We start from the raw sequence: 57,671 nt of genomic DNA on the forward strand, positions 1-57,671 counted from the left end.
ATTTGTATTATTTTTGTGCAAAAGATGTATCTGATAAAAATGCATTAGCGAACAATGAACCCTTGCGTATAACGCTGTATCAGACTGTTTCAGCATTAATTAGAGCCTATGGGAACGTAGCGAATGAAATGATTGACGCAGGGTATTCTGAAGCAGAATGTATTGCAATTAAAAATGACGTTGTTCATTTTGAAAAAGTGCGTGATGAAGTAAAGCTGGCAAGTGGTGATTTATTGGATATGAAGCGGTATGAGCCAGCAATGCGTCATTTGCTCGATATGTATATTCGCGCTGAAGAAAGTACCCCGCTGATTGATTTTGACGAAATGGGCTTGATTGAATTAATTGTTGAAAAAGGCGATGCGGCACTTGATGCATTACCTGATAGCATTAAGAAAAATCCTGAGTCGATGGCAGAAACCATTGAAAACAATATGCGTAAAACCATTATTGATGAGAACCCAGTTAACCCAAAATATTATGAAAGAATGTCTGAGTTACTGGATGCTTTGATTTTAGAACGTCGCAAACAGGCTATTACTTATAAGGAGTATCTGGAGAAAATTAAGGCGCTTGCAAAGCAAGTTATTAAACCAGAAAGTGTGTGTCCTACTGCATACCCTCAAGTTATTGATTCGTCGGCAAAGCGAGCGTTGTACGATAACCTGGATAAAAACGAAGTGCTTGCTGTAAAAATTGATACCGCTATCCGTTATACCAAAAAAGAAGATTGGGTTGGTGACCGCATTAAAGAGCTTGAGGTGGCTAATGCTATTCGCAATGAATCCGCAGGATATGATGTTGATATAGCCTCGGTAATGGAGTTAGCAAAGAATCAACGAGAGTATAAATAGCTTGGCAATTATTACAAAAAATACTGGCCAAGAAAAAGCGCAGATAGTTGTGCTTGGCATGACTGTTGACGTGGTTCGCAAAGATATTAAAAACCTTCACCTGGGGGTTTATCCACCCGAAGGGCATGTGCGCGTTGCTGTGCCTTGGCATGTAACTGATGAAAGGGTGAGATTGGCGGTTATTTCCAAGTTAGCCTGGATTAGAAAGCAGCAAGCTGATTTTAAACAACAGCCCCGCCAATCTGAGCGTGAAATGGTAACGGGTGAAAGTCACTATTTCATGGGTAAGCGATATTTGTTAGAAGTGATTGAGCGCACTGGAAAACACCTGCTTGAGCTGAATGGTAATCATAAATTCTTGCTTTATGTAAAACCTAATACGAGTATTGAAAATCGGCAGTTAGTTTTGAATGAGTGGTATCGAGAGCAGCTAAAAGAGCGTATTCCTGATTTATTAAGTCACTGGCAAGAAAAAATTGGGGTTGTCAGTCACGATTGGGGGGTTAAACAAATGAAAACTAAATGGGGCAGTTGTAACATTGCCGCCAAACGCATTTGGTTGAATCTGGAATTAGCTAAAAAGCCGCCCGAATGCCTGGAATATATTTTGGTTCACGAATTGGTTCATTTGTTAGAGCGACACCATAATGATCGCTTTAGGGCGCATATGGATCATTTTATGCCAAACTGGAGGCTCTATCGTGATATGTTGAACTCTTCTCCTTTGGGGCATGAGGCCTGGAAATATTAAGGAATCAGAATTCAATAATACCCGAGAGCACTGCCAGTCCTTGAGAACTCTCAGTGCTTTGGCTTCCAGAGATTTCGTATTGTATTAAATCCGCACTTTTACGTTTAGGTTTTATCAGATATGTTTAGGCCGCGCGCAATCAATAACCTACCTCATATTGCGCAGGATTTTTGTTTGTCTTCAAGGCGTAGAAATAGGCACATAGCTGGCTACGTAACTATTTCTACAACGCAGAAGACGGACAAAAAGACTAACAAGATGGGTGGGGTATTTGTTGCGAGTTGCCTTAGTTGTTGTTTTGATTATTGCTAATACTACGGCACTTTAAATCATGTGCTTTGGTTTTATACGCTGATGGATTGTCCATCAGTATATTCTTATGATCAGTATTTTGGACATTACTGGACAGCTCCCTCGTATATTAAAAATCAGGCAAATAACATATTACGCATTCGCTGAAAAACAGTAGGTTTTAACAGCTTTTTTATATGCAGCGTATCACCCGCATCAGGCGCAATTCCCTGTAACTTATCAAATAACTCTTCAGCCTGTTCCATTTGCTGTTTTTGAATATAATATTCGCAAATAACAGACGTCAAGCCGGTGTATTCGGTAATATGAAATTGATTTCTTTTCGGGTAAAGTGTTTTTAATTCGAAATGACTGGCAAAAATTTTGGGGATTTCATCGGGATTATTTTCAGCTAAACATAAGCGTGCATAATTACACCGTGCAAATATATTTTTTGGGTTTTTCTGATAATTCTCGGCGATAATCTGTTTTTGTTTGTTTGGATCTACGCGCCCGTAAGCGATGGCCAGGCAGCTATAAATTAAGGGCAGAGGGTAGTTTTTTTTTAACTCCAACAGTCTCGGAATCGCTTCAGCGCCATTAATAGCCGCTATTTCTGAGAGGCTGTTAAATTCATCTTGAATTTCTTGTGGGAGATTACGAAAGCGTTGATCTAAAATAGGCGCAGCGGTTAGTTCATATGACTCTTCATTGACTTTATTGTGGCTAGCGATGTTTGCTGCTGCTCTGCTGGCAGTTCTGGTTCTTTTTGACATACGGATTGTTTTTTAAGGTGTATAGCTCTATAAATAATTGTAGAGTGATTTTACTCGAACAGGTCGATATCAGGTTTTAAATTAGGCCATTTGCTGAAAGCAAAGAACCATATCATAACAATATTCAAGATGGGGATTAACAGGCATAAAACAAAATATTTCGGATAGCCTGCTTTTTCCAGAATTTTACTGCCTAGCCATAAAGTAAACAGCATAAACAAGAAAATTAACAAATATTCCATTACTCTTGCTCCTCAATTTTTAAGTTAGGCCAGGGAAGTAAAGCGAGCTGCAAAAATATTAAAAGTAGCCCAAGGCCTGGCAAAAAAACTAACAGGCCCCAGGCAGGATGGTAGCCTGCTTTTTTATAGATTAAGCACACCGGAACAAGTATCATTAGGCCAACTATTACCAGACGTCCGAATTCGGGAAAGATAAACATTGATTACTCCGCTAAATAATTTCAGTATAAGGCTAGCAATAGCAAGGCTAATGATGCCAGGTATCAACTGCTTGCATTGCTTACTGTTTACTGTACTCGATTTGAATTCGTTCCATCAAGTAACACAGACAATCCTGACGAATAACACGCTCATCCAGTGTGAGCATCGACGGCATGGTGTTACGCTTTATTTGTAATTGTTTATTGACTATTTTGAAAAATTGCTTAGTGACATCGACACCGTGTTCATCAGTAGCAAATATAGGCATCGTGTTGTCGGTTTGCACTGATCCAAGGCATGACCCCGCTGAAATCTCAGTAAAATTCATGCGATCTATTCCTGCGTCAAATAATAATTCTGCATGACAATCACTAAAACTAAACGAACTATCCTGTTTGATTTTAACCTGCGCAGTGGTGTGGAATAAATCTATATCTTGCATATGGACTGGATGCGTTGCTAATTCAGTTAGGTGGAGACAGTCTTTTAGATAGGTATAAGCATGATCAACCCCATATTGTTGCGCAGGGCGACCGCATTCCAACGTAACCGCAGGACAGAGTTCGGCAAAAGCTGCCGATTGTACGCCGAGAGGCCTTAAAAAATAAACCACTAAACGACCAAATAGATTAGCCAGTTGTAAATAGCGATTATCCAGCTTGTTAATACAAGCATAATGCGGGTTTAAGCCAGTATTATTATGAATATCAATACTGGCAAAAACATTTTTTGCACGCATAATCTCGACTATCTGACTTGCCATCTGAGTTTCTGGACAATTAGCTATATCGGTTCCAGGCCAGATACGATTGAAATCAGGCTGCGAATCTAGTCTTCGTAATCCCAGTGCTGCAGCACGTGTGTTACCAAAAAAAATGGATAAAGAACGGGGCAGGCGCTGTTGAGCATATTGATTTAATAGGCGCTGTACTGTCCGAAATCCAGTTGTTTCATTACCATGTAACAAGGCAGAGATAAATAAAGGGTGAGGGTTTTTTCCTGGTAAATGCAGCAGGGTAGGCTCTGGAAAAAGTGCATGTAAATCTTTTGCCTCACAGCTAAGAAGCGCCTCGGGATAGGTGTCTATTTGTTGGAGTTGCATGGTGTTAAGATATTTCCCACTGACTAACAGGTATTTCCGAATACTGATGTTCTAAATAAGCTTGGGTCATATTCTGTAAACTCGCGTTAGGCAGTTGCATAAACTGGCGCTGCCACTGACTGCCGGTTTGTTTATTGGCAATACGTTGTTCAATAATACCTAAATAAAAATCAATATCTTTTGCATCAGTCTTTAATGATTGTAGACCTTTTCTTGCCCTGGGCAATAATTCAGCCTGAATTAATTTTTGTAAATTTTGCTTGCTGTCATCAAACCACACGATATTACTATCCAGGCCAAAACGTGCCGCTTGATAAAAATTGTCTTTTGCCTGAGTAAAGGGTAGGGGAATGTCGGTAGCCATAATTTCAGTACTTAAATTCATCGTCAACCCATAATAAAAAGCGGCATTGGCGATGGAGTCAATAATAGTGGGTCCTGCCGAAGGCGTACGGTGTTCAATTCTGATATGCGGAGTATTATCGGCATCAAAACCAATTAAAGGTCTGTTCCAGCGCCAGATAGTGCCATTATGCAATCGTAAATGTTCAAATTTTTCAATTGGGTCATCAAAGAGTTCAGGGAGCAATATGGGGAAATGCTCAAGGTTTTCCTGGAAACATTCCATTATAGAAGCACGGGCATAATCAGAACCAAAACTGACACGTTTTAACGGGCCGTGTATAGCTCCACCGTATCCCCCCGTTTCTATAGCCTGTTCAAAGAGTGGAATGCGTGACTCATGCCAAAGGTTTTTACCGAATAAATAAGGAGCGTTGGCACAACTGGCCACAATAGCTGCAGAAGCAATGATGGAAGCATTATAAAAATGATGTGCTTGATTCAGTGGGACCTGAGTATGTAATTGTAAGGATGTGGTAGCTGCTTCCAGCATGACATCATAATGGTCAAATTTTAAATGCTCCAGACCAACGATATCCAGATTAATCGGTTTACCGCGTGCTTTGAGAATTTGTTCATTTAACACCCGATAGCGATTCATATCTGACATATTAGATAAAGTCATGGCAGAGGGTTTTAGCGTCGGTAATGTGCCTATGATAAGAATGTGATTACCCAGTTCTTTTGCATGGTGACAGGACTTGTCCCAGGTTGCTAATAAATCTTTGTGCAAAGAACTGAATACATCAGCCGTTAAACTTTTAGGGATACCATTAAGTTCAATATTGAATTTCGCTAATTCAGGAAAGGCCAGTGGGTCATTCAGATTTTGCAGAAAGGAGACATTATTAGGCGCAGCCTGCATATTATCGTCAATCAGCCATGCTTCTATTTCAAAACCAGCTATAGGGGGTAATTCTGAACACTGTTTGTGCTCGATTAATTCTTTTAAAAGCTGAGTTTCCTCGATTAATTTTTGATGAAAAAGATCGAAGTGATCATCATTAAAAAGAGTTAAGTTGATTTCCTGCCCCATAAATTGACCCTGCGTCCTGACGGTTTTATACATTAAAAGAGTTTTGCTGCTTTACATTATGCGGCGTAGAACTGGTATTAAACCGCTAACCTCGATGTTATTTGCACTTGATTTTGATTGAAGTCTGTTCAGAAACGGGTATAAATCGCTTTTTAGTGAAGTTCAGTTAAAAGATAACTCAATATTCCCAAGACCGCAATAGCTACCAATGAAACGAATAGTGATTGAAATATATGGTTCGGCTAGGTAAGTGCCATTCGGCCCAGGTTCATTTTAATTATGATTTAATTAAAGTTAACCTGTCACCAATTCTTTCTACATGTGCTCAATCAATCTGCATGCCATAAGGCGCATGGTATGGCTTTTAATGATATTTCCCGATTTCAGGAAATTAAAGCGGAGTTCTCGTATAGCCGGGTTTTTTTCTGAAGGTGGATTAACATAGCTCAATGCCAGACGAGCATAAGCCAGAACTTCACCGTGTTCGAATATGCGATCAATAGTTAAATCAGCCGCATTAAGGTCTCGCTGCTTTTTGTCTTGAACGCTAAACCAACCAGTCACCGGCGACGGATTAAATGCATACACATGTGATAAGCGGGGAATGAATTTTCCTTGCTCATCCATTGCAGGAAAAGAGTAAGCAAGGTGCTGGGCGAGGCCACCCCCCAGAGAATGACCACAGGCAAACAGTTTGATTTCCCTGTCATGTAATTGGCGCTTTACTAAAGCCGTAGCCAATTCTTTTCCAACTTCTTCGGCAACCAGTGTGTACTGATCCCGATGCCAGGGAACGAAAAGTAAAAACCATCTCAGGTTAGTTATCCAGTCACGTAAGCTTTTGAATTCGGTACCGCGAAAGACGACTGAAATAATTTTCGGATCGGTGTTTTTTTCCCAGACTTCAACATATAAACCTTTATCGCGTGCCTTAATGATTAGTTCCTGCGAGGGAAAATCATCCCACATTGTCCACGTTGAAGGGAGTGGCAGTAGTACTCTTTCTTTAGCGTTACAAGCTGTTTGGAAAGCTTCAGGCGATGCTTGTGGAATGCGTAAAACTCTGTCTTCATCCAAAGGTTCATTGTCACTCTCTGCTTTCCAGTCCCTTATATAGACATTTTCACATTGCACAGCATATTCCCAAAGTGTTCCGGCCAGCCTAGATACTTTTATAGCAGGACTAAATTTACGCTTTCCCGGTTCGCGAACCAGGACTTCATCATGCGCCTGGTCAAAAAAGTTATTGAAAAAAGCAGTTGTCTCTTTAGTCATAATCTTAATCCTCGAGTGTTAAGCTGGTGCAGCCTGACTTAATAATAGTTTCGATTTGGTTTTTTAGCCAGTAACTTAAGATGGGATATTTCTGCGCTTGTAGGCTGGACTTCAGCTTGCTAAAGCCCGCTCTAAAAAGGCGAATTAAACCTGCCAGACATAAATCGGGATAGTGTATGTTTTGATATTATGTACGCGCCGAAGCATTGCCTGTCATTTCTGGTGGAAAATATTACGCGATTAAATGAGGTGGGGTTAGCAATCGAGAGTGGGTGTTCAAGATAATTTATCTAACCACTCATTTAGTTGCTCTGCATCATCAAATTGATAACGTTCCATAATGCGTCTGGGAAGTGGCCAGAATTCAATAATTTCGTCAGTAAATTCATGCACAGTGGTCTTATATTTTACTAAAATATCTACAGCTTCAAGGGCATCATGTTTATTTGCCATGTCATGGCCATGTAATTGTGCATTGGCTAAAGAGCTGTTTTTCCGTTTAGTTGAGAATAATTGAGAACTGAATTGTTGTAATGATAAAGTCATGGCATGTTACCTCATTGTTATTATTTTAGCGGGCTGCATTATGATGCAATAGCGATAATTAAACTGTGGTAAATAACATAGTTTCACTAGCTGCTTGGCATTCTAGTTTTAAAGGTACCAGAGAGTCAATGAAAAATAGTGTATTGCATAGTTTAATTAAATCATGCCGTATATCTTTCGCAACACTAAGCTGTATTTGGGCTACAATTGTATGCGATATTGCTGATTAGGAGGTGGGTATGATTGAGAGAATTGGCCATAAAGCAGTTCTGATCTATCCAGAATTTGATACTCAGGATACCTTCTGGAGTTATGCAAAAAGCCTGAAAATGTATGCTCCTCCTGGTGAATTTGGACTGCCAAAGCGATTATTACCTCCACTGGGATTAATGGGTTTATTCAATCATCTTAAACCTTATTATGATGAGTTATGCCTGATTGATAAAAATATTGATCCCAGATCGATCAGTGAATTCATAGATGACGCTGATCATGTTTATATAGGTGGGATGATGGCCCAGGAGCAAAGCTTGATAAAGCTTGCTCTGGAAGTAAAAAAAGTCAAAAAAGTTTTAATTGTCGGTGGAACTGCGATTAGTCCGCAGTCGCCGCTGATGCAAATTGCCGATCATTTGCTGGAAAACGAAGCTGAAGGAGTCATCGATGAGTTATTGGAAGGGCTAGGCAAGGGTAACGCGAAAAAATATTACAAAGGTGGATTTAATTCGCCAGAAAATTTTTTTCAACCGGATTACGCGGCAATTAATATGCAAAATTATGTGCATATGGCCGTGCAAATCAGTCGCGGTTGTCCCGAACGTTGTGAGTTTTGTGATATTCCTTCCCGCTTTGGTAAAGCATTTCGAGTCACTCCCTGGCAAAAAACCGAACAATCCTTTCAGCAGATGAAAGATCTAGGCTGGACCGGACAGGTTTTTATAGTTGATGATAATTTTATTGGTCATCCACGAAAAGCACTGGAAGTACTTAAAAGCCTGTATAAAATCGGCGAGAAAATCGGCTACCATCATCCCAAATACACTGAACTCACTTTGCGACTTGCCGATGAATCGCCGGTGATGGCCGAATTACGGCACTGGTTTCATAAAGCAAATTTTATCAATGGATTTTATGGCGTAGAAACCCCCAATGAAGCCTCCTTACTAGAAACGGATAAACGCCAGAATCTTCGCGGTGAGCGTAGCCTGGTGGAAAAATTAAGATTTATATCCGAACAAACTGGTGCCGGTGTGATGATGGGTATGATTTATGGCTTTGATCATGATAGTGATGAGTCCGTGCAGGAGTTTATTGATTTTGTAAATGCCAGCCATGCGCCTATTGTGATGGCTGGATTGTTAAATGCATTGCCTTGTACGCCCTTAATCACTCGAATGCAGAGAGAAGGGCGCATGATTAAGGCCAGCAGTGGTAATAATTCCGATGGTATTATTAACTTTATTCCATACAATTTTTCAGTGCAGCAGGCAGAACAAAATTATCTGCGTATTCTGCAAGGCATTTATCACCCGCAGGCATATTTTAAACGGGTAATGAGGCATCTGGAATTGATTGACCCCGATTTACAAAGTAATTACCGGGCTGGCAATGAGTCTTTGGCTTATTTATATAAAATCCTTTCAAAGAAGCATGCGCTCACTTATTGGCGGTATTTACCAGCTGCGTTGACAATCGCAAACAGACGCTGTGGTTTTAATACCCCTGGATATATAGCGATAGTAGCGGAATTCTTTTCTCTTTGCGGGCAATATACGCATTTCAGTAGCCAAATAAACGCGCAACGGAAAAATATTGCACAGCGTAATTATTCAGACTCGCAGAGCATTTCATGGCGCGAGCTGCAGGTAAAGGAAATGGAAGCCTGAATTCATTAAAGTTAGTTCAGGACAATTTCTTCAGCATTGCTTTTACAATCACAATAGCGTCATCATAAGCATATTGTTCGATCAGTTTTTCCAGAGGTTTAAGTTGTCTGGCTTCGCTACTTGTACCCATACGGTCTACTATGTCTTCCAGAACATCTACAGCATCGGCATCGTCTTCCAGCAGTAATTTTAGTAGTTTCTCGAATAAGGAGATTTGCTCTGCTGCTGTGATTTCTTGGGTGTTTATTGAATCCGGCTCCTGTACTTGCTGGATTTGCTTCAGGCTTTCCAGTACCGGTGTTAATACGGCTATCACTTCATCAAGCAAGACTTCAAGCTCGGCATTATCTGCTTTTGATTGGCAAGCCAGTTCGAGAGCCTGGGCCGCTTTTTGTATTTCATGGGCACCAATATTTCCGGCGACACCTTTTAAGGTATGCGCCACTCGTGTTGCTGCGGCAACATCATCGCTCAATAGTGCCTGATGGAATTTTTCTGTAAAGTTTTGTTCGCTGTCCAGGAATTTAAGCAGTAAACGACGGTAAAGCTTTTTGTTTCCCTGGGTAATGGCTAGTCCTGCTTTGCAGTCGATACCGTTTAACTCCGGGAGCTCTGGCTCAGGTTCTTTTTGTGTTTGTATCGCGCTCGCCCTGGGTAGATATGTTTGATTTACAGCAGGTGTCGGGCTGATCCATTTGGCCATGGTAACAAACATTTCCGCAACATTAATGGGTTTGCTGATGTGATCATTCATGCCTGCCTGCCTGGCATGCTCGATATCACTGGACATGGCATTGGCGGTCATGGCGATAATGGGCAGTTGTTTGCCAATTTCTAGTTCACGGATGATTTTTGTCGCGCAATAACCATCCATGACAGGCATCTGAATATCCATTAACACGCCATCAAAGCTTTGCTGCTGGATTATATCTACGGCTTCCTGTCCGTTTTCAGCGAGTGTGACATTAATACCGCTATTTGATAATAGCTCCAGAGCCAGTTCCTGATTTATTTCATTATCTTCAACCAATAGAATATTGGCACCACGTAAATGTCTGAGTGCTTCTGTATAACCTTCTTGACGCACATTACGTCGGGAATTTGAGGGTATATTGCGCCCAAAGGCTCGCATAATGGTATCGAATAGAAAAGAGGCATTGGTTGGTTTGGTCAATACGTTTAAGTGCTCTATATCTTTGGCCTTTTCCGTCAGTTCCTCCTTGTCATAGGCAGTCACCATGATGATAGCCGGTATCTTGCTTACCTTGGGATCATTCTGAAGCTTGCGTATAGCTTCCACCCCATCCATCCCTGGCATTTTCCAGTCCATAATAACCAGGTCATAGGCATGTCCTTGCTGCTCCGCCTGTTCAACTTTTTCTATGGCTTCCAGACCGGAAGTCACACTTGTCGTTGTATAGTCAAATGATTCCAGAATACCAGAAATAATTTCTCTGGCGCTTTTGTTATCATCAACAACCAGTACACTCAGGTGTTCTGGTATGTTAATTTTTCCGCTTTGTATAATGTTTTCAGCGATACCAAAAACTGCGCTGAATGAAAATGTAGTACCTTGCCCAAGTTCGCTTTCTACCCAGATTTCGCCATCCATCATCTCGGTCAGTTTTTTACAAATCACCAGACCCAGACCGGTACCGCCAAATTTTCGTGTGGTAGAACCGTCAGCCTGAACAAATGACTGGAATAATTTTTTCTGCTGTTCTTTGGTCATGCCTATGCCAGTGTCACGAATCGAGAACTGAATTTTAATGTGCTTTGCATCCGATTCCAGAACCCGGGTAGATAGCACTACTTCGCCATGTTCGGTGAATTTGACGGCATTGTTACCCAGATTGATTAATATCTGCCCCAGGCGTAAAGGATCACCCTTTAAAGCCATAGGCATCTTTGGGTCTATATCAAAAAGTAATTCCAGGCCGCTTTCTTCTGTTTTTAAGCTCAATAAATTAGCCATGTTTTCCAAAACATCTTCAAAGCGGAAGTCGATGTTTTCCATATCCATTTTGCCAGCTTCGATCTTGGAAAAATCCAGAATATCATTGATAATTCCCAGTAATGCTTCTGCTGAACGATTAACTTTTTCTATATAATTACGCTGTTTGCGATCTAAATCAGTTTTTAATGCCAGGTATGACATACCGATAATAGCATTCATTGGGGTACGTATTTCATGGCTCATATTAGCCAAAAAGTCTGACTTACTCTGGTTCGCTTCTTCTGCTGCATATTGTGCAATTTCGGCTGTTTCCTGGGCCAGTTTGAGCTCGGTAATATCAGTGAGTGAACCTGCAGCACGATACGATTTACCTGTGTTATCACGTAGCGACATGCCTCGCATATGAAACCAGCGATATTCACCGCTCCTGGTTAGTAAGCGATATTCCACATCGTAAGCTACATTTTTTTGCAGGTGCGCCGAAAAAGCGGCAAGTGTTTTTTCACGATCATCAGGATGCAAGTTATTGATCCAGGATTTCAGGACATTAGGGAAATCCTTAGTACTCATATACCCGAGCATTTCTCTGAAGCGTTCAGAATACCAAATTTCTCCGCTGGGAATATCATAATCCCATAAACCTACGCCACTGCCGGCAACTGTTAAGTCAAAGCGTTGTTCACTTTGTAGTAAAGCCAATTCAGCCTGCTTACGCTCGGTGATGTCGATCAGAATGCCTATTATTCCAGCAGATTTTCCATCACCTAAAGTAAAGATTGTGCGCCAGTATATAATGTCAGCAGTCCGTCCGGTTTGAGTGGTGATTGCAATTTCTTCATGCGTGGAGCCATTTTTGTTTTTCATAGCCAGATTGGCCTGATAAAATGCTTGTTTTGTAGCTTCCGAATAAAAATCAAGAGCTGTAGCTGGCAGGCCTAAATAATCCTCACGCTGAATATTAAAAAAATGCTCATACGCTCTATTGCAACTACTGAACTTTTGTTGTTCATTAAATACGAAAATAGGATTGGGAATAGCATCCAGCAATGCAGTTTGATAGGCCAACAGTTCATAGTGCTCAATTTCTCTCAAGCCTGCACGGCGTAGATAAAAGGCCAGCATACTGGAGAGGATAAAGATCGCGGTGGGTAAATGTAGGCTATCTGAACTCCATGCTGGATATAAATTTGAGCTGGCTGATTTGGCAGTTATTTTCCATTCTCTATCTGCGAAGCGCATAGTTTCTTCAGTCTGGTATACATGCTGGGTGTATGCGTTAGTGATGTCTTGATTATTTGTCGAGTGTGGGGCTGTATGCAAATATAAAAACTGCTCTTCAGTTGTGTTGTTATCCTGAAATTCTATATCCAGCCCTGACATTCTTGCATGCCGCGAAAGGATCGCTTCAATCATTTGACCCACATTCAATATCGCCACGGCAAAACCTTTGAATGATTGTTGGCGTTGATCTGCAGTTGCGATAGGTGAGTTTTGTTTAAAAACCGGTAGATAAATAATAAATTCATTATTGTTTCTAGTGGATTGAAATAATTGTTGCCGAAGTGATGCTGTAGGCGCATTCGTTATGACAGACTTCATCATACTTTTAAATATTTGCGGGTTGCTGCCCAGATCAAAACCAAGAACTTTTATATTTGCATTTAACGGTTCTACATAATAAACAGGGTAATACCATTTGTGTTGATGTTCTTGAATAATATTGCCCTGTGTATTTTGATCGATAAAAGAAAAATCAATCTTTAATGTTTCTTTAGCCCTTTTTTCATAGGCTGCACGTTCATCATTTGATACTTTAGGTACCCATTCTAATGCTGTGATGCCAGGATATTGTTTGGTTAGTCGTGCAACCAGAAGATGAAATTCATTTCTGTCGATAAAATCGGAAGAATCAAAGCCGGCGCGAATACTGTATAAAGATTCAAGATAAGGTGTAATACCGTATTCGATAGATTGCACATGGCTTTTGACTGCAGCCCTGAATTTGTTATATACGGTTTCCTGAAAGTGATGATGTAGCAGGCTAAAGAGAGAAAGCCCTAAAAAAAGCCCGGTAGCAAGAACAACAACTGGCATGTAGGTGAGAAGTATGGCTGTGCGCTGTTGGCTGTCGCGTAACAGTACCGAGCGGCTTACATAGACTAAAATCAGCGAAAGAACTGTACCTAGAAGAAGCACACTATTACTTGCCAGTGCGTTATAACTGGCGTATTCAAATTTCTCAGGAGTCTGGGCAATGAGTGCTTGCCAGAAGGCCAGTGTCATCGTAAGAGAGGCAATACCTATAGGAAAATAAAGCCACTTTGGCTTACCCTGATAATACTGCTTTTCCTGGTGCCAGGCAAAAGCAAACAGGCCCAGACCAAGAATGATAAAACCCAGAGTGGTGTGAATAGCCATTTTAGATAAATGCCCCCACCCATAAGCCGTTTCCAAGCCTGCAAAGTAACCGGTAAAAGCAACGATGCCTAAGCCTGCAATGATGACTCCCAAGGTACCTAAGGCGCCATTAGTATAGTTTTTCTGCTTAAATAGGCAGGCTAGCAAAATACTCAGACCCGTTAAAGCAAAACACAAAGCAGTATTCGGTGCAATACGTCCCGGTTGAATGATTTCTATATTGACATAATGTTCCATAAATAGCTGATCTATGGATAAGTCTACGCCTGCAATATATTGAACTAAGGTTGCAAAGCTGAGTAAAAATGTTAAAGATCCCAATAAGAGGGTAATAAAAAAACGATTGAAAGCCAGGGTAAGCAAGCCTAGACCCGCTAAAACAAAACTTAAGGCAGTGTTATACTGCATTGGCACAAAGGCCGAATTGACTTGAATCAGCTCCAGATTATGTGTGTACCAGCCGGTCAGGACGAGCAGTCCTAATAACAGGGACAAGGTGCCTGAAATAATCACGCAGGAAAACGAAAAAGAGCGCTTGGAAAGTTTTGTTTGCATATTTATTAATGACCTTTATCCATGGTTGAACTAAGAAAATTTGTTTCCTGAGCATTAAAAGTGACAGCTTAACAAAGCACCGCGAAGTATCTAACCACATAGTTTTTATCAAAACAGTCGACAGGTTATAATTAAACAATCGAAAAAGGGAAAAGAAAAATCAATATCTATTCTAGTATGACACTTATAAATATTAAAGAAACTCCGCCGTGCAATGCTATTTACCTTAGTCAGGAATCGCATGATGAATGACTTTCAACCGACTGTGCTAATAGTGGATGACACGCCAGCAAACATACAGCTATTAAACGGCATGCTACGAGGACTATATAAGGTGAAGGCTGCAACTAGTGGTGAAAAAGCACTTAAAATTGCTCATACAGAACCGCGGCCAGATATTATTTTACTGGATATTATGATGCCTGAAATGGATGGCTATGAAGTTTGTAGACAACTTAAGTCTTCGACGTACACGGCGGCAATACCGGTCATTTTTATTACTGCAAAAGCCGGAGTTGAAGACGAACAACATGGGTTTTCTTTAGGGGCTGTGGATTATGTCACCAAGCCATTCAATCCTGATATTGTCAAAACCCGAGTCCGGACACATTTAGAATTATATGCTCAACAGCAAACATTGTATGCTGAAAACAAACAGTTAAAACAGCGTATTGCTAACAAATTCTGTGATTATATAGAAGCAGAAATAGTCAGTATCCTGGCTGCCGGGGAAAGTGACGGAACTGAATTTAAATCAACGCTGCGCTGGAATTTACATACCGATAAAGCCGATAAAAAAATAGAAAATGCCTGTCTTAAAACAGTTGCTGCCTTTCTAAACAGCGATAGTGGCGTATTATTGGTCGGCGTGGATGATAATGGGAATATATTGGGGCTGGAACAGGACGGATTTGCCAGTGAAGACAAGCTGCTATTGCACTGGAACAGCCTGTTAAAATCGCATATAGGCATCGAATTTATGCAGCTTATACGTTCACAGATCAATAATTTTGCGGGGCAGCGTATTTTATTAGTGCAATGTCTACGTTCATCAAAGCCGGTATTTTTTCGCCGGGATAATGACGAGATATTTTATGTGCGCACTGGTAACGGAACCAACCAGCTTAAACCCAGCGAAGTCCTCGCATATCTTGATCAGCGTGAGAGTTGAGGGCACTGATTACTCAAAAGACATGAATGCAACAACAGCATTTAGACTCTCCTATATAACTTTGGCGGTGACTGATTTCACCCGGATGTATGCTTTTTATCAGTCACTTGGCTTTCCCTTGCATAAGCTTGGCAACAATCCTGAACAGCCCTTTGCCATGTTTGCAATGGGGAGTGTGGTACTGGCCTTATATCCAAAAGCCTTATTGGCAAAACAGGCCGGCTGCAAAATTGAAGGTCAGAATACGACTATGTCACTGTCCTTAAATGTTGCGCATAAAAGCCGGGTTGATGCTGTCCTGAATTTGGCAACTGCACATGGCGCGACGATAACCCGGCGGCCTTTTCAGCCGGAATGGGGTGGTTACTGTGGCTATTTTAAAGATCCCGAAGGTAATTTATGGGAAATTGTCTTTCATGAAAACTATCAGTTGACGCAAGCCCATAGTTAAATGTGACTTAGAGTGGCTATGGAGCCACTAATAATGACCTGCTTTCTATGTGGTGTGCGGGGGAGGCGACATAAGATCTAATAAAGAATAGCCGGATTTGGCTCAGAGCGCTTAAAAACGCTGCTACCTTTGATTAGGGTAAGTCTGTTGCATGCAACAGCGATAAATTTTTCGATAAGGGATAGGCTTTTGCTAAAAAAATGCGTTGATTTAGTGTAGGCTAAAGCCTGTCCCTTATATGAATTACATTTGCGATTGCAAGTAATTTTCTATGCCGACTTTATCTATTAACTCTAGCTGAGTTTCAATCCAGTCTACATGCTCTTCTTCACTGTCCAGTATATGGGTAAATAATTCACGAGAAACAAAGTCACTGACTTTTTCACAGTACTCAATGGCTTCACGCAGTAATGGAATAGCTATAAGCTCTAATTTTAAGTCACAATTAAGCATTTCTTTTGGATTTTCACCAATCAGAATTTTGCCAATATTTTGCAGATTAGGCAGACCGTCAAGAAATAAAATGCGCTCAATTAGCATATCAGCATGCTTCATTTCGTCAATTGACTCGTGATATTCCTTTTCGTTCAGTTTTGAAAATCCCCAGTTTTTATACATTCTGGCATGTAAAAAATATTGGTTAATAGCCGTTAATTCGTTTTCTAATGCTTTATTAAGGAATTCAATGACTTTAGTATCGCCTTGCATAATGTTATCCAGGATAGATTGAGAAAGCTAAATAATAACGGGTATTTCAGTCGAAGGCACACTATTTTTATTAACTAACTCACGCACATGACGATTGCATTTTCCACAGCTAGAGCCTACGCCTAGACATTGATACAGTTCTTTGCGCGTATTCATACCATTATCAATAGCAGTTTGAAGCTGCGAATCAGTCACTGCTTTGCAAACACAAATATACATCCAGGAACCTCATTTATAAATATTTGTAATAATGATAACAATTCTCATTTAGAAGTAAAGCGATATTTATAAATTTTCCCATATCTTGTAAACAATGCCGATTTTTTACAGGTTTCTTCTAGCCTGTGCTGGTTTTTTAGCGGCGCTTAGTGCGCTAATTCATGCCTGTAAAAGAGCTTAAGATGCGGTAAAAAAACAAAATGTTTTGTTGACACTGAGTGATGGTTTCTGATTTTTTGACACTCATTATTTTTATCAATCGTGTCTGGGGCACCTTGGATCTTTGATTTTCGGGAGTTGTAGTTGACATAAGAATTAAAAAGAATTACTTTAGCAGTTAATTTTCGTAATTAATTGAATAACTTCAATTATCAGGTAAATTTCACAGGATAAAATGAATAGCAGGTCAATGCATTTGATTTTCAGGGTTAATACGACAAGGAAACAGGGCAAAAAGTCAGGATAAATATCTTGTCAAATGTGCTTGGATTGTCGGTGAATACTGTGGAATATCAGGACGAATGTGCTTGTATATAATATAGTTATGTGTCTTTATCAAATATTTTAGCTTTATATTCGAACTGGTGAATTCGGATATAATTTTTATATTTCACCAACAATCATGAGTAAAGAGTATGAGTAAAGGTACAGTTAAATGGTTCAATGCCGATAAAGGTTTCGGTTTCATTACACCTGAAGATGGCAGTAAAGATTTGTTTGTTCATCATTCCGAAATTCAGGCAGGCGGTGGATACGCAACATTGAATGATGGTCAGGCTGTTGAATTTGAAGTTGGCCAGGGTCAAAAAGGCCCATGTGCAAATAAAGTGGTACCAATTTAGACTGCAACATATAACGAATAAGGTTAGATTGTGATCGCGAAGCGAACCACAATCTAGGAGCCAATGAGGTCGGTATCTGAGGTATCTGACCCTGGTTATTCCTGATCTTATCAACATCAGGCCCTGCCTCATTGGATCTTACCTTTTTTCATGACTCGTATTTGATACGAAATATTCCACCGATGCAAGATCCATAGGTGATGGATTCATGACGCGTCTGGTATTCAATTCCTCGATAGACGTTTGGGCAACTCACGAGCAGCTCCTTACCACACTGCCTTCAGATATTTTCCCAACTAAGTGATTGAGTTCTCGTCCTCGGCTGACTTCTGCTCAGTTAATGTGCACATTCGCAGGTTCTGTTCCACAGCCGTCGTTAAGCAAGTAACTTAGGCAGGCAGCTCTACCCGGGTTAGAGCATGATCTTTCTCTGCACAACCACAGCATTTACCATTTCACAGCAATACAGGTGGACTTCGTCATGTTGTGCTGACTCGACAAATGCGGTTCGGTCTTAACTATGCTGTTATTATTCATTGGCTCGCAGATTTGCACTTAAGCTTTTTTCATAATGTACAGGGGACTTGCACCCCATTAGATCATGCTCATGCCGGGTGCACTCAAAGTGCTTCAGTCAGATATTTTTGAGAGGATAAAGCCATCTCTAAAATACGCCTGAACGACGGGTTATGTGAATAGGGACCTACTATAATTATGTAGAAGTTCAGAAACATGAAGAGTATGATGATTAAGTGCACTTTACAGTGCTAAAAGAACAACTACGAGTGATGTAGTTATGGATTAATTTATTTTAATTTGAGGGAAATCATGGCTAACGTGAACACAGATAAATTGTTAGAAAACAATAAACTATATGCGAGTGGTCAGGAAGTGCATAAATCATCTCATCCTGGAAAACAACCGATTAATCCAGCTAAACATGTGGCTGTTGTGGCTTGTATGGATGCGCGCCTTGATGTTGAAGACTTACTTGGCTTACAAACTGGAGATGCTCATATCATCCGTAATGCAGGAGGGGTTATAACCGATGATGCAATCCGTTGCCTGATTATCTCGCACCATCTACTTAACACTAATGAAATTATATTAATCCACCACACACGTTGTGGTATGTTAGCTTTTACCGACGACCTGCTTAAAGCTGGATTGGAAGGTGACCCAGCGGCTGAGGCGCTACTTGGGCAAGCTACAGGACGCAAATTTACAAGCTGCCACGACAGCTCTTCAACACCTGCCCAGTTTCATGCCTTTCGTGGTCCACTCGAAGCGCTTGATTCACCACGTAATGAGCAGCAAACTGAGCGTCTGACCTGGGATGTAAGGCGATCAATATCCAGAGTTATGAATCATCCATGGATACCTACAGAAGGGCCTGATGCTTCGACTGTGCGAGGATTTATCTATGATGTTGATACAGGAAAACTTGAGGAAGTGAGCTACCCAGGGCCGATGGGTACGTTCGGCTAGACTCTGATGATAACCCCAGGTCAGTAAACGAAGAAGCGTTAAGATGTCATGGAGTCAACTATTTGATTTGTAAAGGAATCTATGCCAAATATTTCCTTATTTTTACGATATTGAAAGGCAATGGCAAGACCTATTGGACTCGAATTTCCTGGTGAACTCTAACATTTAACTCCCCGTGACAATCGCAGGGAAGATAGATAAGAGCAAGACACTGATAGAAAAACTTTTTAATTGTCATGTTCAATATTCATCTTGATCGTTGAGTTGAAAAAAGGTATTTTTGAAATATTGAATTTGTAAGCGGAGACTTGATCGACTAGAATTTTGTATTAGATAAGCTTTTTTTTCAGGATTAACTGTATTATAGGAAACACAGTTATATCCAGTATGCAGTTAAAGCTTAACTATAAATTTCTTATTATTCGATCATATGAGTCGCACTGGTAGCCGAATTATTCCCTGTTCCCTTCATTTTTGATTCTACTTGAATTAGGTTGGATACATATCAACAATGGTTTAATACTTTCATTTCAGTTTGAGGCAAATCACATGAGAAATTTACTTTATTTATTTGCTCTATTTACCCTGTCCTTAAATATACCACTTGCTGCCGACAACATAATAAAAAATGCATCGGACATCCGCTTTACTGGACGATTGACAAGTGGACTGGCCTGTACCCAGGATTGCAGCAATTGTTGTACGGGTAATATGGTTGAAGATTACAGTAAGACATTAAATATTAATATAGGAAGTTCGGCAATTGACCTGTCAGAAATCTATAACGATGGCCTAGATCACGCCATCAATGGCTACTTTTATCAAATCACCGATTCCTGCGAAGTGGGAAATTGCTCCTTATTTCATATTACTTCGATCGATCAACCGGATTTGCCCTTATACAATTCCCAGGCAGATTATTTAACAATACCTTCTGTTCTTGTCGATGACAATAAACTTTATCAGGTAGATCTAAGCGGCCCTTTTATAATAACAAGTGCAGTGGAAATTGCAGGTGTGGGTGAGGACTGCAGTAAAGAACAACAGTGCGCAGAAGGTTATTCGTGCATCAGTTATTTTGGAATTGCAGGCAATGAATTAAAGAGCTGCGAAATATCCTGCGAAAATACTCATTGTCCAATAGGCCAGAGTTGTATCAGTATTGCAGATGGACCGCAGAATATCTGCCAATGAAAATACTGAAAGTAGGGACGTTGTTTAGTCTGATTTGGAATGCGAGTTTATTGATGGAGGTAATGTAAAAGCGCATCAGCATAGCATTGGTGCTGCATTTGGACAAGAAAGTACTATTGGGAAAGCTATCGCAGGAAATGCAAGCAAAATTCATATGGTTGCTGATTCCTGTGGCCTTCCAATCCATTTCTTAGTAACAGGCGGTGAAGTTCATGTCTGCAAGCACGCTCCAACATTAGCCGCAGAATGACCAAGGCTGATTATATTATTGCAGACAGAGGGTATCACCGCGAGGACTTACGTCCTCCACTTAATGATAAAATCACAATTTTTGTCATCTCCGAAAAAAATTCAATAAAGGGAAATGAAAATATAGATAGGTATTTGTATAAATATCTTCATCTGTTTGAAAATGTTTTTGTACGGCCTGTGCATTTTAGAGCTATTGCTACACGGTATGACAAATTGAAACGCAATTTTAAAGGTACGGTGGCTCTCGCATGTGTTTTTATGGTTACCTATGTGAAACGGCATTAGCCCTGATTTTGTGTTTTTGTTCATAATGCTTATAATTAACAACTAATAATAATAAAAAAGGATCGGGCTATGAAAAAATCTATTTTGATATCAACCCTAAGTACAGTTTTATGTTTAATTTCTGCTAACGTGATTGCTGCGGGTGGGCATGGTGATCATGGCAGTAGCGTTAATAAAAGTGGAAAAAGTGCTTGTAAAAACACCAAAATCAAGCATGTAAGACCTGAGCATTTAGCTAGCGTAAGCCCGAAATCAGAAATTTCCTTTCAAGTGGAAGGTATAGAAGATCCGAAGTATGTTGAAGTTACTGCAAAAAAAATTCCAGTTGAGATGTCAGTTGAAAGCAAAGGTGGGCTTTTATGGTTTAAAGGAAATTTACCTGATTCTTTAGTAGATACAGCAGCACGGATTCGTGTAGAGGTAAATTACAAAAAATGCCCTGCAGAAAAGGGCTGGTTGTTAAAAATTACGGACTAAAGAAACTGCGCCTTTTGAAATTGTTTAGGAACATGCACGAAATAATATGAGCAACTTGTAGGATGGGCACGCTATTGAGACTGTGAAAGTATTCACTTACTTTAATGCGATATAATATTAGAATCATTAAATAGATCTAAAACTGAAATAATGACTACTCGTCGCTACCAATCCAGCCTCAATCGTCAGCAAGAAATGTTACTGCCTTCGCGTGTTGAGGATTATGTCAGTCAAAATAATACTGTGCGTGCGATTGACGCTTATGTCAATACATTAGATGTTAAGGAACTAGGATTTCAGCACACCGAAACTATTATCACTTCAGGACAACCGCCTTTTAATCCTGCTGCTTTATTAAAACTCTATTTATATGGTTATTTGCAGGGGATTCGCAGCAGTCGCAAATTGGAAAGTGAGACTCGACGTAATTTGGAGGTGATGTGGCTAGTTGAAGGATTGTTACCCACATACAAAACGATTGCCAATTTTCGCAAAAGCAATAGTACGGCATTGAAAGCGGCTAATCGTGACTTTTTGTTGCTATGTAAAGAACTGTCCTTATTTGGTGGAGAGACAGTCGCGGTGGATGGGAGTTTTTTTAAAGGCGACGTCAGTAAGCAAGGTATTTACACCGAGGATAAGCTTAAAAAACAGCTTGAGGCATTGGAAAAGAAAATCACCCAATATCAAGATGAACTAGATAAACAGGATACTGCCGATAATAAATTAGATCAAGACTCGTTAAATGAAGATAACAACTTGGTTGAAAAGCTGGCGATAATCAAACAGAAAAAGGCAGAAAAAGAAGCGTTGCAGCAACAGTTAAAAGACCGTGGTGAAAAGCAAATTTCTACAGTTGATGAAGATGCGCGGCTTTTGACCAAACGCGGAGAAACGGTGGCGGGCTATAACGTTCAAATCGCTGTTGATAACAAACACCGTTTGATTGTTGCCGAGGACGTGGTGCAAGACGGTAATGACATGCAGCAGCTTGCGCCGATGCTGGAAAAGGCTCAGAGCATTTTGCAATCAGAAAATCTTGATGGCCTGGGGGACTCAGGTTATTTCAATGGAAGCCAAATAAAAGCCTGTGAAGATCAAAATATCACGGTTTATGTCCCTGTCCCTGATAAGTCATGGCTGAAAAAGGACGATTAACCCGTGAACAATTTGAATATGATACTGAGCAAGATTGCTATGTTTGCCCTCAAGATGAAAAACTGACTCGACGAGGCAAGCCTTTGCAAAAAGGTGGCAAAAACTATATTCGTTACAAAAGCGATGCCGCTGTTTGTGCGGAATGTCCTTTGCAAAAAAAATGTCTGAGTGAAAAAGCAAAATCAAAACAAATAGAGCGTTGGGAGCATGAAGAAGTCGTTGACCACCACAAGCAACGTATGGCAAAAAATCCCAATAAAATGCGTCAGCGAGCGGCATTAGCTGAACACCCTTTTGGTACATTAAAACACCGAGCAGGCATAAATCACTTTTTGATGCGTGGATTAGAAAAATGCGGTGGTGAATTTGGTTTAATGGTCTTAGGTTATAACTTTGTCCGCGTAATAAACCTGCTCGGCGTCGATTTTCTAAGGGATTATTGCGTCCAACGACAAAAAAATAAATTAAAAAACAGCCAATATGCTTAAAAATAGTGGGAAAAAGGACTTTTTTCTAAGAAAAAACGTCATTTTTAGAAATATATACTTTAAAAGCTTGCAAAACAGGCCCTGTTTTAAAAAAATGGGGATTTAGTGATGAATACTTTCATAGCCTCTATTGCTTTGCCCATCCTACAGATTTTTAACTTGTCTAAGTTATTTCATGCTCGTTCCTTAGTAAAGCTAGAGTTTTCGTTTTAGCATTATCTCAATGACAAACTGCCGGGAGAAAACAACATACCACCTTTATCCGGTTTAATTCGGACAGCGGTTATCTTTAGGTCATGATATTTTATATAGATTGATATTAAGCCTCTGTTTTAGAGGCTTTTTTATTTTCATCTTAATAAACACACTGCGTCTCTTATGACACAATCTTATAACAAGGCACGTACGCAGTACCCGGTAGTTTCATGCGTTGCTGACTGACAAAAGCTGCAAGTAAATTATCGACCGGCTGCATGATTTCCTTATCTCCACTGATTTCAAAATGTCCGTATTTTTCAATAGCGCGTATTCCTTCATCTTTGACATTACCCGCGACTATGCCAGAAAATACTTTGCGTAAATTGGCTGCTAACTGGTGCTTTTCCTGATTTTTATGTAACTCCAGTCCCGCCATATTTTCATGCGTGGGCGTAAACGTTTGCTGGAATTCGGAAGCGATTTTCAAGCCCCAGTTAAAATAATATGCGTCGGCTTTGCTTCTACGGAATTCACGTACCTGACGTATGCCAAGCTTCATTTCCCGTGCTACTCTAGCTGTATCATTGATAATAATCTTGTAACGTTGCTGAGCCTCGAAACCTAAAGTACTTCCTACAAATTCATTGATTTGCCGAAAGTAATCAGTTGCTGATTCAGGTCCGGTAAAAATCAGTGGAAAGGGTATTTCTGCGTTATCCGGATGCAACAAAATGCCAAGCACATAAAGAATTTCTTCGGCTGTACCTGCGCCACCAGGAAACACGACGATGCCATGTCCAGTACGTACGAATGCTTCCAGGCGTTTTTCAATATCCGGTAAAATAACCAGATCATTAACGATGGGGTTGGGTGACTCTGCGGCGATAATGCCCGGTTCGGTGATGCCGATATAATGTCCATGATTGATGCGTTGCTTGGCGTGGCCGATAGTGGCACCTTTCATTGGCCCCTTCATTGCACCAGGCCCGCAACCGGTACAGATATTCATTCTGCGTAAGCCAATTTCGTAGCCTACTTGCTTGGTATACAGATATTCTTCGCGTGAAATGGAATGTCCGCCCCAGCACACAACTAACTTCGGTTCAGTGCTCTGATGAATGATGTTCGCATTACGTAATATATGAAATACTGAATTGGTAACACCTTCCGAACTTTGCATATCGAATTTTGGGTTATCATTTATCTCATTGCTGACGTAGACAATATCACGCAATACGGCAAACAAATGTTCACGGATACCTTTAATCATTTCGCCATCGACAAAAGCGATAGCCGGCGCACCTTTCAGATCCAGTTTAATGCCGCGCTCTTCCTGAATAACCTTAATCGAAAAGTCACTGTATCGCTCCAGTAATTCCTTGCCATCATCAGAGTCACAGCCACAGTTCAGCACTGCCAGTGCACAATTATGTAGTAGTTGATATAAACCGCCCTGACTGGTGTCTAGTAATTTATTGACTTCAGCCCGTGATAAAACGGTTAAATGCACTTCGGGTGAAATTCGTGTATCTATAGTATGTTCTTGCATTTTATCCTGTTTATGTCTTGTAATTATGCTTCGCGCTTTTGTATCTGCAATAATAAGTCGTTAGAAAACAGCCTGCTTAGCATGAGAAGAGTAGGTACATTATAGGATAGTCTACACCCATTTATTAAGTTGGTGTTCTGCTTAATGCAGGAGTATGTATTGCATAGGTCTAACTAAATAGAGGCAGGCAGTTGTCATTAACAGTATAAAATGTATAACGTCAATTGATTATCTACAACTCAGTCAGACTAAGTTAACATCAAGCTTTCAATTACGCGTCATCTCTGTTGGTATGAGGTTGATGATAATACGGCTGAGCGTTATTCGTATTCAGCTAACATCATGCTAATGAGGTTATGTTTTTGCGTAACCTCAAAGTGCAGTTTTATGAACCGAGCCTTTAAAAATGATAAAAAAATATCTGTTAAATAAGCAAAGTAATACCTATAGATTCCTGAAGTTAATCTCCCTGTTTTGGCTAGGAGTCTCTATTTTGAGCTGTTCTGTTTTTCCCAGGCAGATTTATGATTCCCCAAAATCCTGGCAGGCATTTGATCAAAAATTCATGACCTTGGCTGAAAAAAGCTCCTTTCTCGCAAGCGAAATTATCGAACAGGACTGCACGACGATACACGCAATTGATGCTGAACAATCATTAGCGGTAGGCTCAAGTTTTAAACTGTATATATTGGCTGAACTTGCACATCAAATAGCGACTCAAAATATCCTTGTAGAGAACGCTTCTAGCGATGGAGAAACCTATCTTTCCTGGGATACTTTGTTAGCTATTCAACCTGCATATAAATCAATTCCTGGCGGTGCTTTACTTTTTGTTCCTGATAATACGCAATTTACAGTTCGTTACTATGCCGAACAAATGATTCAGCGTAGTGATAATACCGCTACGGATCATCTGTTATATCTGCTCGGACGTGAAAATATTGAACAACGCATGCAACTTACGGGACATCATAATCCGGCACTGAATATTCCGTTATTGGCAACTCGGGAGTTTGTCGCTTTGAAATTTCTTTATAGTGATGCTGAGCTAGCGGATTATCTGGGAAAATCCACAGCAAATAAACGGCTGGTTTTGGATCATGAGCAGCGGGGTTATCAAGAGCTTGAACACTACTTTGCACAAAACGGCGAACAATCCGCACCGCTTCGTATCAACACTATAGAATGGTTTGCTAATCGTTTTGATATGTGTCATGTGCTGATGTCATTGTACAACACAGCGAAGACAAAAAATATGCGGCCGGTTACTGAGATAATGAGCCTCGACGACAAACTTGATATTGATAGAGAGGAATGGATTTATGTCGGATTCAAGGGCGGATCAGAATTCGGCGTTCTGGCAGGTAACTGGTTGTTGCAACGTAAAGATGGACGCATGTTTGTTATAAGTTTCGCGTTAAATAATGAACACGCCGCCATTGATATGCAGTCAGTCTTGCCGGTATTTAAATCAGCAGTGGAACTTCTTAGTCAGACACCCTGAGTTTAAAGCGGGTTAGAGTAAATCGAATTAGTGGTCATGGTTTAATTTCGCAGAATAATTAGCGCGTGCACTACCATTTTATAAAATCTTATGTTAAAAAAGGGCAAAAGCTGATATCGGCGAGTAAGAGTAATATATAATCTTTTCGATTGGCTCTTCACATTTTTATCGTCTTAAAAAAGGTTATTAGTATGATACGTCTTTTGATTCCGGTTTTATTTATCTATTTTCAAATGGCAAATGCCGCTATTGATAATGTCGAACTTTTTTTCAACTCTCAAGATGGCGCCGTAAGCTGTATTAGCGGCGATAACAAGGCCGTATCAGGTTCAGGACAAGGACACTTTGTCTGTGATTTTAAAAATGGTTCAAATGACATTGTTATAAGCAGAGTGAATTGGGATGGAGATGCCACACTCTCAAAAGGCGACGACAAGATCACAATTACAGGTAAATGCGCTAAATCTTTTACCCTGGACGATAACTCGCCAAGTGGTAACTGGTTTCAAGTGAAACAATCTTGTGATAATGGCGGTGTCATAATCCATTTTACAGAACAAGAATATGTAAACAACCCTGTATTGTGTAGCGATCCTGACGCTATTCTTAATAAGCAATCTATTCAATGCCAATATGACAAGTCCGGGGAACTCTTGCTAAGCAGGGAGCGATGGAATGGCAAAAGCGCTCTTCTTGTCAAAGGTAAATCTATTGCCGGGCAATGTGCAGGATCATTTCTACCCAGCACACATACGCCTCCCCAGTATAATGTGAATGAGGACTGTACATCGCTCTATGTTAAACCCATACCAGCAACAGGAGATGAGCTTGTTAGTGAGTGGTATGCAGATTTACCCTGGCACCAGAAGCTCAGCACCAAAGACAGTAATCTGATTGACACGCCTTTTGTATTGCCCTATGCAGCACTACAACCTGGCCTATGTAAAATTAAAACAAACAATGAAATAGATGAGCCGCGTTGCATGTTACGCTATGGTGTGCTTAATATTATGGCAATGCATCGCACAGACACCCTTTACCAGCAAGGTGAAGCGCCTACAGACCAGAGTTGTGAGGACTGTGTACAAGTAAAAGTCAGAATTCAACGACTTAACACACAAACTGATAATCCTGATGGATTCCAGGCGGATGTAATGCGTAACCTTCCTTACGAAGATACAGATACCAAAACTAATGTACCAAGTCTTGCTTATGTCATAAACGAAGCGACCGTCTTTGCACCTTGGCGGCCTTGGTATACTGGACACTTTTGTGCACAAAAAGCAGACTTCGTAGCAGATTCTGTTTGCTATGAAGATTATTTTACAACTCAATTGATTGCAACCAGCACAGGGGGGTGGTTATGGGATGCACCGGCAGTATTTGACCCTAAAAATGAAGATTCAATAGACAATCTCAAAAAATTCTGTGCTAGTGATAATGATTATTGCGATATGTATCTGGGTAAAGTCGACTGGATAACAGACAAGCCTAAAATTACCGTTACGGATTGTGGATCAGATCCAATAGATGACTGTACCAAAGAAGTGGAAGCGAAAACTGCTAGCCTTGATAGTCAATTTAATACGTCAATAAAATCCTATGTTGATGATGGCCGGTATCCCTGGCCATTAGTCAAATCAGATATCGATCTGACCAAAGACATAGACACCAATCCCTTTATTGGCTTTTACGATTTGGAAAGATTCCAACAGGCATTTATAGATAAAGATGGTAATCCACTGGGATCATTGTTTAAAGGAACACATTATGTGTTACCCAAAAAATGCACTAAAGAAATTTATCTGGGGGCACGACAGGGAAATAAGGATGATATTGAACGATTAGAAGACTGTGTGTTAAATTTTGAAATTCATACTAATGGTTATTACCGGCAGTGGAGATATCTCTATGGCGAAACGGAAGCGGAAAAGAACTCGTTGAGTCGTGAACAAATCATCGCTGCTATCGAAGACATTACTAAAGCGCTGCCTGGCATAAATGCCAATCAATATGGCAGAACTTTATTTCTGTATGCGGGTGTGCCGGAACAACACCTTCCAGTCCCATTTAAAAATTTTAATGATGGCATGTCTTTGTATGACAAAGTGTATAACGCCAGCATTTATACCCAATATTTACCTATGGTAAATCCAGCAGATCAGACGCTTAAAACTAAGAGCTATACAGATGATTTCTGGCACGCTTTTTTTATGAGTAATCACATGAACCAAACGCCGGATCATTTTATACGCGGTATACGGGGAAGAACATTGTGGCATAACGAATACCGCTCCAATATCTTGTATAATTCAGCAGTAAAAGTCCAAGAGGATGGAACAAAATCTATAGATGGTACGAGTTTCGCCGGTAATTTAGAGCATATCGATTTTCCTGCGGGATTTCAAACGGCGAACGCAACGGCTCCTTTTCACGGCAACACCTGTGATGCTTGCCATATCAGAAATGGAAGTGGTGTCCCGCTGATGCCAAATGGAAAATTGCCTCAGATTCATGTAGATAATGGCATGCAAGACAAGGCGTTCGAAATCCATCATGACTATACCTATTCAAACAAAGAGCTACCGTCGATGAAAATGGTATTGTTTGATCTGGGAACCGATCGTTCCGATGGCTATCATACTAATAAGGTCATGAACTTTTATGGTGACAGTTTTCATGTTAACCAGAAAAACAAACTGCCGACCTATTCAATGAAATATGTCGACATTAAGAAAGGAGATGGCTATGAAGTCGTGGTTAATGATGTTGACCGTGATAAATACCAACCCCAAAGAGTTGAGATTAGTAGTATTAATATAGGCACCGACATAGTGTGCATGCAAGAAGATGGAATTGTTACTAAACCAGATAATATTCCAGGCGATATCTGGCCCAATAATTGTACAGATGTTTCTGGACCAGCTATTTTAAAAGCTATGAGCGATGATGAACCTGAAGTTGGATTTATGCATTTATTAGGCCGCCGTCTGGGTAACACACCGATGATAGAAATGATCCCGGATCAGGTAATTTTGGATACACAAATAGATCAAAAAGACCGGACGGGTTTTCCCGGTAAATACAGCCTGGTATCAGGAACACGGGGCGGAGGAAAAGTTAATTTTCGTGATTGTAGTTTGAGTAATGTAGAAACTCCAAACAAGGATTGTTACCTTAGCCGATGGGGCTGGATAGGAGACCGTGCTTCTCTGGAAGATCAGATTGCCAATGCAGCTCATGTTGAAATGAATATGACTTCTACGGAAAGTTATAATGAATTACATAGTTCTCCACCTGCTAATCCCAAACATTTGGTACGCTATAACAAAAATATTTGTGGGCCTGCTGATGCGCAATGCATAAAACAGGCAGCCAACTCTGACATTACAGAGCAGGAGATTAAAGATATGGCAACCTATCAACGCTGGATAGGTATTCCAAATCGCTCTGAATATCTGGTTTCCAGTATAGAAGTTCAAGAAGGTGAAGAGATTTTTAAAGATCTTGAATGCAATAGCTGTCATGTCATTGATAAAATCGCGTTTGTAAAAGATGACAATATGTTACCCGATGAAGAAAGAGAGCATCTGGAAAGATTAAGAATACAATCAGGCGGTCAAACTGATTATCCTTTTATTTCTTATCTGGGTACCGATTTGCTGCTACACGATATGGGATACTTATCTCAAGTGGCCAGGGCTCCAAAGGAAGAGCGCGAGAGTTATGGGCCGGTTATGGGATATTTGACCCAACTGGGCAATGCGCTAGAAAAGGAGAATATTCGTTATGATGATGATATGGTTGAAGCTTATGGACAGCTTACGGAATATTTGTCTCAAGTGCTCAAGGCACCAGAAAAGGTAAAAATTCGAGATGATAATGGTAAGGTCAAAGATGAATACAAGGCTTATGTACAATATATTAGAACACCCGCTTTAAAAGGACTGAGATTCAATCGTTTTGTGACAGACTCCAATCACAATAGTAAAGCTCCGCTTGATATACCTAAGCCTGAAGACGTCATTTCAGGCTGTGATTTTTTATTACACGATGGCAGGGCGTGTGATGTTATTGAGGCTGCGTATCTGCATGATGGGCCTGCGATAAAAGAATTGCATACCATTGAGAAGCTGAATAGTTTAGATGCTAATGATCTAATAAAATTGCGCGCATTTTTGTATTCGCTATAGTCAATATTAAAAAAGGCGCTTTAACGGGGTTAATTAATCGAGTATGGTTCTTGGCAGAGTTGATTAAGGTATTGCAATGGAATAAATAATGGCACCACTTTTGTTTACCGTGATGGCTATCGGTTTGAAGGGGGGCGGTAATTGTTTATAAGAGTGCACAGTTTTATTTTAAAATGCTTGTAACTATCTATTGAATACTGAGTCATCAAAAAACATGTTAAAAAGCCTATTACAAATACTTAAAACATCGTTAGTTTTAACTGTCGTCGTTTTTATAGTATGGGTAACATGGTCATTTCAAAGTGGCTCGTTTTCCATTTTTAACCGTACCGAAATGACTAATAGCTTCAGTCAGTTTGTTTCACTTGAGGGTGCAGACGAATATGTAATCGCAAAACTAATCACGGACGAGACTTTAAACCGCCATGAATACCAACACTTATTTGGTTTTCCGGTAGGCGATACACTAGTGTCTCTATCGTTGCTCGCTAATTATAAATATTATGTAAAATTAGCAGAACTTACTCAAAGGTTAGACGGTGAGACTTTGTATATTCAAGTGCCAGAGCTCTATTTATCTAAACCGGTAGCTTTTGAGCTATCTACTGTAAGATTAAATGAGCAAGTGCTGGCATTCGGTCCTGATCAATAAGAGCTGACTTATTCAATATATCAGGATGCTCCTGCTGAACTGGCTTATAAAGGCAGGTTACATACTGATGCCGTGTATGATAAAGCCGCCAAAGCATTAGCAGATAACTTTAATAACTACTTTAAAAACAATAATATGCATACTTATTATAAAGATATCGTTATTATTTTTAGTAGTGAAAGTAAGCAAACAATCAGGCGCTTTATGTTTAATAAGGGTTTATGCGGTTCCATGCCTTGCTTAGTGCAATTTGATTTGGGCGGCGGGAATGTCTTTATAGCCAGATAACAGTGTTTGCGGCTAAGCTATTTTTATCCTGAAACAGTTTTTCTAAACTCTCGTATTTCGAGTATTTAGGTGTGTTTTGTTTCTTTCGTGCTTAGAATGCAGTTTCACTGTTTTTATAATTATTTCTATACTGTCAAGTTATGGTGCCATGACTTTAAAATATCTCTTTCTTTTCTCTGTTATTGTTATTTCTATTATGAGTTGTGCGATTCCTTTGCAAGAAGGGGCGGAAATTGTGCAGTTAATTTATATTCAGCCTAAAAAGGAAAACTGTCGATTTATTGGTCAGACTTCTGCCTCAGATGGCGGAATGGTTTCGGGTGATTTTATGTCTGATGCCAAAATTTATAGGAGCACGGCCAACTTGATGAAGAATAAGGCATATGCAATGGGCGGAAATGTAGTGTATATACAACAGCAATTTAATAAAAATAAAGATTTAACCAAAACGCTGACTAATCAAACAATGCTGGGTTTTGTTTACCAATGCCAGGGGCTTAAACAGCTGAGCTTAAAGTTAAACAGCAGTAGTGCTGATTAGAAAAATAATTATCTCTCCATATGACTTGAAGGTATGGCTGTACTTGATGCGTTTATTTTAATAACGCATCTCACAAAATTTTAATCTTATTTCCTGTTCTTCAAGCTGCCAATATTTATAAAACACACGGGAGCTGTAACTGTGTGGTTAGCCTCTAAATAAGTTCAGTGAACAAAGTGCCATTGGAAATCTCTTTAGATATAGCGGAACTAATTTTATTTTCTAATGATGCGCTATTGTCAATAATTGCTGCCACGCGTATATAGTTGGGTGTGTAACCAAACACCTTATGCTTTGTGGTATCAACATCTTCCTTTTGTCCTTCCCATAAGATATCTAAAGATACACCCAGATTTTGTTTCAGGAAATCTTGCTTCATTTGTTCGGCTAACTGGTGTAACTGCTGACTGCGTTGTTTTTTGAGAGCATTCTGTACCTGGTCTGGCAATGTGGCGGCTTTTGTTCCGCTACGAGTTGAATAGGTAAAAATATGAATATGTCCAAAGCCAGTTTGTTTAATGAATTCAAAGCTTTCTTGCCATTCTTGCTCTGTTTCACCGGGAAAACCGACGATAATATCTGTTGTGATATTAATATTGGGCACCTTTAGGCGTGCCCGCAGTACAATCTGGCTAAATTCATCAGTTTTACAACGCCTGGCCATACGTTTTAAAACACTGTCTGAACCACTTTGTAAAGGCAGATGCAGGTGAGGCATTAAGCGAGGATTACTAAATAAGTCAAAGAAGTTCTCAGGTAAATCCCAGGGCTCTAGGGAGCCTAAGCGTAAGCGGGGAACTGTAGTTTGTTGCAGAATTGCCTGAATCAAATCAGCCAGATTATGATTTATGTCCGATCCATAGCCACCTAAATGGACGCCGGTCAAGATTACCTCTTTAACACCTTGTTGAACAAAGGTATTAATGTCATTGATAATCTGTTCAATGGGCGTGCTTTTTTCTTCACCGCGTGCAACGGTAACGATACAAAAAGTACATCGATAACGGCATCCATCTTGTACTTTAATAAATGCACGTTGTCTGCCACGACTAAATAAAGATATTTCTGCTGGTTCAGTTGATAAAGATGGCATACTGGGTATCTCCAGTTCGGCGATAGCAAGTTCCACCAAACGGTCTTTATCCTGATTACTGACAATTAAATCAACACCTAGTAATTCAGCTGCTTCATCTGCCTGTAAGGTGACGTAACAACCACTGGCAACAATCTTGGCGCCTGGATTATCCCTATGAATGCGCCGAATGAGCTGACGAGATTTACGCACAGCATCTTGGGTAACTGCGCAAGAGTTGACAATAATCAGCTGTGCTTCGTTCTGCTCGCGAGTAATTTTATGTCCCGCATTTTGAAAGGATTGTGCCCAGCTTTCCAGCTCGGCCTCGTTAAGACGACAACCTAAAGTCCTAAGATGTACTAACATGATGTAAAAAACCAGTAAACGAAGTATAGTTTAACAATAATACCCGCAAAGCGAGCATTATCCCACAAGTAAGCGGTAGACGAATATTATTAGTTAATTTATTCTAAAGGTAGAGTGTGGGTAACTTTAAGGATTGGTATGACCGGGATTTACAGGGGTATTAAGTGACCAGATATAATCGACCACTAGATCCAGTTCTTCAGGGCTTAGAATGTTATTTTTTCCGAAAGGAGGCATGCTGGAATTTGTATTAAATTGTGTAGCATCCCAGATAACGGCCTTGAGTTGGTCTTTTGTCTTATATTTTGTCTGTATATCAATTAGGGGAGGGCCTATATTCCCTGGATCTTCTCCATCTTCAATAATATGACAAGCAAGACAATTGCCTTTGCTGCGTTGAAAACTTAAATCTTTTCCTGTTGCCAGGCGCTGTTTCATGCCCGAGCACGCGCAAGCGCTCAGGAATAGACTTAAGAACAGAAATATTAGTACTTTCATTTGAATAATCCCTGATACGCCAGGGCCGACTGATAAGGTGTTGTATTAAATATTCCGCCGATAACCGCTAATAGATCAGCACCTGCATTGAGTAGTTCAGCACCATTATCCGGTAAAATGCCCCCAATTGCGACAATAGGCACATTTATACAGCTTTTAGCTTGCCGTAAGCTGGATAAATGTGCAGCAGCAGCGAGAGGTTTGGAGTTAGATGGGAAAAAACGACCGAAGGCGACATAATCGGCTGAGTGTTGTTGAGCGTGTAATGCCAGTTCGACACTGTCATAACAGGAAACGCCTATAATTGCTGTACGACCTAATACCTCGCGTGCATGACTCAGCAAGCCATCTTCCTTGCCAATATGTACACCATGCGCACCTATATGTTTTGCCAAAGCGATATTATCATTGATAATTAGCGGAATATTTTGTACATGGCAAAGTTCTTTTAACGCGCCAGCCAAATAGCTTGCATCAACAGGGTGTTTATCCCTGTATTGCAAAATTTGTATGCCCCCCCTCATTGCTTCGGTGACATCAGCAATAATCTGATCTGCTGTCTTGTTTTCAGTTTTAGTGATAGCGTATAAGCCCGATGCAGGAAAATTCATTCAGGCAGGCTCACTTAGAAAGAAACTCAGGCATAGTCTTGCATCCAGAATAAACGATTAGGAATATGCTGCCCTTTTCCAGGTTGATAAGCATGATTTAAACTATTCCAGGTATATTCCTGTGCTTCTTGTATACAGGTTTCAACTTTCAAATCATGGGCCATTAATGCGGCAATGCTTGATGCCAGAGTACACCCCGAGCCATGATAACTATGCGGTAATCTATCCCAGGTATATGTTTCTATGCATTCTCCTTTATGGAAAAGCTGATTACTGACTACGGCGCTTTGTTCATGCGATCCGGTTATCAACACATATTCACATCCCAGTTCTAATAATCGGATGCCAGATAACTGCAGATCATCCGACTTGGCAAGCTGGCGCGCTTCAAGGCTGTTGGGTGTAAGTATTGTCGTACAGGGGAGTAAGAGCTCTTTTACAGATTCAATAAGAGCATCATTTGATAATACTGTCCCTCCACCTGCTGCAAGTACTGGGTCCAAAATGACGGGCAGATTTGAATGTTCGCTTAAAATTGTATGTATGGCCGCAACAGTTTCTAAACAGCCAATTAGACCAATTTTAATGGCTTTTACAGGTAAATCCTCTAAAATGGTTCTTGCTTGTGACATAATTGCCGAAGCTGACTGGGGCAATATTTTTTTTACATTTTTGGTGTCTTGCTCAGTTATCGTGGTGATAATACTGGCGGCATGGCATTGATGACTCACGATGGTTTCAATATCAGCTTGTATACCCGCGCCGCCGCTAGGGTCATGGCCTGAAAAACAAAGTACAACGGGTTTAGTTGTTTGAGTCATAATATTTTAGTTTTTATCATAAAGAAAATATGCTGCTATTTAACCAGAAAGTTATTAACAAATCCGTATTAATTATAAGCTGTATGCTATTTTCTGGTTGTGCAACTGTAAAAGACCCCATAGGGATATATAAAATTACCCAACTCAGGCTCGATGCTGAAGCGATATTCAGGCGAGAAAATAATGTAGTGAGTGAGGTAATGATACTGACGATGGATGAAGAGAACAGCACTTTGTCCAAGGCTGAACAGGAAATGCAGGATGCCTGTGCTGAATTGAATTCTTATGCTATCCATATTCGTGATAACTCAGGTAATGATCTAATAGCTAAGCAACGTGTGTTAAGTTCATTAGATGAATGTGAGGCAGCGATTAGTAAATTGGAAGATCTGGTGCGAACTGGGGAATATTAGCGATCATGGTATTTGATCCTTTTCCTCACTGTTAACCTCTCTCAAAGAGGAAAGGGGGGAACATCAGTATTCCCATATTTGTGTCTACCCTGAAACTCATCAAGCCATAAGATCAACCAGAGTTTTTTCAGTAACTATCGCAATATGAAACGGCTCGAATGGTATATATGCTGTAGCCTTCAATTTGAAGACCATAAGAATGCTCATGGAAAATAATTTAACTTGCTGGCAATGTGCATTTTTGACTCACTTATATTATTGATTATAGCGAATGGTATGCCGATATTATCACGTGATATTTTTGGCTCATACTGCTCATGGCGAGTAGATTTCGGTTGTACATTTTTCGATAAAAAACCCTTGTTTGGTTATAGCAAAACATGGCGTGGCATATTGATGTCGGTATTAGCAACATCACTTATAGCGTCAATATTTACTTTGAACTACCTCAACGGAGCACTATTTGGTCTCTTAGCTATGTTCGGTGATTTAATCGCTAGCTTTATCAAACGCCGCCTCGGTTACGTTGAAAGTAGTTGCTTTAGAGTTCTGGATCTACTGCCAGAATCAGTATTACCGCTTATTATTTTACGCGAGGCCTTGGCTTTAGGTTTTATTGAGATAATGCTCACGGTGATTTTGTTTTTTGCCTTTGAGGTATTGCTCTCACCGCTTTTATTTCGCTTACATATCCGCAAAAGACCTTATTAATACTGACAGAGGAGTAAACCGGCTATGCCAGAAAATAAATTGCGCATTCTTAGCTATAACATTCACAAAGGTTTCAGTGCGAGTAATCGACATTTTATTCTGCATCAAATTAAAGAAGCACTATTAGAAACCAATGCTGATATTTTATTTCTTCAGGAAATGCAGGGCCAGCATACGGAACATGAAAAAAAACACCCAACCTGGCCGACGATTTCCCCTACAGAATTCTTAGCACAAGATACCTGGCCTTTCTTTGCTTACGCTAAAAATGCCGTTTATCGCATAGGTGATCATGGCAATGCCATTCTCAGCAAATATCCACTAAAAAGCTGGGAAAACATCAATGTTTCGCCCTTTGTCTGGGCGAGCCGCAGTTTACTCCATGCGGAACTTAAATTACCCTGGCTGGCGCATGATTTACATATCATCTGCATTCATTTAGGTTTAACTGGCACTGAGCGCAGACGCCAATTTGCAACTTTGTGTCAACGTATTGATGAACATATACCGCATGACGCGCCACTGATTCTTGCCGGCGACTTTAATGACTGGGCGGGGCAGGCTGAAAAACATTTTTATCAGCATCTGGAATTAAAAGAAGCCTTCAGAACGCTGCATCATCGTTATGCTAAAACCTTCCCATCCTGGTTGCCGGTATTGCGAATGGATCGTATTTATTACCGTGGGCTACACCCTGCATTTTGTGAACGACTGACGCATACCCCATGGAATCGTTTATCTGATCACGCGCCTCTGTTAGCTACTTTTGAGCGTTAAACATGCCAGTACAAATTTTACAAAAACACTTTTTGGGTGAATTATTAAGCTTGCTGAAGAAATGGGTGTTTCAGTTTAAAAAGGCTCCCATTGTTATTTGTAAGCGGCCATCCGAAATTAACATCTGTCTGTTTAGTTGGCTCGACCCAAAGCTGACTGTGGGAAAGCTAATAATATTGCCTCCTGCGCCCTTTGGTCTCTCAAAAAACGAGTAATAAATTTTTTTTAGCCTCTTAATAAACTATATGTTTATTGCCTATAAACTGAATCAGATATATGAATCATAATATAATCCCTCATTATAGACTTATTAATACCTAATTAAGTACGAGTGTAGGAGAATAGTTATGTCTGAATTCAGGAAATACAGGTGTAGTGTGTGCACACATATTTATGATGAAGCTAAAGGCGATCCTGAAACGGGTATTGCGCCAGGTACACGCTGGGAAGATGTTCCTGAGAACTGGGTTTGTCCAGAATGTGGTGTCACAAAAAAAGCTTTTAAATTAATGGAAGCAGACGAACCAGGATGGCTGGACTATCAAAAAAACAAGCCATAGTTTAGCGGGTAAAACAGGAACCACATTATTAGTATTATAAAATTCAGGAGCAGCGAATATGGAATGGTTACTTATTTTCAAAACGCTTTTTTTCTTAACCTGGCCTTTCTTATTAATTGGAGCGATAATTTTCACAAAAAAACATCGTAGAAAAAAAGGTAAGGGCAGGAGCTTATGGAACCACTGAATTATATTAGTCGCAATTTGAACAAACAGACGCTGTAAGACTTGCTCCCATTCGTTTGGCGCCTATTTTTTTCGATAGACATAAAAAAACCGGCCACCCCTTTTGGGATTAGCCGGTTCTTTAAATTTAGCGCTAGCAGAACTAACGCCGCAAATCAGTTACTTAAAAAGTAATTTAGATAACGTTTACGTTTTCAGCTTGCGGGCCTTTTTGGCCTTGCGCAACTGTAAACTCAACTTGTTGGCCTTCGTCTAAAGACTTGTAGCCGCCTGCGTTATTGATTTGTTGAAAATGTACGAAAACATCGGGGCCTGATTGTTGTTCAATAAAGCCATAGCCTTTATCAGAATTAAACCATTTTACGGTGCCAGTAGTTGTAGTAGACATAATGAGTCCTATAATATTTTTTATATAAAACCTTAGAATAAGGCAGGTAAAGCTGATAATGAGGAAATTACTTAATGAAGAACAGGACGAGCGACTACAGAAAAAACGGAAGAGACATCGAATTGGTAAAACAAAGGTAAATCAAATTTTCTAGCTAGAACCTATTATAAGCGGATTATTGTGCTTGTCAAATATTATTTATTTCTTATATTGCATACCCTGCTTGAACTGAAGCACCGCTCGGCTATCGCCCAACAGTTTTTATTCTCATTTCATTCATGGTATTTGCGGTAAGCATCAACATGAAGGGTGTCAAATATTGCAATAACGGATTATTGCAATATTTGACATCTTCGTTTTACTTGCTTAGATTCTGCTTAGTCAATCCGTAACGAAAATTATACAAGCCTACGATTTTAATTAATTAGTATGTGTTTTTAATAGTTTAGAAACAAATTAACCGAAAGAATATGATTCATTGCATCCGTTGTAGAGGTATTTCTGATGTATTGATTGATATAACCCACTTCAGATCGAATGTTTTGGTTAAATTGGTAACCTAATCCGACAAAGACACGGTTTTGATCAAAACCGTTATCGGGATTCCAATCGGTTTTATTAATCACAACAAAGACTTCATCCCATATGACTCCGCTTAATTTGGGTGCAACACTGAAAGGATGCTGATATTTGAAAAACTGGCGAAAACGCCAGCCGACATCGTCTCCCCGATCGTCAAAACGCTGTTCTAACCGGGTACGTGACATAAATATGCCATCGCTGAATTTTTCTGTCCATAACAGCTGCTGCCAAATTCGTTGTTCATCAAAATTGCTGCGAGGTGCTGGTGGGTTATTGGGAATCCAGGCATAACCCTGCCATAAACTGATGTTATCTCGAAAATAATAACCGAGCCCGGTTCTTAAAATACCTTGTGAAAATTGTGAGCTATCCTGCCCGAAACGGCCTTGACCTTCCAACCAAAGTTTTATGTTATCCGAATCAGAATTAAACTTGCCTAATGATAATATCGTTGTGATATTTCCCCAGGTCTGAAAGTCCTGGTTTAACTGTTGAGCATTGGATGTAACAGAATTCAGGCCTAAAATAAACAAAGCTCCTGACCTGAATGTAGATGTTTTTTTTATCATCTGATTTTACTAATCCTGAACAAGCAGCTAAAAATATAAACTATATCGTAAATACATTAACAAACTATTCACTGTTTGAAAATCAGTTCTGAATAGTCTGTTTAAATAATCGGTAGATACTATAATTTTCCGCAATTTTAATTTAATTTCCTATAAGCGGCTACCAACTTACCCAATATTGATATTCTCTGAAATTGTACATAAACCACAATATCAATCTAGTGGATCATCATAAAAAAATAATAGAGAGATAGATAGAAATGATTCAACAAACACTGACTTAACTCAAAGACCTACGACTATCAGCTATAGTCAACGCATTCGTACAACAGTCAGATTTCTGTCGAGAAGTATATGAGCTGGAGGATAAATTTATAATTCCTGAATTATTTCCTCCATGAGGAAATCATCCGTGCTACCGGATGAATCCAAGGGTATGGGTAAAGAGCTACCCTGACAATGTAACAAAGAAGGCCTTCGCTTCTGGAGAGTCAATCGTGAAAAATATTGTATCGTAATAACAACAACCTGGGTAAGTACTAGAGAAACGTTGGACTTTAAGCTTCAGGAATTGCGAAAAATTAGAACTATGATATCGATTCGATATCATATACAATAAAAACTCTTCTTTAGTTATGATATCGATTCGATATCATATGCAATAACAAACTTCTTCTTTGGGCTATTGGACATGATACATAAACATAAACAATATTATTTTCGCCATCTAAAAGACGATATTCCAGCGGGAATAGTAGTGTTTTTAGTAGCATTACCTTTATGCCTCGGAATAGCTCTGGCATCAGGGGCACCTTTATTTTCTGGTTTAATTGGTGGACTGATAGGTGGGCTCGTTCTTTCCTGGCTCAGTGGCTCTCAACTTGCTGTTTCGGGCCCTGCCGCCGGTTTAACCGTTATCGTTTTTAATGCCATTGAAACCCTTGGCGGTTTTCAGGGCTTGCTGGTTGCCTGTGTGTTAGCAGGAATTATACAACTGGTATTGGGGTGTCTGAGAGCCGGAATAATAGGGGCATTTTTTCCCGCTGCCGTTATTGAAGGCATGCTGGCCGCAATTGGTTTAATTTTGATTATCAAACAGATTCCTCATGCCACGGGACACGATAGCAGTTTTGAAGGGGATGAAAGCTATATGGAGGAAACTGCCAGATCCAGTTTTACTGAGTTATTTGATGCCTTAGGAGGTATTTCTCCAGGTTCGTTGATTATCAGTATTGTGGCATTGTTACTGTTAATGCTCTGGAGCACACCCTGGTTTAAAAATCAAAACTGGTTAAAACTGATTCCTGGACCTTTGGTAGCAGTCATTTGGGGCGTTGCCTATAACGGGTTCACTCGTCAGTTTGCGCCCAACTGGGCAGTTAGAAGCGAACATTTGGTCAACTTGCCGGTCTCAAAAAATGCCACAGATTTTTTTAATAATTTTGTACTGCCAGACGCCAGTTATCTTAGCCATCTTGGCAACCCGCATGTTTATACCGTTGCCGTAACGATTGCGATAATCGCCAGCCTGGAAACGCTGTTAAGCCTTGAAGCGACTGATAAACTGGACCCTATGAAACGTCTCGCACCCACCAATCGAGAGCTGAAGGCGCAAGGTGTTGGTAATATTATCAGTGGCTTACTAGGCGGTTTGCCTGTCACCGCCGTTATAGTGCGCAGTGCAGCCAGCATCAACGCAGGGGGAACAACCCGTGTAGCCTGTTTTACTCATGGCGTGTTATTGTTGCTCAGCGTCATGTTTTTGTCACAATACCTCAACTATATCCCACTTGCTTGTTTAGCGGCAATTTTGTTGTATACAGGTTATAAGTTGGCCAATCCGGCTTTATTCAAGTCGTTTTACCAAAAAGGCATGAGTCAATTTCTTCCTTTTATTATTACTGTGATTGCAATTCTGGTTACTGATTTATTAAAAGGAATGGCCATAGGAATGGTTATTGGCCTGTTTTTTGTTATCAAAGCCAATTATCATGCAGCCATTACACTTACTCAAGATGTTTCACACTACCTGCTGACACTGAACAAAGATGTTTCTTTTCTGAATAAAGCCTTATTAAGAAAATTTATTTTAAGCATCCCGGGAGATAGTTCAGTCACCATCGATGCGAGCAAAGCCCGGTTTATTGATCATGATATTTTGGAAACGATTGAAGATTTCCTGACGACTGCACCTGACGACAATATCACGGTTGAAATCATTGATCTGTATGGGAAAGAAAAGACCAGAAAACACGAGTCTCTGGTGGTTTTAAATGGTCGGACGTGAATCGTATGCGCTCGGTAAGCGTTGGCTTTATATGCTAACGACGGCAATATCTACCCGGGTAAAGTCAGGTTTATGAAAACATAAGCTATAAAAATATAGATTAATGGACGCTCTATCGCTAAAAGCAATAGACTATTCGCAAACTTGAAATACAATGTGCCGGCGGGTGTAGCAGTTTTTTTAATATCCATCCCGTTATCCATAGGAATCGCACTGGCTTCCAGCGCTTCCTGTTCTCTAGCTTGATTGCCGGTATTATCGGCGGAATAATAATTGCTCCATTAAGTGGTTCATCATTGGGCGTCAGCGGTTCGACAGCGGGCCTCGCGATTATTGTCTTGTCGGCCTTGTAGCAACACTGGGCTTCAATGCTTTTCTGCTGGCCCTGGTTGATGGCAGGCATTATTCAGGTCAGCATGGATCTGGAAAAACTGGGGATTATTACTTTCCATCTTCAGTCATTAACGGCATGCTGTCCGGAATAGGCTTTATTTTGTTGCTGAAGCAAATCCCCCATGCGATGTGCGCGTGGGGGCTGGTAATGTTATTAATGACGGCCTTGTACGAAAGGTGGCCGATAAAACTGCGCAATTGACCGTTGAGCAAATTCGCAGCAAAAGTCCTTTATTAAACGTCCTGGGGCAAAGCTTTGAGATTCGCAAAGTCGGTACAATGTACGACATTGAAACCGGAAAAGTTAAATTCTATTCAGATGTTTAATAACAGAGTGCGCTGAGCCACACATGATGATCTATGTAATCGAATGTACTAATCAGATTCATTCTGATTGACCTAGTCATCACTCTGTATGATCTGATGCTGGACGCATTATTTTCAGTCCTGCATATCGCCATTTACTCTTGAGGAACTTATTGAACTTGTTTTTCATGCCACCCGCAAACAAAGCCAAATTGTTGTTTTTTATCTACTGTAGCTTATTTTTATGTACGGACTTTTTCGGCTTAGGCGTGTGCTGCCCTATTTTTTAAAGCAACTTAAAGAACAACTACTTTGTCACTAGCATGCAGTATAAATCACTCATAACAAGTTATTGGAGACAGCCATCTTTACTCAAAAATAAAATAAGTCTTAGTTTGGTTGCTATTCAATTGCTTAGCCTTCTGAGTTGTCAATTTTAAGGTTCGAAAAGAATTGCTATAGAAAGATGAATCTGCTACTATAATAGCGAATCGATATTATTATAATAATTAAACGATGAGGTAGTGAGTATGAAAACAATCCAAATTTGTCCTGGGCTCTTGGCGCTAGGTCTTTTTATCACCACAATAACAACGCTTCATGCGGCGCCTATTCCTGGTTATTTAGTGCTCAAAGAAACAGAAGTCGAGGTGGAAAGTGAGGGTAGCAATAAAGTGCTCAAACTAGAAATCAAGACCCAGGCGCCTATCCCGGTTGATGGTAAATCCGGTGCTTTCGGTTATGCGGCTTTAACCGACGGAGGTAATAACCTCTTAGTTTTAGTGACCCATCTACCGATAGACGACAGCTCTTATGAACATCCAGAAAGTGGCTTCCACACGCATGTGCTCGATTTGAAAGCGCCGGGAGAGGCGTGTGCCGGCGCTGATTTTGAAGTTGACCTTGCTAATTCTGGAAAAAACAAGGCATTCGACGCTGACTATCGATGGAAAACAAAAGGAAATAAAATTAGTGTAAAAAAAGTTCCTGTAGCTGACTTAGGTGATGCCGGTGTTGAATCGATTGTGTCTTTTACCTTGAAACCGATTCTAGATGCTAATAATAAACCCACTCATCTTTGCGTGAAGGTGATGGATCAAAATTAAACTGTTACAAACTTTGGCCCGTAGCACAGGGATGTGCTGCACAAAATAATAACGGGTGCAAGGTTCTGACAGTATCTATGCAAATACTTGAATATAAAGTGTTTTCGGAGTGTTTTCGGAGTACTTTCGTGTACACTCGATACCGACAATCCCTGTCGGAATGTCGGTGTCTTGAGGACCGATAAAATTAGCTGAACGTGGTACGTATTCAGTTTTCAATTTGGAAAAACAACCTGTTTTTTCATTTCTGACCAGGGCTTGTATTTTTGCATAACCAAAAGCGAACAGGCCACCAGAGCTATCAGGTTCAAAATGGGTGTTTCAGTTTAACGCGTCTCCCATTGTTATTGGCTATGTCACCGTAAAGTATGGAATTTCATATAACAAGAGCGTATAAGTAAATAAAGCCCATGTAAATTAAGGAGATAGTTATGAAAGCCCCAGAGTTTTTAGAGTTCATTTCCGAAATAAATCAACTTGACCACCATCAACGCACTGTTCTAACGAAAGCACTGGATCAACTAGAGGACGAACCTAAGGTTTTTGATTTAATTGAAACAATATTTGATAGCAAAGGTAAATGCCCTCATTGCTCCCATACCGAAAGCCACAGGCATGGAATAAAAGATGGCCTTCAGCGCTACCGCTGTAAAGCCTGCAAAAAGACATTTAATGCTTTGACAGGAACGCCTCTTGCTCATCTACGCCTCAAGTCAAAGTGGCTTGATTACTTAGGAGCTATCGCAGAATCATTGACTGTCCGGCAGGCAGCTAAAGAAATTAATGTGCATCGAACTACAACCTTTCGATGGCGGCACCGTTTTTTAAGCTGGATTCAGCAGGATCGTCCCAGTGCTCTTCATGGCATTACAGAAGCTGATGAAACCTACTTACTTGAGTCACATAAAGGAGAACGCCATCTCAATCGTCAACCAAGGAAACGAGGGGGCTGTGCGACTAAGCGAGGGATTTCTGATGAGCAAATGTGCATTTTAATTGCTCGTGATCGCTCAAAACAAACCGTAGATTTTGTGACAGGTAATGGCCCAATAAGCAAAATTGTTCTTGATACGCATTTAAAGCCAATACTAGACCAGGATGCCCTCCTTGTGAGTGATGGCAATCCAACTTATGGTGCATTTTGTAAAGCTGAAAAAGTATCTCATGAAATCGTTAACATGAGTCAAGGGCAGCGGGTGACTAAAGGGGCCTATCATATACAAAATGTCAATGCATACCACCACCGTTTTAAATCATGGCTAGACCGCTTTCATGGTGTAGCCACCAAGTATTTACCTAATTATTTGGCTTGGTGCAGAATTATGGATCGGAACCACAATCTAACCCCTGAGCAATTGTTACATTCTGCTCTGGGTGATTTTCAATACTTAACGGTGACATAGCCTTGTTATTTGCAAACAGCCATCCGAAATTATTAAGTGTCTGTCTCGTCGAATGACTGAAGCCTATGAAAAAATAATGTATTCTGCCTAGCACTCTAAAGCAACTTTGTAATATAGAATGAAACAATAATCCATTTCAATTTAAAAAAGCCGAGTTTTCATTGGTAAAAAGGAATATATGACAATCCTGAATCGTTTCGTTGTATCACTGCTTATGGTTTTGAACTCTGAAACATTCAGTATGTCTATCAATGAGCTACATCTAGCCAACAATGTTGATTCAACAAAAATAATTTATCTGGTCAGCCATGGTTGGCATGCGGGGATTGTATTAAATCAGGCAGACATACCCGATACCGTATGGCGGGAAAGTCAGGATTTCCCTAATGCAAAATATCTTGAAATTGGATGGGGCGACAAAGATTATTATCAGACACCTAACCCTCACTTAGGTATAGCAATTAAAGCGATACTTTGGCCTACGCCCAGTGTTCTGCACATTGTTGGTTTTAATAAAGCCGTTACTTCCTATTTTCCCTCAAGTGAAATTATCGAAGTTCGCCTGTCTAATGAGGGTTTTGAACGCATGATACGTTATATTGCAGCAAGCCATTACCAAGACCCGGATGGCATCTCAAAGCCTATTGCTAAAGGTCTTTACGGTAACAGTCAGTTTTATTTATCTGGAGAAACATACCACTTGTTCAAAACCTGCAATGCCTGGACTGCTGAAGCACTGTTGACTGCCGGCTGTCCAATCAGGCCCGCCTTTACCATTACTGTGGAAGGGTTGATGTCTCAAATCAGGTCTTTTGGAGCGGTTATTCAAAAGCAAGCCAAAGGACCTGAACGCCTTGATCTATCTCTTTTTGAGTGAATAATTCGCAACTCTGGACCCGGCCCTTAGATTCCCTGCTTACGCAAAGTAAGAATTGGATTATAATGAATTCTATTACTTAACCATCACTGTAGGCACTTTGTATGCATATAGATTACACCCCTATTATTAAACATTTAAAAGCATGGCTTTTGCACGGCATGATCCTATCTGGCTTTTTAGCTTACACTCACTTAGCTGCAGCCCATCCGAGTGAATGTCTGGATGAGACAGCACCTGCAGTCTACTTGCCTGCGGCCGAAATCGTCTGCTTACAGCAGATAAAAGTTAGCAATGGTGATGACATACAATTTTATAAAGCATCATTGCAATGGATGGGTGCTGAGAACCCTAATAAATTTGCACTGATCAGCGCGGATATAGACCAATCTATCAAAGATAGTCAGCACTCTTATTCTATAGAAACAGGCAAATTATCCTTACCCACTGTTGATATTCCAGCTACCTATGGCACGGAACGTTATGCAGCGACTCTTGTTTTCAAGCAAGAAAATGGCATGAGTCTGTTTGAATTATCATCAATTAACACTTATATAAACCCTGATTATATTCCCAATCAAACCTGGAAGCCTTACGGCATGCTCAATCAAATGGAACGTCGATCTGTCAACTTGCTTGGCGAATCACTGCCTTACGCACAATTGGCTGATGCCATTTATGATTTTGGTAATATCTCCGTGGGTGACTGGGAGCTGGTATATCAGGAAAGTAAAGTTTCAGGCATGCAAGCAGGCATATATAGCAACCCGAAAACAGGTGATTTGGTATTAGCCTTTCGTGGCACTGAAACCTGTGCTTTCCCATGCTCAATTAATGAAACTAAAGAGTCAGCGCTAGATCTGGCGGCTGATGCGCTATTGTCTTTTGGTGAAAGTAGCCCACAATTCCAACATGCGTTTAATTTAGCCCAAACTTTAGTTGATTCATTTTCCGACCATCATATTATCGTCACAGGTCATTCTTTGGGTGGTGGCTTAGCACAAGCGGTTGGAGCAGTGTTTAAACTGACAACCTATGCATTTAATTCTGCCCCGGTACCTGATGATTTTTTTGCTGAACATCCAACAGAATTAACTGCCGAAGAACTGAATGAGACAATTCATGTGATCAGTGATGTGCATGATCCGGTCTCACATGCCGATAACATAGGCCTGACATACCAAAAGGCAGCTCATGTATCTCCACTGATTCAATTTGATTTTGAGGCTAAGGAAATACAACCGGATATAAAAGATTCCTTAGCAGAATTATATGAACTTAGGTTTAACCGACATAGCATTACCGAGCTAATCGGAAATGCCTCAAACTTACTGAGCATTTACCAGCAAGGCTGGTAGTAAGGACGTTATCTTAAATAATACCCTAAAGAGTAGTAGCCCGCATGGAGCTGGAAAAATGCGGGGATCAGCAATGAATGGGATCAATTTGACCCCATTCGTTTCTCAATAATTAAATAAGGCGAATGCTTTTTGCAAGGTTGACCAGATCCCCCATGCTAAGGGCAGACTGACGTAAAGCCAAAAGAGCAATAATAAGACATTGTTTCTAGAAGAAGATTTTGAATTATGCATAATAAGTGATCGTTGTATTAATTATCTGTTGTCTGTTCAAGTCCAGCGTTATCAGGATAGGGAAAAATGCCATCCACTTCATCCAATTCGTCATGTTTTATATGGTGTTTTTCATGCACCGGACGAATTAACAAATTACAGACAAAACCTAAACTTAACAACCCTGCCATAATATACATAGTTACGCTGTAAGCATCCGCCTTAGCAACGCCTTGGTCAATTTGAAATTGACGAATATAGTTCACTAAAACAGGCCCTAAAACGCCGGCGGTAGCCCAGGCGGTCAATAACCGTCCATGTATGCCTCCGACATATTTTGTGCCAAAAATATCTGCCAAATAAGCGGGGATTGTTGAAAAACCACCGCCATACATGCTTAATATTAAGGCATAGAAGATAATAAACAATCTCATATTACCTGATGCGCCAATAGATGGAACTGAGGCATAAAGCGCAATACCTAAAACAAAGAAAATAAAATAGGTGTTTTTTCGGCCGATATAATCCGATGCCGATGACCAAAAGAATCGGCCACCCATATTAAATAAACTCAGTAAGCCAACAAATCCAGCGGCGGCAGCCGCTGTGATCGTGCCTTTAAAGATTTCTTGAATCATGACTGAAGCCTGACCAAGTACCCCGATACCCGCCGTGACATTTAAACAAAGTACTAACCAAAGCAAATAAAATTGCGGTGTCTTGAGTGCTTGATCAATATGAACATGGTGCTTCGTGATCATGTTATTTTCCACCACAGGTGGTACCCAGCCCTCTGGTTGCCAGTTTTTAGGTGGCGTACGGATAGTTAAAGAACCAATCAACATCGAAACGAAATACAGGCAACCCATCACCACAAATGCTTCCATAACCCCGACTGAAGTAGCTGATTTATAATGGTCCATCAAAGCAATAGATAAGGGTGCGCCAATCATAGCGCCACCGCCAAAGCCCATAATTGCCATGCCCGTAGCCATACCGCGTCGATCAGGAAACCATTTAATTAAAGTCGATACCGGAGAAACATAACCTAAGCCCAGACCAATTCCACCGATCACGCCATAGCCTAAATAAAGCAGCCAAATTTGATGCCAATATACACCCAGCGCAGACACTAAGAAACCACCACCGAAACAGCACGCAGCAACAAACATAGTCAATCTAGGCCCTACTTTTTCCAGCCATTTTCCACCAAAAGCAGCAGATAAACCTAAAAAAACAATCGCTAAACTAAAAATCCAGCCTATTGTTGTTAATTGCCAATCTTCTGAAGTAGATTCAGTAATACCAATCACTCGAGTGAGTGGATTATTAAAAACACTAAAGGCGTATGCTTGACCGATACATAAATGTACCGCTAATGCAGCTGGTGGAACCATCCAGCGATTATAATCAGGTTGGGCAACAATACGTTGCCTGGAAAAAAAGTCTAACATCTTGTTTCCTGGTTTATTCAATAAGAGCTGATGTTACGCATATTGATTATGAGAGCATCAGGTTTAAATTCTGAGTGATTTGCGTAATGTGTTATTTTAATCGGGTTTTGGCACTCGAAAGCGAATTTTTTTCTTTTGCGTTGCTAAAATAAAGGTAACTCAGCATTTGGTGTGATTATCATCTCTTGTTAAACCTGGAAACCTCAGTTAAAGTAGATGCGCAAGGCCTGCAGTGACCTTTACCGCTTTTGCGCCTAAAAAACCTTAAGCAAAATGCAGGGAAATGATGTTGTACGTATGATTGCTACTGATCCAGCCGCACACTTGGTTATCGGGATGTATATCGATCAAAGTGGCCATGAAATGATGGAATATTTTAAACAAGAAAGCAGGCATATTTTTGACAATCGTGAAAAATAGCTATGACTTTTAATCAAGACTGCCCCTGGGGTATTCCGATGACTCCTCGAACATGTTAACGGTTGGTTGGTGCTATAATCCTAGAAACCGCAGTTGAGTACGGATTTTGTGGGAAATCTGAGTATGAAAGACAAGGCACAGTTCGCAGGCAATGGCCGTAGCCCTTGGCAAGAGCTGTAACACGGTATTTCGTGCTCAGATTTATCCACAAAACCGTGAAGCGGAATAGAGTCACCCAACAGGTGACAAGCATTTACGATCATTATATTTTATATTCTGTCGCATACTATTTTATAGCGGTCAACTGCGGCTTCTAGGATAATGCTAAATAACCAAAAAAGGAGAGTTGGGGGAGGGCTTATTAGAAATTAGGCTGCTTTAATATTACCGTGCGGGTAATGGAAAATTCAAAATAGCAACGTTGAGCAATATCGCTTTAACAACGCCTTATCAAAAAAAACATATCAACCAGGTATTTTCCCGCCGAAAGTAAATCTTATTAATTAGAATTTAATAATATGCTAAACTTATTTACAATCTACCTATTTATTCATAGCAGGGATTAATAATGAAAATAATACGTTTTATATTGGTTTTAGTTTTAACAGGTTTTTTACTTTTTTCAATATCCAACTTGCTGGGCGTTAATGGTGAAAATAATCCTATTGCTGTCCAATCTGGAACCTCCAGGGACTATGTAAAAGTTTCCAGAATATTGCAGAATAAATGCGTCGATTGTCATTCCCCAGGAATGACTAGAATGCCAATATATTCTGAATTACCTATTGCTCGTCAACTTATCGAAAATGATATTCAGCAGGGGAGCGAAAGATTTATCTTAAGTCCCGGGATATATAGTGGCAAAGAGCCTTTCACACCTCTTATGCTGGCTAGGTTGGAACATGTTATTATCAATAATAACATGCCACCCGCTCTATACCTTACTATGCATTGGAATGGCAGTTTAAGTGCAGATGAAAAGCAAACGGTTCTTACATGGATAGCCAAGGAACGAGGTAGACATCCATGGAGTAATGAATCTGCGGAAGGCTATAAAGGCGAACCGGTTCAGCCACTTCCTTTAAGTGTTGAATTGAATCCTGAAAAAGTTGCTCTGGGTAATCAGCTGTTTCACGATACACTGCTTTCGGGAGACAACACTTTATCTTGCGCATCTTGTCATGCTTTAAATAAAGGGGGAACGGATCAAGCTCAAGTGGCTACTGGAATTCGAGGACAACAAGGCCCCATTAACTCACCTACAGTGTATAACGCCATGTACAATTTGGCTCAATTTTGGGATGGACGCGCTAAAGACCTTCAAGCACAAGCCGCTGGTCCTGTCGCTAATCCGGTTGAAATGGGTGCAGATTGGGATAAAGTCATCACTAAATTAAATCAAGACAGTGATTACACCAGTGCTTTTAGCAAACTTTATCCTGAGCAAGGTTTAACCAAAGCAAATGTGACGGATGCGATTGCTGTTTTTGAAGAGTCATTAGTAACACCTAACTCACGTTTTGACCAGTATCTACGTGGTCATGAGGCAGCGTTGAATCCCGATGAAAAAGCGGGTTATGAATTATTTAAAAATAACTGTACTTCCTGTCATTTTGGGCCTGCACTAGGCGGCTTATCTTATGAAAAAATGGGTGTTAAACAAGATTATTTTGCAATGCGCGGTGGTGATTTAACAGAGGATGATAATGGCCGCTATAATGTGACCAAAAATGAAATTGATCGCTATGCTTTTAAGGTTCCCGTACTGCGTAACGTTGAATTAACTTATCCCTACTTTCACGATGGGTCTGTCAATGAGTTACCAGAGGCTGTTCGTATCATGGGAATCACTCAGCTGGGGAAAAATTTCAGTGCAGATGAAATTGATAAAATGGTGGCTTTTCTGAAAACCTTAACGGGTGAATACCAGGGTGCCTCATTATCGAGTTTAAAAGACCCTCAGTAGGGTGGATACTTCCAGCAATTATCAACTTATATCCAAAAAAAGGCAGTGTGTAGTGGTCGAAAAATGTGAGTGAATAGTTTAGGCTTCTCACTTAAGCCGGTGCAGCCAGTAATTTCAAGGGAGTTAAGTGTGGCCTTGTCTCGAATTTTTCCAGGCAATAGTAGTTCACTCATTTGCTCTAATAGCCAAGAAAATAAATTGGGAAACTCGATTGCAAATAATCGTTCAGCAGCTGTTGTGCCATCACTTCGCTTTAAACCGTAATTATGGATTAAAGCGAAGTGCTCTTAAGCAAACTTGGGGTTAGTTCTAATATTACAACATTTATTATGCTGCTATCAAACGCATGGCCAGACCTTTAAAGCACAGGGTAAAGTCTAATATTCCAACAAAAATGTATGATTGTTAGAACTGATCCTAAGTTCGAAAGGTCTTTACGGTAACGATCAGTTTTATTTATCTGGAGAAATATACCATTTTTTCAAAACCTGCAATGTCTGGACTGCTGAAGCACTGTGGGCTGTCCAATCCGGCCCGCTTTGATCTATCTTTTTTTGAATGAATAATTCGCAATTCGGGGCCTGACCCTTATATTTTCTTAGATTTTTGCTTCAGTAGAACTATATTTCATTGTTTAGAACAGCTTTAGCAATTGGTGACTCTACAAGCCTTTCCAGTGCTACATCACCGACTCGTTTAGAAATTACCGATGCCTGCTTATCTGATATTTTTTGACGGCTTTCCGTAAGAGTTCTTGCCCCACTTCTCATTCGGTTTAGAACATAATCCGGCAGCTCATGGTCTTTAACAGACAAAACTCCCTTACTAAGTGAAATTCTTCCTGTTCTCCACCCCTTGTTGCTGGATAGTTTGATTGGGCAGAGATGAAGAAAATTTAAATACTTTACATATATAAATGAATCAGTATCCGTTGTAAGAATGTCGTGCTCAATAGCCCGAACCAGATACATATTAAAGTCACTATCTGAGGAGTTGACTGGTTTATCTAGAAGATATAGAAGCTGACGCTGCTCACCTGGATTCGGAGATTCCCCCAGTAGATATTTCCTAAGTCGATTAATTGCTACAGGAACATGGCGCAACATGTTTTCGTCAAAGTGACCAAGTTCATTTTTATAGTATGCATAAGCTAGAACTCTAAATGAAACAGAGGCCAAATATTTAGTTAGCCAAGTGTCATATGAAAACTTACTCTCAGATCTTTCTTGATATTTAAAGAATATCTCGTTAGCAAATTTCGTTTCCCAAGGGCTGAATAAATCTTCGCAGTCACCACATAAGAAAGGTAACTTCACACCGTCTTGTGTTGACTTATTTGGGTTATCTGTTGATCGCATATTCCCGGTTGGTGATGTCTTTTGAGGTAACGAAAAACAAATTTTGGAATTATATGGCTTATTTCCAATCCTTTCTCTTCTTCACACAATTTGCAATTACTCATCAATGGTGCTCCTGCATATAACATTGTAAATATATGTAAAAAAATCCATGTATCGTCATATTAAACCCTATAAAGTGGATATTTTTACTTTGTTTTTCCACTTTCAGAAAATAGCCAGCAATATAATGGAAAGCAAGACAGTCCTAATGATGATAGAGGGGAAACATTGTTACTCGACCTGTTTATGTGCATTTTGTAATAAGTCGTATGCAATCAGCGAAAATACAGCCCCTATAATTGGTTATAAAGTATTTTTATCAGGAATAAAGACTTTACTCAGAGAGTGGGGAGTCACCATTATAATTTAATTTCCATCTATTGATTATATATCCTTAAAAGATGGAAAACATATCTAGATTTCTCCATTGTTTCTTAGAACGATCAAGAGGGGTAGCCAGCTTGATTTCTATAATTTTGACCTTTCACGTCTCCCATCCTATTAGATTATATTTCAGGAATAAACATCGTTCCTTCTGCGACCTTAACGGCCTCACCACCCACCCGTATGGTGAGCGTATCTTCTCCTTTATGATCCATTTCCAGGTTCAGTACACTACGGCGCATTTTTTCATTGCCTCTTTGAACGGCAAACGTGTAGGTGCCTTTTTGCATATGTTCGAAAGAACATAAAAAAGCGGCCAATGAAGGTATGGCAGTCCCTATGGGCGGGTCATCATGAATACCAATATTCGGACCTACCAGACGAGCGGCAAAATCAGAGTCTTGATACGGTGTTTTAGGCGAGACTAATAATATTTCTTGTGCGGCTGTTTGGGGTGCGATTGACTGACTCCATGCGGATAAATTAAATACTGCATTGCGTACTGTTTCATAATAATAAACCGGCACAATCAAATAGGGCATGCCGCACGAAACCAGCCGGGTACAGTATTTCTTAGCATCAATATGTGCTTCTTCTATACCTAAAAAACTGGCCAGTTCGCCTTCTGTCGGGGCGAAGAAGTCGACAATTGGAGAGACGGTACGGGTAAACTGGACAAAGCTGGGTTTACCTTCAGTGCTGGTGACATTAGCCTGAACCGGTCCGGTATTTTGCTCAAATACGACGGGTGTATAAGTGTCCTCAAGTTTCAGTTGCCCGCAGGCGGCTAATACATAGGCGGCTGCAATAATCGGGTGTCCTGCAAAATCGATCTCCGTTAAAGGGGAAAAAATCTTCATTCGAAAGTGATTCTTTTTACTTTCTGTTCGAGACAGGAAAACGGATTCGGTTAAATTAAGTTCTCTAGCGATTAAGCTCATCTGTTGCTGGCTTAAGCCTTCTGCTTCTGGGAAAACAGCAACCTGGGCGCCATTGAAAATCTGCTTGGTAAAAACGTCAGCGATATAATATGTGTATTTCATTATGCTATTCCCCTAGGCTTACTTCTACGCGATTATTTTTTATGTGAATAGCATAGACATCGACAGCGACACTTGCATCTTCAAAACAAACGCCTGTGATCAGGCTGAAATGTTGTTTGTACAAAGGGGACGCCACCATTGGTTCGCCTTTGATATCGCCTAATAAACCACGTGATAATACATGAATTTTACCAAAAGGGTCATAATTATTAAGTGCATAGACTGCATTTTCTTTGGGCATATAAAAAATAGCTACTTGCTTATCCTCAACTAAAGCACACACTCCTGAATCGGGTTGTAAGTCTTCTACAGAACAAATATCAATCCAGTGACTCATTACGCTTCCTCCGCTACTGCCAGGTGTAGCCGTTCTTCTTCGTTTGCAGGCCGTATTTGTCCACGTTCTTCGACAAAAAGTATATTTTCATCAGTTTTATCACTATTAATAAAATGGCGAAAGCGTTTTAACTTGCTCTCATCGGCAATGGTGGTTTTCCACTCACATTGATAGGTATCAACAACATGCTGCATTTGTGCTTCCAGGTCCGCACAAAGTCCCAATTTATCCTCGATAATCACTGATTTTAAATAATCCAGGCCGCCTTCCATATTTTCCATCCACACTGATGTGCGCTGCAAGCGATCAGCGGTACGTGAGTAAAACGTTAATACACGATCGATATATTGAATCAGTGTTGCTTTGTCTAAATTAGTAGCAAATAAATCGCCATGTCGTGGTTTCATACCGCCATTACCACAAACATAAAGATTCCAGCCGCCTTCCGTTGCGATAATACCAATATCTTTACTTTGTGCTTCTGCACATTCACGGGTACAACCGGACACTGCAAATTTAATTTTGTGCGGTGAGCGTAAACCCTTATAACGATTTTCCAGTTCTACCGCCAAACCAACACTGTCATCAATGCCAAAGCGGCACCAGGTACTACCGACACAGGACTTTACCGTTCTTAAAGATTTACCGTAAGCATGGCCTGATTCAAACCCCGCATCGATCAATTCCTGCCAGATCAGTGGTAATTGATCGACACGCGCACCAAATAAATCGACGCGCTGGCCACCGGTTACTTTAGTGTACAGTTTATATTTTTTTGCTATCTGGCCAATCGCAATCAAGCCATCAGGTGTTACTTCACCTCCCGTCATACGTGGGACAACCGAATAGGTACCATCTTTTTGCATATTTGCTAAAAAGGTGTCGTTGGTATCCTGCAGGCCAAGATGCTCGGTTTTAAGAATATAGTCATTCCAGCACGAGGCAAGAATCGAACCCACTGCCTGACGGCAAACTTCACAGCCTCGGCCTTTACCATGTTTTTCTAACAGGTCATTAAAGGATTTTATTTCATTAACCATAATCAGGTTATATAAATCCTGGCGAGTATAAGCAAAATGTTCACAGATATCGGTATTGACTTCAAATCCTGATTTGGCTAATTCACAATCCAGAACAGATTTTAATAATGCACTACAGCCGCCACAACCGGTTGCAGCCTTAGTGCATTCTTTTAAAGCCCCCAGTGTATGATTGCCGTCTTCAACGGCCGAGCAGATTTGTCCTTTGGTGACATCAAAGCAGGAGCAGATTTGTGCTGATGCAGGCAAGGCGTCAGGTCCTAAACCAACCGATTCATCTGAGCGGGCAGGCAAGATTAAACTATCCGGATTCTCGGGTAAATCAATGCCATTGAGATAATATTGTGATAAAGTACCGTAGCCTGTAGCATCACCAACCAATACGGCGCCGAGTAATTTCTTTTTATCTGCACTTACCACCAGGCGTTTATAAATTTCATCTGCACCATTCTGGTAAGTATAAACGAGCGCACCCTGTGAGTTGGCATGAGCATCGCCGATACTGGCAACGTCAACCCCATTGAGCTTTAACTTGGTGCTCATATCGGCACCGGTAAAACTGGCTGCTTGTCCTGCCAGATCGGCGACTACAATACGCCCCATATTGTAGCCCGGAGCAACCAGGCCAAAGGTTTGTCCATTCCAGACAGCACATTCACCAATGGCGTAAATGTCCGGATCAGAGGTTTTGCACTGGTTATCAATGACAATACCGCCGCGTGAACCGACTTCTATGCCGCTGATGCGAGCAATTTCATCACGAGGACGGATACCTGCTGAAAATAAAATAATATCCGTTTCCAGTTCAGTGCCATCAGCAAACAGCATTTTGTGTTTGCATTCTGTACCGTCAATAATTTTTTGCGTGTTTTTACTGGCTAATACCGAAATACCCAAAGCTTCAATTTTATCCGCCAGCATTTGTGCGCCGCCTGCATCAAGCTGAGCCGACATTAAGCGTGGCGAAAACTGGATAACATGGGTTTTAAGTTCCAAGTCCATCAGCGCTTTTGCCGCTTCCAGACCCAATAGACCGCCCCCGACTACTGCGCCGACTTTGGCATTTTTAGCCGCAGCTGCCATATTTTCCAGATCTTCTATGGTTCGATAAACAAAACAATTTTCACGGTCATGCCCTTCAACAGGGGGCACAAAAGGATAGGAACCCGTCGCTAAAACCAGTTTGTCATAACTAATAGTAAGCCCTTTTGCTGACGTGATCTGGTTATTTTCTTTATCAATAGTAACGGCCTTATCACCCAGATGAATTTTGATATTGTTATTTTCAAAAAAACCTTCAGTGACCATGGACAGGTCTTGTGCCGTTTTTCCTGAAAAGTACTCTGACAAATGTACCCGGTCGTATGCCGGGCGTTTTTCCTCACAGAAAGTAACAATGTTGTAGTTGTTTTTTATATCGCTAGCGACCAGGGTTTCCAGAAAATTATGTCCGACCATGCCGTTACCGATAACAATCAGGGTTTGCTTTTTGCTCATGCTATCCTCTATAGATGCGTAAATCTTATTTAGATTGATATGCATGTTATATGCCATTCCTTAAGTTATTGTATTTTATTCGGTCTGTATGTCGTTGCTGCAAACCATAAAAAGTCATGCTCTGTTGTGGTGCGATGCAGGGCGCTTATTGGTGCGTTAGCAGCGGCATGTGCAAATAATCAAATGAACGAATCGTTCGCTAGCTATGGTAAATAAACGGGAAGTTGCCTCTTTCTGTACAATAAATTAGGCGTTTAAGCTTGTACAAAAATAGAACTTTAATTTTTGTACTTTTTGATTGCAGTGTTTGCGCTCCATGGAATTATATTTTGCTTAATTTCTGAATAACAACTTTATAAGTGCATGAAAATAAATACTTAAATATATTTTATGCCTGGCATGGATTAAAATTTTAAAAAATGCATTAATAACATTTGCACAGGCTAGTTTCGGTACTATCATCCGCGTACGATTTCTCCTAATTTCAAGGAATACTAATGCAAGATCTTTATATAGTGGTCGATGCCCCAGAAGACTGGGCACCTTATTACCCCAGTAGTGAACTGATCAGTGTTAAGGATTTTTTATCACTACAGGTTGGCAAATCAGCCAAGGCTAAAGTGATTAATTTGTGTCGTGATTATGGTTATCTAGGCACGGGGTATTATTGCTCATTGCTG

The 57,671-nt window shown here is 40.4% G+C and carries 52 protein-coding genes and 1 pseudogene (2 of these 53 cut by a window edge); 30 read left to right on the plus strand and 23 right to left on the minus strand.

The genetic code is table 11. The annotated features are described in order from the left end of the window. Both AU255_RS05770 and AU255_RS05775 read left to right on the plus strand, forming a co-directional pair. Positions 1–854, plus strand: partial view of a type I restriction endonuclease subunit R gene (locus AU255_RS05770; RefSeq protein ID WP_080521986.1) — the end only. 2,248 nt of this gene lie to the left of the window's left edge; 854 of the gene's 3,102 nt are visible here — the last part of the coding sequence; its start codon lies beyond the left edge, outside the window; the stop codon is at positions 852–854. Position 855: 1 nt separating this feature from the next. After that, entirely contained in the window at positions 856–1,605 is a 750-nt protein-coding gene (locus AU255_RS05775; protein WP_233144561.1) for a M48 family metallopeptidase, read from the plus strand. 428 nt (positions 1,606–2,033) lie between these two features. Here the strand turns inward: AU255_RS05775 and AU255_RS05780 are convergent, their stop codons facing one another. The 6 genes from AU255_RS05780 to AU255_RS05810 all read right to left on the minus strand — a co-directional run bounded on the left by AU255_RS05780 (position 2,034) and on the right by AU255_RS05810 (position 7,476). Beyond that, positions 2,034–2,672 carry a hypothetical protein gene (locus tag AU255_RS05780; RefSeq protein ID WP_080521987.1) on the minus strand — a complete coding sequence of 213 codons (639 nt, stop codon included), beginning with the start codon at positions 2,670–2,672 and terminating at the stop codon, positions 2,034–2,036. Positions 2,673–2,722: 50 nt separating this feature from the next. Continuing rightward, complete coding sequence (locus AU255_RS05785; protein WP_080521988.1) at positions 2,723–2,914, minus strand: hypothetical protein; 192 nt, start codon at positions 2,912–2,914, stop codon at positions 2,723–2,725. A gap of 280 nt (positions 2,915–3,194) precedes the next feature. Then, positions 3,195–4,217, minus strand: coding sequence for a M14 family metallopeptidase (locus tag AU255_RS05795; RefSeq protein WP_080521990.1), 1,023 nt, complete (start codon positions 4,215–4,217; stop codon positions 3,195–3,197). A gap of 4 nt (positions 4,218–4,221) precedes the next feature. Next, positions 4,222–5,688, minus strand: a complete 1,467-nt coding sequence (locus tag AU255_RS05800; protein WP_332889027.1) for a glutamate--cysteine ligase — start codon at positions 5,686–5,688, stop codon at positions 4,222–4,224. A 282-nt stretch (positions 5,689–5,970) separates the two neighbouring features. Continuing rightward, positions 5,971–6,930 (minus strand): lipase family protein, encoded by a 960-nt coding sequence (locus AU255_RS05805; protein WP_080521991.1) that lies wholly within the window; start codon positions 6,928–6,930, stop codon positions 5,971–5,973. 276 nt (positions 6,931–7,206) lie between these two features. Continuing rightward, positions 7,207–7,476, minus strand: a complete 270-nt coding sequence (locus tag AU255_RS05810) for a hypothetical protein (protein WP_080521992.1) — start codon at positions 7,474–7,476, stop codon at positions 7,207–7,209. 239 nt (positions 7,477–7,715) lie between these two features. Here AU255_RS05810 and AU255_RS05815 point away from each other — a divergent pair, with 239 nt between their 5' ends. Continuing rightward, positions 7,716–9,362, plus strand: coding sequence for a DUF4070 domain-containing protein (locus AU255_RS05815; protein ID WP_080521993.1), 1,647 nt, complete (start codon positions 7,716–7,718; stop codon positions 9,360–9,362). A 16-nt stretch (positions 9,363–9,378) separates the two neighbouring features. Here AU255_RS05815 and AU255_RS05820 read toward each other — a convergent pair whose 3' ends face one another. Next, positions 9,379–14,292 (minus strand): response regulator, encoded by a 4,914-nt coding sequence (locus AU255_RS05820; protein WP_080521994.1) that lies wholly within the window; start codon positions 14,290–14,292, stop codon positions 9,379–9,381. Between the two features lie 244 nt (positions 14,293–14,536). Between AU255_RS05820 and AU255_RS20040 the strand changes: the two genes are divergently transcribed. Next, positions 14,537–15,463 carry a response regulator gene (locus AU255_RS20040; RefSeq protein WP_233144562.1) on the plus strand — a complete coding sequence of 309 codons (927 nt, stop codon included), beginning with the start codon at positions 14,537–14,539 and terminating at the stop codon, positions 15,461–15,463. Positions 15,464–15,485: 22 nt separating this feature from the next. After that, positions 15,486–15,914 (plus strand): VOC family protein, encoded by a 429-nt coding sequence (locus AU255_RS05830; protein WP_158083064.1) that lies wholly within the window; start codon positions 15,486–15,488, stop codon positions 15,912–15,914. Between the two features lie 243 nt (positions 15,915–16,157). Here AU255_RS05830 and bfr read toward each other — a convergent pair whose 3' ends face one another. After that, on the minus strand, positions 16,158–16,622 hold the full coding sequence (gene bfr, locus AU255_RS05835) for a bacterioferritin (RefSeq protein WP_080521996.1): 465 nt from the start codon (positions 16,620–16,622) through the stop codon (positions 16,158–16,160). Positions 16,623–16,649: 27 nt separating this feature from the next. Further along, positions 16,650–16,841 (minus strand): (2Fe-2S)-binding protein, encoded by a 192-nt coding sequence (locus AU255_RS05840; RefSeq protein ID WP_080521997.1) that lies wholly within the window; start codon positions 16,839–16,841, stop codon positions 16,650–16,652. Between the two features lie 635 nt (positions 16,842–17,476). Between AU255_RS05840 and AU255_RS05845 the strand changes: the two genes are divergently transcribed. The 7 genes and pseudogenes from AU255_RS05845 (at position 17,477) to AU255_RS20685 (ending at position 23,025) form a co-directional block, all read left to right on the plus strand. After that, positions 17,477–17,683, plus strand: coding sequence for a cold-shock protein (locus tag AU255_RS05845; protein WP_019529385.1), 207 nt, complete (start codon positions 17,477–17,479; stop codon positions 17,681–17,683). An 828-nt stretch (positions 17,684–18,511) separates the two neighbouring features. Then, entirely contained in the window at positions 18,512–19,171 is a 660-nt protein-coding gene (locus AU255_RS05850; protein ID WP_080521998.1) for a beta-class carbonic anhydrase, read from the plus strand. A 549-nt stretch (positions 19,172–19,720) separates the two neighbouring features. Then, entirely contained in the window at positions 19,721–20,365 is a 645-nt protein-coding gene (locus AU255_RS05855; protein WP_080521999.1) for a hypothetical protein, read from the plus strand. Between the two features lie 31 nt (positions 20,366–20,396). Further along, a pseudogene (locus tag AU255_RS20680) lies at positions 20,397–20,891 on the plus strand (IS5 family transposase); the annotation flags it as partial. An 80-nt stretch (positions 20,892–20,971) separates the two neighbouring features. Continuing rightward, positions 20,972–21,379 (plus strand): hypothetical protein, encoded by a 408-nt coding sequence (locus AU255_RS05870; protein WP_080522002.1) that lies wholly within the window; start codon positions 20,972–20,974, stop codon positions 21,377–21,379. A 150-nt stretch (positions 21,380–21,529) separates the two neighbouring features. Further along, on the plus strand, positions 21,530–22,537 hold the full coding sequence (locus tag AU255_RS05875; protein ID WP_233144563.1) for a transposase: 1,008 nt from the start codon (positions 21,530–21,532) through the stop codon (positions 22,535–22,537). Beyond that, complete coding sequence (locus tag AU255_RS20685) at positions 22,516–23,025, plus strand: transposase (RefSeq protein WP_233144564.1); 510 nt, start codon at positions 22,516–22,518, stop codon at positions 23,023–23,025. The genes AU255_RS05875 and AU255_RS20685 overlap by 22 nt, the downstream gene beginning before the upstream one ends. A 376-nt stretch (positions 23,026–23,401) precedes the next feature. Here AU255_RS20685 and ppnN read toward each other — a convergent pair whose 3' ends face one another. Continuing rightward, a complete protein-coding gene (ppnN, locus tag AU255_RS05880) occupies positions 23,402–24,772 on the minus strand; it encodes a nucleotide 5'-monophosphate nucleosidase PpnN (protein ID WP_080522003.1) in 1,371 nt (456 codons plus the stop codon). Positions 24,773–25,178: 406 nt separating this feature from the next. Between ppnN and AU255_RS05885 the strand changes: the two genes are divergently transcribed. From AU255_RS05885 to AU255_RS05905, 5 genes are all read left to right on the plus strand, one after another. Next, positions 25,179–26,276: a serine hydrolase gene (locus tag AU255_RS05885; RefSeq protein WP_080522004.1), complete on the plus strand. Its 1,098-nt coding sequence runs from the start codon at positions 25,179–25,181 to the stop codon at positions 26,274–26,276. A 191-nt stretch (positions 26,277–26,467) separates the two neighbouring features. Further along, positions 26,468–30,469 carry a di-heme oxidoredictase family protein gene (locus AU255_RS05890; RefSeq protein ID WP_080522005.1) on the plus strand — a complete coding sequence of 1,334 codons (4,002 nt, stop codon included), beginning with the start codon at positions 26,468–26,470 and terminating at the stop codon, positions 30,467–30,469. Between the two features lie 214 nt (positions 30,470–30,683). Beyond that, a complete protein-coding gene (locus AU255_RS05895) occupies positions 30,684–31,121 on the plus strand; it encodes a hypothetical protein (RefSeq protein ID WP_080522006.1) in 438 nt (145 codons plus the stop codon). A gap of 72 nt (positions 31,122–31,193) precedes the next feature. Beyond that, positions 31,194–31,409, plus strand: a complete 216-nt coding sequence (locus tag AU255_RS05900) for a hypothetical protein (RefSeq protein ID WP_080522007.1) — start codon at positions 31,194–31,196, stop codon at positions 31,407–31,409. A gap of 148 nt (positions 31,410–31,557) precedes the next feature. Next, positions 31,558–31,950 carry a DUF4156 domain-containing protein gene (locus tag AU255_RS05905; protein WP_080522008.1) on the plus strand — a complete coding sequence of 131 codons (393 nt, stop codon included), beginning with the start codon at positions 31,558–31,560 and terminating at the stop codon, positions 31,948–31,950. Between the two features lie 154 nt (positions 31,951–32,104). On the opposite strand, the gene mtaB is transcribed toward AU255_RS05905, so the two are convergent. From mtaB to thiD, 4 genes are all read right to left on the minus strand, one after another. Continuing rightward, positions 32,105–33,391 carry a tRNA (N(6)-L-threonylcarbamoyladenosine(37)-C(2))-methylthiotransferase MtaB gene (gene mtaB / locus AU255_RS05910; protein ID WP_080522009.1) on the minus strand — a complete coding sequence of 429 codons (1,287 nt, stop codon included), beginning with the start codon at positions 33,389–33,391 and terminating at the stop codon, positions 32,105–32,107. 126 nt (positions 33,392–33,517) lie between these two features. Next, the gene (soxX, locus tag AU255_RS05915; protein ID WP_080522010.1) at positions 33,518–33,889 is read right to left on the minus strand and encodes a sulfur oxidation c-type cytochrome SoxX; all 372 of its coding nucleotides are present in this window, start codon (positions 33,887–33,889) and stop codon (positions 33,518–33,520) included. Next, entirely contained in the window at positions 33,886–34,500 is a 615-nt protein-coding gene (gene thiE / locus AU255_RS05920; protein WP_080522011.1) for a thiamine phosphate synthase, read from the minus strand. Before thiE ends, soxX begins: the two co-directional genes overlap by 4 nt. 26 nt (positions 34,501–34,526) lie before the next feature. After that, a complete protein-coding gene (gene thiD, locus AU255_RS05925) occupies positions 34,527–35,321 on the minus strand; it encodes a bifunctional hydroxymethylpyrimidine kinase/phosphomethylpyrimidine kinase (RefSeq protein ID WP_080522012.1) in 795 nt (264 codons plus the stop codon). A 29-nt stretch (positions 35,322–35,350) separates the two neighbouring features. Here thiD and AU255_RS05930 point away from each other — a divergent pair, with 29 nt between their 5' ends. From AU255_RS05930 to AU255_RS05950, 4 genes are all read left to right on the plus strand, one after another. Next, positions 35,351–35,734, plus strand: a complete 384-nt coding sequence (locus AU255_RS05930) for a hypothetical protein (RefSeq protein ID WP_080522013.1) — start codon at positions 35,351–35,353, stop codon at positions 35,732–35,734. A gap of 231 nt (positions 35,735–35,965) precedes the next feature. Then, positions 35,966–36,445 carry a CDP-archaeol synthase gene (locus AU255_RS05935; RefSeq protein ID WP_080522014.1) on the plus strand — a complete coding sequence of 160 codons (480 nt, stop codon included), beginning with the start codon at positions 35,966–35,968 and terminating at the stop codon, positions 36,443–36,445. A gap of 24 nt (positions 36,446–36,469) precedes the next feature. Next, complete coding sequence (locus AU255_RS05940; protein WP_080522015.1) at positions 36,470–37,222, plus strand: endonuclease/exonuclease/phosphatase family protein; 753 nt, start codon at positions 36,470–36,472, stop codon at positions 37,220–37,222. A gap of 347 nt (positions 37,223–37,569) precedes the next feature. Next, positions 37,570–37,782, plus strand: coding sequence for a rubredoxin (locus AU255_RS05950; RefSeq protein WP_080522017.1), 213 nt, complete (start codon positions 37,570–37,572; stop codon positions 37,780–37,782). Positions 37,783–38,143: 361 nt separating this feature from the next. On the opposite strand, the gene AU255_RS05955 is transcribed toward AU255_RS05950, so the two are convergent. Further along, on the minus strand, positions 38,144–38,356 hold the full coding sequence (locus AU255_RS05955; RefSeq protein ID WP_080522018.1) for a cold-shock protein: 213 nt from the start codon (positions 38,354–38,356) through the stop codon (positions 38,144–38,146). A 437-nt stretch (positions 38,357–38,793) separates the two neighbouring features. Continuing rightward, positions 38,794–39,507, minus strand: coding sequence for a DUF2490 domain-containing protein (locus AU255_RS05960; RefSeq protein ID WP_080522019.1), 714 nt, complete (start codon positions 39,505–39,507; stop codon positions 38,794–38,796). Positions 39,508–40,198: 691 nt separating this feature from the next. Between AU255_RS05960 and AU255_RS05965 the strand changes: the two genes are divergently transcribed. From AU255_RS05965 to AU255_RS05995, 5 genes are all read left to right on the plus strand, one after another. Beyond that, positions 40,199–41,794: a SulP family inorganic anion transporter gene (locus tag AU255_RS05965; protein ID WP_080522020.1), complete on the plus strand. Its 1,596-nt coding sequence runs from the start codon at positions 40,199–40,201 to the stop codon at positions 41,792–41,794. Between the two features lie 1,229 nt (positions 41,795–43,023). After that, positions 43,024–43,599, plus strand: a complete 576-nt coding sequence (locus tag AU255_RS05980) for a hypothetical protein (RefSeq protein WP_080522023.1) — start codon at positions 43,024–43,026, stop codon at positions 43,597–43,599. Positions 43,600–44,030: 431 nt separating this feature from the next. After that, positions 44,031–45,002, plus strand: coding sequence for an IS1595 family transposase (locus tag AU255_RS05985; RefSeq protein WP_080522024.1), 972 nt, complete (start codon positions 44,031–44,033; stop codon positions 45,000–45,002). 241 nt (positions 45,003–45,243) lie between these two features. Then, on the plus strand, positions 45,244–45,879 hold the full coding sequence (locus tag AU255_RS05990) for a DUF2459 domain-containing protein (protein ID WP_158083065.1): 636 nt from the start codon (positions 45,244–45,246) through the stop codon (positions 45,877–45,879). Between the two features lie 104 nt (positions 45,880–45,983). Continuing rightward, on the plus strand, positions 45,984–47,237 hold the full coding sequence (locus AU255_RS05995) for a lipase family protein (protein WP_198942545.1): 1,254 nt from the start codon (positions 45,984–45,986) through the stop codon (positions 47,235–47,237). Positions 47,238–47,342: 105 nt separating this feature from the next. Here the strand turns inward: AU255_RS05995 and AU255_RS21540 are convergent, their stop codons facing one another. Together AU255_RS21540 and AU255_RS06000 are read right to left on the minus strand one after the other, a co-directional pair. Beyond that, on the minus strand, positions 47,343–47,471 hold the full coding sequence (locus AU255_RS21540) for an MFS transporter small subunit (protein WP_456299070.1): 129 nt from the start codon (positions 47,469–47,471) through the stop codon (positions 47,343–47,345). A gap of 17 nt (positions 47,472–47,488) precedes the next feature. Continuing rightward, complete coding sequence (locus tag AU255_RS06000) at positions 47,489–48,904, minus strand: L-lactate MFS transporter (protein ID WP_080522026.1); 1,416 nt, start codon at positions 48,902–48,904, stop codon at positions 47,489–47,491. A gap of 273 nt (positions 48,905–49,177) precedes the next feature. On the opposite strand from AU255_RS06000, the gene AU255_RS06005 reads away from it, so the two are divergent. Next, positions 49,178–49,324: a hypothetical protein gene (locus AU255_RS06005; RefSeq protein WP_233144566.1), complete on the plus strand. Its 147-nt coding sequence runs from the start codon at positions 49,178–49,180 to the stop codon at positions 49,322–49,324. A 568-nt stretch (positions 49,325–49,892) separates the two neighbouring features. Further along, a complete protein-coding gene (locus AU255_RS06010) occupies positions 49,893–51,290 on the plus strand; it encodes a cytochrome c peroxidase (protein ID WP_080522027.1) in 1,398 nt (465 codons plus the stop codon). A gap of 26 nt (positions 51,291–51,316) precedes the next feature. On the opposite strand, the gene AU255_RS21310 is transcribed toward AU255_RS06010, so the two are convergent. Beyond that, complete coding sequence (locus AU255_RS21310; protein WP_408606487.1) at positions 51,317–51,562, minus strand: DUF6399 domain-containing protein; 246 nt, start codon at positions 51,560–51,562, stop codon at positions 51,317–51,319. 130 nt (positions 51,563–51,692) lie between these two features. On the opposite strand from AU255_RS21310, the gene AU255_RS21315 reads away from it, so the two are divergent. After that, positions 51,693–51,833, plus strand: a complete 141-nt coding sequence (locus AU255_RS21315; protein ID WP_080522028.1) for a DUF2459 domain-containing protein — start codon at positions 51,693–51,695, stop codon at positions 51,831–51,833. Positions 51,834–51,910: 77 nt separating this feature from the next. Here the strand turns inward: AU255_RS21315 and AU255_RS06020 are convergent, their stop codons facing one another. From AU255_RS06020 to nirB, 4 genes are all read right to left on the minus strand, one after another. Continuing rightward, positions 51,911–52,648, minus strand: coding sequence for a hypothetical protein (locus AU255_RS06020; protein ID WP_198942546.1), 738 nt, complete (start codon positions 52,646–52,648; stop codon positions 51,911–51,913). A gap of 548 nt (positions 52,649–53,196) precedes the next feature. After that, positions 53,197–54,117, minus strand: coding sequence for a PhzF family phenazine biosynthesis protein (locus AU255_RS06025; RefSeq protein ID WP_080522029.1), 921 nt, complete (start codon positions 54,115–54,117; stop codon positions 53,197–53,199). A 4-nt stretch (positions 54,118–54,121) separates the two neighbouring features. Further along, the gene (gene nirD / locus AU255_RS06030; RefSeq protein ID WP_080522030.1) at positions 54,122–54,454 is read right to left on the minus strand and encodes a nitrite reductase small subunit NirD; all 333 of its coding nucleotides are present in this window, start codon (positions 54,452–54,454) and stop codon (positions 54,122–54,124) included. Beyond that, entirely contained in the window at positions 54,454–56,991 is a 2,538-nt protein-coding gene (nirB, locus tag AU255_RS06035) for a nitrite reductase large subunit NirB (RefSeq protein ID WP_080522031.1), read from the minus strand. The genes nirD and nirB overlap by 1 nt, the downstream gene beginning before the upstream one ends. Positions 56,992–57,488: 497 nt before the next feature. Here nirB and AU255_RS06040 point away from each other — a divergent pair, with 497 nt between their 5' ends. Further along, positions 57,489–57,671, plus strand: the 5' portion of a protein-coding gene (locus AU255_RS06040; protein ID WP_080522032.1) for a RimK family protein. The gene runs 1,278 nt beyond the window's last position; only the first 183 of its 1,461 coding nucleotides appear in the window; its start codon is at positions 57,489–57,491; its stop codon lies beyond the right edge, outside the window.

It is taken from the genome of Methyloprofundus sedimenti, assembly GCF_002072955.1.
Taxonomy (GTDB): Bacteria; Pseudomonadota; Gammaproteobacteria; order Methylococcales; family Methylomonadaceae; genus Methyloprofundus; species Methyloprofundus sedimenti.

Excerpts from the sequence above, each read along its gene's own strand:
- AU255_RS05895 (WP_080522006.1), top strand. The coding sequence starts at position 30,684 with ATGTTAAAAAGCCTATTACAAATACTTAAAACATCGTTAGTTTTAACT.
- AU255_RS05965 (WP_080522020.1), top strand. The coding sequence starts at position 40,199 with ATGATACATAAACATAAACAATATTATTTTCGCCATCTAAAAGACGAT.
- ppnN (WP_080522003.1), bottom strand. The coding sequence starts at position 24,772 with ATGCAAGAACATACTATAGATACACGAATTTCACCCGAAGTGCATTTA.
- AU255_RS21540 (WP_456299070.1), bottom strand. The coding sequence starts at position 47,471 with ATGCATAATTCAAAATCTTCTTCTAGAAACAATGTCTTATTATTGCTC.
- nirB (WP_080522031.1), bottom strand. The coding sequence starts at position 56,991 with ATGAGCAAAAAGCAAACCCTGATTGTTATCGGTAACGGCATGGTCGGA.
- AU255_RS05850 (WP_080521998.1), top strand. The coding sequence starts at position 18,512 with ATGGCTAACGTGAACACAGATAAATTGTTAGAAAACAATAAACTATAT.
- AU255_RS06005 (WP_233144566.1), top strand. The coding sequence starts at position 49,178 with ATGCAGGGAAATGATGTTGTACGTATGATTGCTACTGATCCAGCCGCA.
- AU255_RS20685 (WP_233144564.1), top strand. The coding sequence starts at position 22,516 with ATGGCTGAAAAAGGACGATTAACCCGTGAACAATTTGAATATGATACT.
- AU255_RS06020 (WP_198942546.1), bottom strand. The coding sequence starts at position 52,648 with ATGCGATCAACAGATAACCCAAATAAGTCAACACAAGACGGTGTGAAG.
- AU255_RS05820 (WP_080521994.1), bottom strand. The coding sequence starts at position 14,292 with ATGCAAACAAAACTTTCCAAGCGCTCTTTTTCGTTTTCCTGCGTGATT.
- AU255_RS05985 (WP_080522024.1), top strand. The coding sequence starts at position 44,031 with ATGAAAGCCCCAGAGTTTTTAGAGTTCATTTCCGAAATAAATCAACTT.
- nirD (WP_080522030.1), bottom strand. The coding sequence starts at position 54,454 with ATGAGTCACTGGATTGATATTTGTTCTGTAGAAGACTTACAACCCGAT.
- AU255_RS05885 (WP_080522004.1), top strand. The coding sequence starts at position 25,179 with ATGATAAAAAAATATCTGTTAAATAAGCAAAGTAATACCTATAGATTC.
- AU255_RS05800 (WP_332889027.1), bottom strand. The coding sequence starts at position 5,688 with ATGTATAAAACCGTCAGGACGCAGGGTCAATTTATGGGGCAGGAAATC.
- AU255_RS05995 (WP_198942545.1), top strand. The coding sequence starts at position 45,984 with ATGCATATAGATTACACCCCTATTATTAAACATTTAAAAGCATGGCTT.
- AU255_RS05950 (WP_080522017.1), top strand. The coding sequence starts at position 37,570 with ATGTCTGAATTCAGGAAATACAGGTGTAGTGTGTGCACACATATTTAT.
- AU255_RS05855 (WP_080521999.1), top strand. The coding sequence starts at position 19,721 with ATGAGAAATTTACTTTATTTATTTGCTCTATTTACCCTGTCCTTAAAT.
- AU255_RS05935 (WP_080522014.1), top strand. The coding sequence starts at position 35,966 with ATGTGCATTTTTGACTCACTTATATTATTGATTATAGCGAATGGTATG.
- soxX (WP_080522010.1), bottom strand. The coding sequence starts at position 33,889 with ATGAAAGTACTAATATTTCTGTTCTTAAGTCTATTCCTGAGCGCTTGC.
- AU255_RS05960 (WP_080522019.1), bottom strand. The coding sequence starts at position 39,507 with ATGATAAAAAAAACATCTACATTCAGGTCAGGAGCTTTGTTTATTTTA.
- AU255_RS05815 (WP_080521993.1), top strand. The coding sequence starts at position 7,716 with ATGATTGAGAGAATTGGCCATAAAGCAGTTCTGATCTATCCAGAATTT.
- AU255_RS05980 (WP_080522023.1), top strand. The coding sequence starts at position 43,024 with ATGAAAACAATCCAAATTTGTCCTGGGCTCTTGGCGCTAGGTCTTTTT.
- AU255_RS05805 (WP_080521991.1), bottom strand. The coding sequence starts at position 6,930 with ATGACTAAAGAGACAACTGCTTTTTTCAATAACTTTTTTGACCAGGCG.
- AU255_RS05930 (WP_080522013.1), top strand. The coding sequence starts at position 35,351 with ATGCTGCTATTTAACCAGAAAGTTATTAACAAATCCGTATTAATTATA.
- AU255_RS05785 (WP_080521988.1), bottom strand. The coding sequence starts at position 2,914 with ATGGAATATTTGTTAATTTTCTTGTTTATGCTGTTTACTTTATGGCTA.
- AU255_RS05990 (WP_158083065.1), top strand. The coding sequence starts at position 45,244 with ATGTCTATCAATGAGCTACATCTAGCCAACAATGTTGATTCAACAAAA.
- AU255_RS05780 (WP_080521987.1), bottom strand. The coding sequence starts at position 2,672 with ATGTCAAAAAGAACCAGAACTGCCAGCAGAGCAGCAGCAAACATCGCT.
- AU255_RS05940 (WP_080522015.1), top strand. The coding sequence starts at position 36,470 with ATGCCAGAAAATAAATTGCGCATTCTTAGCTATAACATTCACAAAGGT.
- AU255_RS05830 (WP_158083064.1), top strand. The coding sequence starts at position 15,486 with ATGAATGCAACAACAGCATTTAGACTCTCCTATATAACTTTGGCGGTG.
- AU255_RS05955 (WP_080522018.1), bottom strand. The coding sequence starts at position 38,356 with ATGTCTACTACAACTACTGGCACCGTAAAATGGTTTAATTCTGATAAA.
- AU255_RS06025 (WP_080522029.1), bottom strand. The coding sequence starts at position 54,117 with ATGAAATACACATATTATATCGCTGACGTTTTTACCAAGCAGATTTTC.
- AU255_RS05810 (WP_080521992.1), bottom strand. The coding sequence starts at position 7,476 with ATGACTTTATCATTACAACAATTCAGTTCTCAATTATTCTCAACTAAA.
- AU255_RS05840 (WP_080521997.1), bottom strand. The coding sequence starts at position 16,841 with ATGTATATTTGTGTTTGCAAAGCAGTGACTGATTCGCAGCTTCAAACT.
- bfr (WP_080521996.1), bottom strand. The coding sequence starts at position 16,622 with ATGCAAGGCGATACTAAAGTCATTGAATTCCTTAATAAAGCATTAGAA.
- AU255_RS05875 (WP_233144563.1), top strand. The coding sequence starts at position 21,530 with ATGACTACTCGTCGCTACCAATCCAGCCTCAATCGTCAGCAAGAAATG.
- AU255_RS05905 (WP_080522008.1), top strand. The coding sequence starts at position 31,558 with ATGACTTTAAAATATCTCTTTCTTTTCTCTGTTATTGTTATTTCTATT.
- AU255_RS06000 (WP_080522026.1), bottom strand. The coding sequence starts at position 48,904 with ATGTTAGACTTTTTTTCCAGGCAACGTATTGTTGCCCAACCTGATTAT.
- AU255_RS05890 (WP_080522005.1), top strand. The coding sequence starts at position 26,468 with ATGATACGTCTTTTGATTCCGGTTTTATTTATCTATTTTCAAATGGCA.
- AU255_RS05870 (WP_080522002.1), top strand. The coding sequence starts at position 20,972 with ATGAAAAAATCTATTTTGATATCAACCCTAAGTACAGTTTTATGTTTA.
- AU255_RS05795 (WP_080521990.1), bottom strand. The coding sequence starts at position 4,217 with ATGCAACTCCAACAAATAGACACCTATCCCGAGGCGCTTCTTAGCTGT.
- thiE (WP_080522011.1), bottom strand. The coding sequence starts at position 34,500 with ATGAATTTTCCTGCATCGGGCTTATACGCTATCACTAAAACTGAAAAC.
- AU255_RS05845 (WP_019529385.1), top strand. The coding sequence starts at position 17,477 with ATGAGTAAAGGTACAGTTAAATGGTTCAATGCCGATAAAGGTTTCGGT.
- AU255_RS20040 (WP_233144562.1), top strand. The coding sequence starts at position 14,537 with ATGAATGACTTTCAACCGACTGTGCTAATAGTGGATGACACGCCAGCA.
- AU255_RS06010 (WP_080522027.1), top strand. The coding sequence starts at position 49,893 with ATGAAAATAATACGTTTTATATTGGTTTTAGTTTTAACAGGTTTTTTA.
- thiD (WP_080522012.1), bottom strand. The coding sequence starts at position 35,321 with ATGACTCAAACAACTAAACCCGTTGTACTTTGTTTTTCAGGCCATGAC.
- mtaB (WP_080522009.1), bottom strand. The coding sequence starts at position 33,391 with ATGTTAGTACATCTTAGGACTTTAGGTTGTCGTCTTAACGAGGCCGAG.